39 protein-coding genes and 3 pseudogenes are annotated in these 45,396 nt (G+C 57.1%); 14 read left to right on the plus strand and 28 right to left on the minus strand.

What is annotated here, in order from left to right:
* Nucleotides 1-103: 103 nt before the first annotated feature.
* From EDC90_RS16035 to EDC90_RS16045, 3 genes are all read right to left on the minus strand, one after another.
* The gene (locus EDC90_RS16035; protein WP_132313441.1) at nucleotides 104-598 is read right to left on the minus strand and encodes a helix-turn-helix transcriptional regulator; all 495 of its coding nucleotides are present in this window, start codon (nucleotides 596-598) and stop codon (nucleotides 104-106) included.
* Between the two features lie 59 nt (nucleotides 599-657).
* Nucleotides 658-1,236, minus strand: a complete 579-nt coding sequence (locus tag EDC90_RS16040; RefSeq protein ID WP_245511088.1) for a cytochrome b/b6 domain-containing protein — start codon at nucleotides 1,234-1,236, stop codon at nucleotides 658-660.
* A gap of 67 nt (nucleotides 1,237-1,303) precedes the next feature.
* Nucleotides 1,304-1,564, minus strand: a complete 261-nt coding sequence (locus EDC90_RS16045; protein WP_132313446.1) for a PepSY domain-containing protein — start codon at nucleotides 1,562-1,564, stop codon at nucleotides 1,304-1,306.
* Nucleotides 1,565-2,070: 506 nt separating this feature from the next.
* Here EDC90_RS16045 and EDC90_RS21570 point away from each other — a divergent pair.
* From EDC90_RS21570 to EDC90_RS16060, 4 genes and pseudogenes are all read left to right on the plus strand, one after another.
* Nucleotides 2,071-2,175: pseudogene (locus EDC90_RS21570) on the plus strand (hypothetical protein); the annotation flags it as partial.
* 300 nt (nucleotides 2,176-2,475) lie between these two features.
* Complete coding sequence (locus EDC90_RS16050; RefSeq protein ID WP_245511090.1) at nucleotides 2,476-3,480, plus strand: hypothetical protein; 1,005 nt, start codon at nucleotides 2,476-2,478, stop codon at nucleotides 3,478-3,480.
* Between the two features lie 212 nt (nucleotides 3,481-3,692).
* Nucleotides 3,693-7,202 carry a S8 family serine peptidase gene (locus EDC90_RS16055; protein ID WP_245511091.1) on the plus strand — a complete coding sequence of 1,170 codons (3,510 nt, stop codon included), beginning with the start codon at nucleotides 3,693-3,695 and terminating at the stop codon, nucleotides 7,200-7,202.
* A 22-nt stretch (nucleotides 7,203-7,224) separates the two neighbouring features.
* The gene (locus EDC90_RS16060; protein ID WP_132313453.1) at nucleotides 7,225-7,695 is read left to right on the plus strand and encodes a hypothetical protein; all 471 of its coding nucleotides are present in this window, start codon (nucleotides 7,225-7,227) and stop codon (nucleotides 7,693-7,695) included.
* Between the two features lie 34 nt (nucleotides 7,696-7,729).
* On the opposite strand, the gene EDC90_RS16065 is transcribed toward EDC90_RS16060, so the two are convergent.
* From EDC90_RS16065 to dsbD, 7 genes are all read right to left on the minus strand, one after another.
* The gene (locus EDC90_RS16065; protein WP_132313455.1) at nucleotides 7,730-8,482 is read right to left on the minus strand and encodes an ABC transporter ATP-binding protein; all 753 of its coding nucleotides are present in this window, start codon (nucleotides 8,480-8,482) and stop codon (nucleotides 7,730-7,732) included.
* A gap of 23 nt (nucleotides 8,483-8,505) precedes the next feature.
* Entirely contained in the window at nucleotides 8,506-9,354 is an 849-nt protein-coding gene (gene cysW / locus EDC90_RS16070; protein ID WP_132313457.1) for a sulfate ABC transporter permease subunit CysW, read from the minus strand.
* 3 nt (nucleotides 9,355-9,357) lie between these two features.
* Nucleotides 9,358-10,167, minus strand: a complete 810-nt coding sequence (gene cysT / locus EDC90_RS16075; protein ID WP_245511092.1) for a sulfate ABC transporter permease subunit CysT — start codon at nucleotides 10,165-10,167, stop codon at nucleotides 9,358-9,360.
* Between the two features lie 158 nt (nucleotides 10,168-10,325).
* Nucleotides 10,326-11,330 carry a thiosulfate ABC transporter substrate-binding protein CysP gene (gene cysP, locus EDC90_RS16080; protein ID WP_132313459.1) on the minus strand — a complete coding sequence of 335 codons (1,005 nt, stop codon included), beginning with the start codon at nucleotides 11,328-11,330 and terminating at the stop codon, nucleotides 10,326-10,328.
* Nucleotides 11,331-11,645: 315 nt separating this feature from the next.
* A complete protein-coding gene (locus EDC90_RS16085) occupies nucleotides 11,646-12,338 on the minus strand; it encodes a L,D-transpeptidase (RefSeq protein WP_132313461.1) in 693 nt (230 codons plus the stop codon).
* A complete protein-coding gene (locus EDC90_RS16090; RefSeq protein ID WP_132313463.1) occupies nucleotides 12,335-12,970 on the minus strand; it encodes a DsbA family protein in 636 nt (211 codons plus the stop codon). The genes EDC90_RS16085 and EDC90_RS16090 overlap by 4 nt, the downstream gene beginning before the upstream one ends.
* Before the next feature lie 26 nt (nucleotides 12,971-12,996).
* Complete coding sequence (gene dsbD, locus EDC90_RS16095; protein ID WP_132313465.1) at nucleotides 12,997-14,826, minus strand: protein-disulfide reductase DsbD; 1,830 nt, start codon at nucleotides 14,824-14,826, stop codon at nucleotides 12,997-12,999.
* A gap of 119 nt (nucleotides 14,827-14,945) precedes the next feature.
* On the opposite strand from dsbD, the gene EDC90_RS16100 reads away from it, so the two are divergent.
* On the plus strand, nucleotides 14,946-15,608 hold the full coding sequence (locus EDC90_RS16100; protein ID WP_132313467.1) for a response regulator: 663 nt from the start codon (nucleotides 14,946-14,948) through the stop codon (nucleotides 15,606-15,608).
* Nucleotides 15,605-16,912: an ATP-binding protein gene (locus EDC90_RS16105; protein WP_132313469.1), complete on the plus strand. Its 1,308-nt coding sequence runs from the start codon at nucleotides 15,605-15,607 to the stop codon at nucleotides 16,910-16,912. The genes EDC90_RS16100 and EDC90_RS16105 overlap by 4 nt, the downstream gene beginning before the upstream one ends.
* 82 nt (nucleotides 16,913-16,994) lie before the next feature.
* Here EDC90_RS16105 and EDC90_RS16110 read toward each other — a convergent pair whose 3' ends face one another.
* The 5 genes and pseudogenes from EDC90_RS16110 to EDC90_RS16130 form a co-directional block, all read right to left on the minus strand.
* Nucleotides 16,995-18,068: a TQO small subunit DoxD gene (locus EDC90_RS16110; RefSeq protein WP_165972867.1), complete on the minus strand. Its 1,074-nt coding sequence runs from the start codon at nucleotides 18,066-18,068 to the stop codon at nucleotides 16,995-16,997.
* Between the two features lie 271 nt (nucleotides 18,069-18,339).
* Nucleotides 18,340-18,891: a hypothetical protein gene (locus tag EDC90_RS16115; protein WP_132313473.1), complete on the minus strand. Its 552-nt coding sequence runs from the start codon at nucleotides 18,889-18,891 to the stop codon at nucleotides 18,340-18,342.
* A gap of 46 nt (nucleotides 18,892-18,937) precedes the next feature.
* Nucleotides 18,938-19,189 carry a hypothetical protein gene (locus EDC90_RS16120; RefSeq protein WP_165972868.1) on the minus strand — a complete coding sequence of 84 codons (252 nt, stop codon included), beginning with the start codon at nucleotides 19,187-19,189 and terminating at the stop codon, nucleotides 18,938-18,940.
* Nucleotides 19,153-19,989, minus strand: coding sequence for an IS630 family transposase (locus EDC90_RS16125; protein ID WP_165972869.1), 837 nt, complete (start codon nucleotides 19,987-19,989; stop codon nucleotides 19,153-19,155). The genes EDC90_RS16120 and EDC90_RS16125 overlap by 37 nt, the downstream gene beginning before the upstream one ends.
* Nucleotides 19,949-20,143 (minus strand): annotated as a pseudogene (locus EDC90_RS16130) (leucine zipper domain-containing protein); the annotation flags it as partial. The pseudogene EDC90_RS16130 and the gene EDC90_RS16125, both read right to left, overlap by 41 nt.
* 147 nt (nucleotides 20,144-20,290) lie before the next feature.
* On the opposite strand from EDC90_RS16130, the gene EDC90_RS16135 reads away from it, so the two are divergent.
* From EDC90_RS16135 to EDC90_RS21085, 3 genes are all read left to right on the plus strand, one after another.
* A protein-coding gene (locus EDC90_RS16135; RefSeq protein WP_165972870.1) for an IS5 family transposase occupies nucleotides 20,291-21,045 on the plus strand; the annotation gives its coding sequence in 2 pieces (ribosomal slippage) (nucleotides 20,291-20,624 and nucleotides 20,624-21,045; 756 coding nt in all).
* 115 nt (nucleotides 21,046-21,160) lie between these two features.
* A complete protein-coding gene (locus EDC90_RS16140; RefSeq protein ID WP_132313511.1) occupies nucleotides 21,161-22,192 on the plus strand; it encodes an IS110 family transposase in 1,032 nt (343 codons plus the stop codon).
* Between the two features lie 448 nt (nucleotides 22,193-22,640).
* On the plus strand, nucleotides 22,641-22,916 hold the full coding sequence (locus EDC90_RS21085; RefSeq protein WP_132313479.1) for a hypothetical protein: 276 nt from the start codon (nucleotides 22,641-22,643) through the stop codon (nucleotides 22,914-22,916).
* Nucleotides 22,917-23,209: 293 nt separating this feature from the next.
* On the opposite strand, the gene EDC90_RS16150 is transcribed toward EDC90_RS21085, so the two are convergent.
* From EDC90_RS16150 to dctP, 3 genes are all read right to left on the minus strand, one after another.
* Complete coding sequence (locus EDC90_RS16150; RefSeq protein WP_132313481.1) at nucleotides 23,210-24,949, minus strand: DUF2264 domain-containing protein; 1,740 nt, start codon at nucleotides 24,947-24,949, stop codon at nucleotides 23,210-23,212.
* Between the two features lie 63 nt (nucleotides 24,950-25,012).
* Nucleotides 25,013-26,941, minus strand: coding sequence for a TRAP transporter large permease subunit (locus tag EDC90_RS16155; protein WP_207903935.1), 1,929 nt, complete (start codon nucleotides 26,939-26,941; stop codon nucleotides 25,013-25,015).
* A gap of 93 nt (nucleotides 26,942-27,034) precedes the next feature.
* Complete coding sequence (gene dctP, locus EDC90_RS16160; RefSeq protein ID WP_132313483.1) at nucleotides 27,035-28,024, minus strand: TRAP transporter substrate-binding protein DctP; 990 nt, start codon at nucleotides 28,022-28,024, stop codon at nucleotides 27,035-27,037.
* Between the two features lie 292 nt (nucleotides 28,025-28,316).
* Between dctP and EDC90_RS16165 the strand changes: the two genes are divergently transcribed.
* A complete protein-coding gene (locus EDC90_RS16165) occupies nucleotides 28,317-29,501 on the plus strand; it encodes a glycoside hydrolase family 88 protein (RefSeq protein WP_132313485.1) in 1,185 nt (394 codons plus the stop codon).
* An 85-nt stretch (nucleotides 29,502-29,586) separates the two neighbouring features.
* Nucleotides 29,587-30,639: a LacI family DNA-binding transcriptional regulator gene (locus tag EDC90_RS16170; protein ID WP_165972871.1), complete on the plus strand. Its 1,053-nt coding sequence runs from the start codon at nucleotides 29,587-29,589 to the stop codon at nucleotides 30,637-30,639.
* Nucleotides 30,640-30,855: 216 nt separating this feature from the next.
* Here EDC90_RS16170 and EDC90_RS16175 read toward each other — a convergent pair whose 3' ends face one another.
* The 5 genes from EDC90_RS16175 to tkt all read right to left on the minus strand — a co-directional run bounded on the left by EDC90_RS16175 (nucleotide 30,856) and on the right by tkt (nucleotide 38,122).
* A complete protein-coding gene (locus EDC90_RS16175; RefSeq protein ID WP_132313489.1) occupies nucleotides 30,856-32,076 on the minus strand; it encodes an ROK family protein in 1,221 nt (406 codons plus the stop codon).
* 256 nt (nucleotides 32,077-32,332) lie between these two features.
* Entirely contained in the window at nucleotides 32,333-33,277 is a 945-nt protein-coding gene (locus EDC90_RS16180; protein WP_132313491.1) for an ABC transporter substrate-binding protein, read from the minus strand.
* 64 nt (nucleotides 33,278-33,341) lie between these two features.
* A complete protein-coding gene (locus EDC90_RS16185; protein ID WP_432420014.1) occupies nucleotides 33,342-34,253 on the minus strand; it encodes an ABC transporter permease subunit in 912 nt (303 codons plus the stop codon).
* Between the two features lie 98 nt (nucleotides 34,254-34,351).
* Nucleotides 34,352-35,893, minus strand: coding sequence for a sugar ABC transporter ATP-binding protein (locus tag EDC90_RS16190; protein WP_132313515.1), 1,542 nt, complete (start codon nucleotides 35,891-35,893; stop codon nucleotides 34,352-34,354).
* Nucleotides 35,894-36,097: 204 nt separating this feature from the next.
* Nucleotides 36,098-38,122, minus strand: coding sequence for a transketolase (gene tkt / locus EDC90_RS16195; protein ID WP_132313495.1), 2,025 nt, complete (start codon nucleotides 38,120-38,122; stop codon nucleotides 36,098-36,100).
* Between the two features lie 426 nt (nucleotides 38,123-38,548).
* Between tkt and EDC90_RS21575 the strand changes: the two genes are divergently transcribed.
* Nucleotides 38,549-38,695, plus strand: coding sequence for a helix-turn-helix domain-containing protein (locus EDC90_RS21575; protein ID WP_132313497.1), 147 nt, complete (start codon nucleotides 38,549-38,551; stop codon nucleotides 38,693-38,695).
* 115 nt (nucleotides 38,696-38,810) lie between these two features.
* Nucleotides 38,811-39,150 (plus strand): annotated as a pseudogene (locus EDC90_RS21260) (IS481 family transposase); the annotation flags it as partial.
* Between the two features lie 28 nt (nucleotides 39,151-39,178).
* Here EDC90_RS21260 and EDC90_RS16205 read toward each other — a convergent pair.
* From EDC90_RS16205 to EDC90_RS16220, 4 genes are read right to left on the minus strand one after another with little or no spacing between them, the layout of a single operon-like run.
* The gene (locus EDC90_RS16205; protein ID WP_132313499.1) at nucleotides 39,179-39,982 is read right to left on the minus strand and encodes an HpcH/HpaI aldolase family protein; all 804 of its coding nucleotides are present in this window, start codon (nucleotides 39,980-39,982) and stop codon (nucleotides 39,179-39,181) included.
* Nucleotides 39,979-41,505, minus strand: a complete 1,527-nt coding sequence (locus EDC90_RS16210; RefSeq protein ID WP_207903936.1) for a tripartite tricarboxylate transporter permease — start codon at nucleotides 41,503-41,505, stop codon at nucleotides 39,979-39,981. Before EDC90_RS16210 ends, EDC90_RS16205 begins: the two co-directional genes overlap by 4 nt.
* Before the next feature lie 9 nt (nucleotides 41,506-41,514).
* Nucleotides 41,515-41,982 (minus strand): tripartite tricarboxylate transporter TctB family protein, encoded by a 468-nt coding sequence (locus EDC90_RS16215; RefSeq protein ID WP_132313501.1) that lies wholly within the window; start codon nucleotides 41,980-41,982, stop codon nucleotides 41,515-41,517.
* Nucleotides 41,975-42,955 (minus strand): tripartite tricarboxylate transporter substrate binding protein, encoded by a 981-nt coding sequence (locus EDC90_RS16220; protein ID WP_132313503.1) that lies wholly within the window; start codon nucleotides 42,953-42,955, stop codon nucleotides 41,975-41,977. The genes EDC90_RS16215 and EDC90_RS16220 overlap by 8 nt, the downstream gene beginning before the upstream one ends.
* A gap of 190 nt (nucleotides 42,956-43,145) precedes the next feature.
* On the opposite strand from EDC90_RS16220, the gene EDC90_RS16225 reads away from it, so the two are divergent.
* Entirely contained in the window at nucleotides 43,146-44,147 is a 1,002-nt protein-coding gene (locus tag EDC90_RS16225; protein ID WP_132313505.1) for a LacI family DNA-binding transcriptional regulator, read from the plus strand.
* Between the two features lie 235 nt (nucleotides 44,148-44,382).
* Here the strand turns inward: EDC90_RS16225 and EDC90_RS16230 are convergent, their stop codons facing one another.
* A complete protein-coding gene (locus EDC90_RS16230; RefSeq protein WP_132313507.1) occupies nucleotides 44,383-45,396 on the minus strand; it encodes a LacI family DNA-binding transcriptional regulator in 1,014 nt (337 codons plus the stop codon).

The raw sequence follows: 45,396 nt of genomic DNA on the forward strand, positions 1-45,396 counted from the left end.
GGGTCATCGGAAATCTCCTTTGACACAAGGAATCACAAATCACACAAAAACGGAATCCCATACGATTCATTCATCGCGCCTGACGCTCTAATGGCTTTTCGCCTTACGTGCCGGAACTACGCATCGTGCTTTGTGCATCCGAATGGATGCACGGCGTTCTAAGCCCCTCGCCCAGAAGCTCTTCAACAAACCATGCAGCGAACTGGGCTCTGCCTGAAACACCGGCTTTGGCATAAATCCGTGCGAGCTGCGCCCGCACCGTCCCCTGCGCAGAGCCCCGCACTTCAGCAATTTCAGCTATATCCAGCCCTTTCAGCGCAAGAAAGCCAACCTCACGTTCGGCTGAAGTGAACCTCCATATTGCAAACTGGCTCTCAACAACGCGGGTGAAGTCACCACGCGCACTTTCAATAGCCCGTTTCTGTTTCGACATCTGCTCCAGCGTCAGGCGAAGCTGCAAGCCTGCCAGAAGAATGCCAAGCACCAACACAAGCGCGATAAGCGCCTCAAGGATTGAATGCGCCCCAGGCGGCTTTTCAAAAAGATCGCGCGTTGCATCCGCAACAAAGAAAACCGCTGCAATGCATTGCAGCATCATAAAAAGAGCAAGGGCGACCGTTTGAGATCGCCCCGGCGTTTTTGGCTTTTCTTCTCGGATCAACGCGGTGGACCTTTGATCATCGGACGAACCAGATTGCGCCGGAGCGCCACGCTTTCGGCTACCACTCCGGCAACGTGTATGAACGCCAGTATAAGCATGAAGTTTGCGGCGGTTTCGTGAACGCCCTTTACAATTTCACCTGCACCTTCTGAATGGCCTTCATCGTCCTCACCATCCTTACCGACAAGCACAGACCAGTCGCCACTGGCAACGGCGGCCCGTTCTTCGGAGATTGTTACCGGCGACTTGGCATCCGTCATGATCAGACCTGTGGCAATCACGACGGCCAGAGCCAGCCAAAGTGCATAGACCATCATGGCACCGGCAGGGTTGTGCGAGCTGTACTCGCGAGGACGCCCACGCAGCAGTGACAGAAGATGCGATACTGCAGCTCGCGGATCGGGCAGGAAGGAGGAAAAGCGCGCTTCTTTTGGCCCGAGAAAGCCCCATCCAAAGCGGATGAACAACACAGCCATGGCAACCCAACCAACCCAGATGTGAACAGTCCCACCGGGTTTTGATAGCAAACCGTTGATGATGACAGCGGCGGCAATCAGCCAGTGGCTGATACGCACTACAGGATCCCACGGATCAGGAGGAGCACTCTCGGCTCCTTTGCTGGATTTCTGAGCGCTCTTCATGTCAGTCTTTACCCGAAATTCTGGCGACTTTTCCCGATGCCGGGTCGATATAAACCTCCCACATCTGACTGTTGGAATCGGAACATTTTGCTTCAATCATAGCGCCTTCGGCTTCAGATGCGCGAACCGTACAGCCGGTCTTTTCCAAAGCGGCTGTCGCATCCTTTGGGTTGGCGCCAACCACATCGCCGACGGATGGCATAGCGAAGGCAGAAACCGGCCCGGCAATGAGCGAAAGTGCGAAGAGAACAGAACGTTTCATGGTTTTTCCTTTCGTTTAGAAAAGCACTCGGACTAGCCGAGGCCATGACCGGATCTCACCCGCCCTTATCCGCGCGGTCCATCTGCTTATTGCTGATTTGACCCCCTATAAGCGGCTGCTTACTGGATTTACTATCGCCCTCGCACCGATGTTTCACATCATACGGCTCAGATGAGTAAGCCTGCATGCACGTTTGATCCCTACATTTTCCAGATAGAAGCAAAAACGCAGCATTCTTCTTTAGACTGACCAGACATCTATCGCAAAAGCCATTTTGTTCAGACTATTGACAATAACATGCTCGTCGGATGGACTGACAAATATCAATTTGGCAAGGACCGTTCCGGCGGCTCCTCTGGAAAGAGGCGAGATGAGAAGCAGCAATGCGATATCTTGATATTGAGTTTTCTCCTGATTTTCTCTCGGCAAAAAAAGACGGAGATGAGCGCAAGATATCTTTTACCCGCCAGGAGCGGATACTGCTGCGGCACTTTACCGCCAATAATATGCGTCTTTTGCAACGCAATGATCTGCTCGCCGTAATCGATGGTGAAAATACAGCAGCCGGTGATCGCCATATCGATTTTCTGGTGAATAAGTTGCGCCGCAATCTGGGTGATAGCGCGCGCAATCCACGCTTTATCCGCACTCAATATGGCGAAGGCTATATCTGGATTGCCGAGAAATCCGACCCGGACAAAGATGACACCGCGTGCTTCATGTGCATTGGTCCGGTATATGGGCTGGAGCGCGGTGGTGAAGAGGCAGAACACTGTGTATCCCAGCTGCGGGATGAATTGCAGGCCGGTCTCGGCGCAGAAAAGAGCGTCACGCTGTCGCACGGAAAAGAGCGACCAGACTGTGAGTTCACGCTTGAGGTTCATATACACAGATATCATAGCACACTTCATATGGCGCTGATTCTGCAAAGAGATGGCGAGATTATCGCGATCGAGCGACTCGACCGGCAGCATCATTCCAACAATACCGGTGCTGACACCATAATTCAGAATATATGGACCTATCTCGCGTTACCGCCGGCAGGCAATGGACGCCCCGGAGATACACCGATCTGGATTCGCCAGCATGATGCCGCTTTGCTTTTGAGCACCGGTCAATCCGGCGTCAGCTGGCGCGAAAATGCGAGAAAGCTGCAACGGGCAAAGCACTCAGCCCCGGAAGACAAGCGCCTCGACATCATGTGGGGCCTTAACCTCTATGTCCGGTTGCTGCAGAGCATGAGCGAGCGCGATGAATGGCTTTCCCAGAAAGAGTGGGACAGCATTGAACATGAGATCGAAGATATATGCCTCGCAAGACTCCCCGGCCTTTCCGAAATACCGGAGATGAAACTGGCAACCGCCAAGTTAATGATCTTCATCAACAGGGGGCATACGGATCGCGCAGAACTGCTCATCGATGAAGCATTGCAGAAAAGCGCATCCTTCGCGACCATTGTTTCACTGAGAGGCCAGATCAGTGCCAATCGCGGCCATATCAGAGAGGCCTGCGCCCTCTACGATGAAGCGATCACACTATCGGATCCGGGCAGCGAATTTTATATCTACCTCCACGTCCTGAAGGCCGCAGCATTTAGGGCCGGAGCACAACACGAAGAGCTTGCGACTCTATCCGCAATGTTTCGCCAGCATCTGCCGGTCGCACATCAGCAACTTAAGATGCTGCTGGAACCAGACTTTGAAATCGATCCTTCGGAGCCAATATGGAATGGTACGGAGCTGACTTCGACAACAGCACAGAGCATGCTTCAGCATCTCTTCCGAATTTTCGGCCGTCACTTTGAACATCGCAGGCATCGCAAAAATATTATGGACCGACCGATACAGATTCTGACAGGCCTTTTCAGCGAAAGTGTCGTCAGCGACGAGATAAGAGCCAGTATTTGCAGGGCCTGACTGGCCGGGGCACGGCTATAGCAGGCCCAGTCCATCTCCTCTGAAGACTAAAAAATGCAGAGAAAGGCCTCAGCAAATACTCAGCAAACAATTTTATGCAATGAGGGCATCTCAAAGGCGTTTTTTTCCAAAGTCCGGTTTTATGTTAGGTTTTCCTGATTGTCCGGAACGAATTGCGCCGTATCTTTGTGAAAACAAAAGACAGAAAGTCTATGATGCGTTTTCTGACTGTCTCTGCGTGTGCCCCAAAACGCACTACTCGGCGCCGTGCAGCGATACTGCTTCTCACCTCGGCCTTGATCGGAACTTCACAGGCCTCAGCGCTTGGCGCGACCACAACACCGCCCGACAGAGAAAACGCTGCAGGAGTGTTTTCGGCAAAAGCGATTACTGACGCACTCGACAAGGCAGAGACATATGGTCGTCAGTCCTTTCTGGCGAGCATCGTCGAAAATACGCGACTGACGCCGGAGCGTGCTGACATGATCAGCGAACGTGCGATTGCGCTACGGCCTGATCTTGCGCAGAGCATCACACGCGCCGTTCAGTCCGGAAGGCATCTGGCGAGCCGTTACCCCGGAAAATCCCTTGCAGCGGGCACTTCGTCAATAACAAAGTCCTCTTCCTCTGGCCCCTTCCCTTACCCCGGTGGAAATCCGGGCATCCCGAAAAGCCAGCTCAGCGAGTATCAGCGCAATTATTCGCTTGATGCCATGCATGCAGATGCCGCACTTGAAAAAGGTTTTACAGGCAAAGGTGTGGTTGTCGGGGTCATTGATACAGGCATTGCCATCAGCCCCAATGGGACAGTGCATCCTGAATTTGCGGGGCGGATCGACCCTCGCTCAAAAAGTTATCTTCACTGGTTTGATACCAGCGTTGAAGGTGATCACCTGACCCCGGAGCAGTTCAAGGCTGCTTTTCAACAAGGGCCGGATGATTCTTATGATATTGATGGCCACGGGACCCATGTTTCCGGCATTATCGGCGCAGGGCGGAACGGGTTCGGCATGGAAGGCGTGGCACCGCAGGCCACCATCCTTTCCGTCGGCGCGATACCGGGAGGCGATGGTGAAGTCTTTGTCGATGGCGAGGATTTTGATATCGATGAGTTGCAGTATTGCGGTCCGTCGATACTGAATGGTTCCTGCGAACCTGTTACGGGGTCGCGTGTTCCCGATACGGTCGGTTTTGAATACCTGTCTCAGTTTTCGGATGTGAAAGTCATCAATGGAAGCTTCGGCGCCACGGCCGAGCCAAACCAGACGACCTGGGATATGCCTGTAGATGAACAGCCGCAGTTTATGGCCGATGCCAAAGCAATGCGGAAAAGCCTCGATGCCGGGCAGGTGATCGTCATGTCTGCCGGTAACGAATACGATATTGCTCCGGTTCTGGCAGAAAATCCCTTTAGCAGCGGATTATTCCCTTTCATCCAGCCCGAAAATCAGGGCGCGACCAATTCTCAAGGCGAGCTGATCTATGACGATCATGGTACCGGGCTTGATCTGAGCTTCACATCAGCTGAGGCGCTGGCAGCTGCAGAGGCCCAGGATGGCAAAGCCCGCGGACGCATTGTCGTTGTCGTCGCGCTCGATGCCTATAATCAGATCGCCAGCTACTCGAACCGATGCGGTGTAGCCAGACAATGGTGTATTTCTGCGCCGGGTGGTGACCAGCCGTCAGGCGCAGACAGCGGCATTTACTCGACAGTGCCTGAGGATCTGGTTGCAAGTGGCTATGACTCCTACTCCGGCACGTCTATGGCTGCACCGAATGTTTCCGGTGCAATCGCGGTTCTAACCGAGGCATACCCGGCACTGACGCCGGCTGAGATCCTCAATGTGCTGTTCCTGACGGCTGAAGATCTCGGGGCCTCGGGCGTTGATGATGTCTATGGCTGGGGCCTTGTCCGGCTTGATCGTGCCCTGTCTGCAGGACCTGTCAATATGACGGGTAACGGTGTTTATACCGTTGGCGCGGATAATGCCGACACGACCTGGGTCGCATCTTTTGAAAGCGATGGCAGCCTGGAAAAGAAAGGCACCGGCACACTCACCGTTTCCGGTGCTGCGACTTTCAGGCAAGGCATTGTTATCGATGGTGGCCTGCTGGACGCTGATGGCTATCTCACCACTCCGTCAGTCATGATCGGACAGAACGCGACACTGGGCGGCAGCGGGTTTATCGAAGGCGATGTCGACGTATCGGGCAGGCTTGCGCCGGGGAATTCACCCGGCACGCTGATTGTATCAGGTGATGTGACACTGAATGCAAGTGCCACCACGGCAATAGAAATTGATGGAACCGGAACAGAAAATGGTGCAGGCAATTATGACCGCATCCTCCTGTCGGGGAACGGCAATCTGTTCACAGCAGGCGGAATACTGAACCCACAATTACGCGGCATCACCGGATCGGCGATCAACAGCTTTGTGCCGCAACCGGGTGCGCTCTTCACATTCGCGTCAGCGCCGAATGGCAGCGTGACGGGCAGTTTTGATGTCCTTGTCCAGCCTGCAAGCGGCCTGCCTGCTGGCACACGCTTCGATGTTCTCTATCACGATACCGCACTTTCGCTCGCCACCACCCCTGAACGCTACGGAACACTTGAGACACTGGGCATTCAGACAGGCATCAACGAAAAGGCGCTTGGCCGGGCCATTGATGCCACGCGCCCTGCAGCGGGGCAGCGGCCGGATGCGGCCTACAATGACGGGTATAACGCGCTTTATGCCGCAAGCCTTGGCGATCTTGAATCCGGCATGTCGTCGATGACTGGCCAGATCCATGTGGAAATGGGAACGACAGCCGTCCGCGCCGTCGGCCGTTTTGCCGATACAATCGGTGAGCGGCAAATGGAACTGGCTGCTGGCTGGATGTCGGCCAACGAGACGGCATATGGCACCGGCACGGCCTGGGTCGCCGGCAATACGGTCTCAACCGATATCGGTGCATCCGGCGGTCTGTCAGGCTATGATTCGACCGCCGATAGCGGCGTTTTCGGTCTCGACTGGCAATTCAGTGAAGGCGTCGCCGGTATCGCTGCATCCTATGAGTACGCCGATGTCGGGGCTGGCACAAACGGGTCCGGCAATATCGACACCTATCAGGGCGCGGTTTACGGCACCTTGGATGCGGGCTTGATGGCTTTTTCCGCGCGCGCAGGCTTTTCCTACGGTGATCTTTCGACGAGCCGGGAAACGTCGCTTGGCTCCTATCATGCGACTGCCAGTGCGCGTGGTCACGGTACAGGTGGATTTATCGAAGCCTCCGCATTTCGTAAGCTTGATACGAATGTGATGACACTGACGCCGTCTGCCACATTCGGCTACAAAGGTTTTCACCGCCACAGCATGCGGGAAACCGGCAGCGCACTTGGGCTTTCACTTCCTTCCGAAACCTTTGAGGAAACCCAGACAACACTTGCCATGGCATTTTCCAGAGACATCGTATTTGACAACGGCCTGCGGCTGGAACCGCTTCTAAGCCTTGGCTGGCGACATGATTACGGCGACGTCAGCCGTTCTTCAGAGTCCGGCATTTTTGGCGGGAATTTCGAGGTGAACGGGGCCGATATCGGAGCCGATGCCTTTGTCGGGCGCATCGCAATGGCGGCCAGGGCCAATAACCGTTTCTCTTTTGAGGCGGCTTACGAAGGTGAATTTCGTGAAAACCTTCAGAGCCACGTCTTCTCAGCCAGGGCCAGCCTTAGTTTCTGAAACCGATGATTAGGAGATCAACATGACGAGATCGCATATCAGTAGTTTAAATCCCCTCATGAAAACGTTGCTCTCCGGGCTGGTTCTGGCAGGTATTGCGGGTTGTTCTCCAAGCACCAGCCCCGCGCCCGCACCGGTCAGCAACAGCGCGCCCGCTCAGGAAAAGGAGCTGCCCGATTCCATCGTCGGCAAGTGGAAAATGTATCCGGCAATCGGCCCAACGACCAGAAGCTGTTCAGTTGAGTTCAAGGCCAGCGCTTTTGATCAGCATAAAGGCCGGGTCAGCGCCTTTGCCTGCAACCAGGTTGAAGGTCTTGGCAGCATCAATGGAGTCAGTCAGATCAATGGCTGGGAGCGAAAGGGCCGCACGATCATCCTTTCAGGCATTGCCCAGCCGAATATCGGAACAATCGATCTGCCGATCGACTCCTTTTCCGACCGTGTCTACGGCAGCACGAAGGACGATATCCGCTTCGTCATCGTTCGGCAGTAGTATGACCAGATGACTGCCTTTCAGGGGCGCCGGGTCAGATACCGGCACCCTGATTTTCATAATTTGCCATACCTTCCAAAAACTCTGCCACAAACGGCGATGCCGGTTCGCGCATCAGCTGGTCGGCCGTTCCGAACTGCTCGATACGTCCATCCGACATGATCGCTATCCGATCCGCGATTTCGAAGGCTTCTTCCTGATCATGCGTGACCAGAATGGCGGAGATACCAACCTTGCGCTGAAGATCGCGTAAAGCCGTGCGCAAGCCTTTGCGGATCTTCTTATCAAGCGCGCTGAAAGGCTCATCGAGCAGCAGGAGACGCGGTTCGATCGCCAGCGCCCGTGTTAATGCCACGCGCTGCCGTTGCCCACCGGAAAGCTGAGAGGGATAGCGTCCGGCAAGATGCCCGATCTCGGCCAGCGCCAGAAGATCATCCACCCGCTTTTTCATGTCGGCACGCGACGGACGAGCCCAACGCGGACGCATCTTCAGACCGAATGCAACATTGTCGGCAACGCTCATATGTTCAAAAAGCGCGTAGCTCTGGAACACGACACCGAAGCGGCGCAGACGCGCTTCCAGCCCGGTAATATCATCATTGTCCAGCAACAGCCGTCCGGCATCGGCAAATTGCAGACCTGCGATGACTCGCAGAAGCGTGGTTTTGCCCGAACCGGAAGGCCCAAGAAGTGCCACAAACTCACCTGGCTCGATATCAAGGCTTACGCCATCCAGCACCAGATTATTGCCGTAGGATTTCGAAATATTTTCGACGTTCAGCCCCATGGCCGGACTCCCGATTGAATGCGTTAATGTGGCTGCGGGTGGCGTGCCTCGATAACCGAGCGCAGTATCAGCGTGATCACAGCGATAACCGTCAGAATGGTCGCGGCGGCAAAAGCGCCAGTCACGTTATAGTCATTATAAAGCAGCTCCACCTGCAGCGGCAGCGTCATCGTCTGGCCGCGAATATTGCCGGAAACAACACTGACAGCACCGAATTCCCCGATCACACGGGCATTGGCGAGAATTGCGCCGTAAAGCAGCGCCCAGCGAATATTTGGCAAAGTGACGTGTCGGAAGGTCTGCCAGCCGGTTGCTCCCAGCGTCAGCGCGGCTTCTTCCTGTTCGCTGCCTGTCATTTCCATCAGCGGGATCAGCTCCCGCGCCACAAACGGGCAGGTCACAAACAACGATACCAGCACGATACCCGTAAGATTGAACATAAGCTGAATACCATACTGGTCAGCAAGTCCGCCAACGAGACCGGTCGAACCATAAACCAGAAGATAGCAAAGACCGGCGACAATCGGTGAGATCGAAAATGGCAGCTCAATAATGGTGATCAGCGCGCGGCGGCCCGGAAACCGGAACCGGGTCACAGCCCACGCCGCGCAGATCCCGAAGACGATATTGACCGGCAAGGCGATCAGGGCTGTCAGCACAGTGAGCTTGATCGCATGCAGTGTCTCAGGCTCGACAATGTTTGAAAAGTAGATACCGAGACCTTCGGAAAAGGCCCGTACGAAGATGGCAAGGCTTGGCAAACCCATCACCAGCGTTGCGAACAAAACACCGATCACGATCAGTGCCGTGCGTTTGGCGCGCTGACGACGTCTCAGGGCAGCGACCTGAGGATGCAATTTATTGTCTGCCATGCCTCAGCCTCCCTTTACCAGATGCCGGCCGGCTCGGCTGGTCGCGATATTTGCGAGGATGAGAACCGCCAGAGCCAGAGCCAGCAGCGTTCCGGCAATCGCGCTTGCTGCGGGAAAGTCATACTCATCCAGCCGGATCATCACCAGAAGCGAAGCAATTTCAGTCTTGTAGGGCATATTGCCTGCGATGAAGATCACCGCGCCAAACTCTCCCAGCGAACGGGCAAAGGCCAGTGACGCGCCCATGACGAAGCTTGGCCAGAGCTGCGGAAACACGACATGCCTGAACACCTGAATATCGGTCGCGCCGAGTGTTTGGGCCGCTTCTTCAAGCTCTCTTTTCAGGCTTTCCATCACCGGCTGAACGGTTCTCACACCAAAGGGAACTGATGTGAACGTCATGGCAATGGCAATGCCCCACCAGGTATAAGCGACCTTGAGGCCGAACTCAGACAGCAGCATGCCCATCCAGCCATTCTGATCATAAAGCGCCACAAGCGCGATACCGGCGACAGCCGTTGGCAAGGCAAATGGCAGGTCAATCAGTGCGTCCAGAAGACGTTTTCCGGGAAAGCGATAGCGCACCAGAACCCATGCCAGAAGCAGGCCGAAACATGCGTTGAAAACTGTCGCGACAAAGGCAGCCGAAATGGTCACCCGAAAGGCAGCCAGCGTTCGATCTGAGCTGATGATCCGCCAGTAATCGGCGAAACCGAGCTGACCAAGCTGAAAGAACAGCGCACTTAACGGCAGCAGAATGATCAGGCAGACGAAGAGCAGGCTGACACCTAGCGTCAGCCCGAAGCCGGGCATCACCCGCCTCGCCCCGCGCCGCGGCCTGATGAACTGGGATTGCACAAATGCCATAGTGCCCCTGAAGGGTAAGCCGGAGCGCATGCTGCCTCCGGAGTTGAACAGCAATCAAGCCCGCGCCGCACATACGGAACGGGCCTGAGAAAAATCAGTGTGGATCAGCGTTTCGACTGAATCTGATCGAGAACACCGCCATCGGCAAAGTGCGTTTCATTGGCCTGTTCCCAACCGCCGAAAACATCTTCGACCGTTACAAGCTTAACATCGGGAAACTTGTCTGCATATTCCGCTTTGACTTCCGGGTTGTGAACCCGGTTATTGAAGGATGCGATAATTTCCTGGCCCTGCTTGGAATAGAGAAACTCCAGATAGGCCTTGGAGACACCCTCGGTGCCACGGCGTTCTGCGACTTTATCAACGACAGCAACCGGAAATTCAGCCAGAAGCGACATGGAAGGCACGACACGGGCATACTCGTCTTCGCCATACTGCGAACGGATATTTTCAACTTCTGCTTCAAATGTAATCAGCACATCACCGATACCGCGTTCGACAAAGGTCGTCGTCGCGCCACGCCCCCCGGTGTCGAATACAGCGACATTGTTCAGAATTTTGCCCACAAACTCCTGTGCTTTCGCATCGTCGCCACCGAATTTATCCAATGCATAGGCATAGGCGGCCAGATAGGTGTAGCGGGCATTACCAGATGTCTTTGGGTTCGGGAAAACAATCTGAACATCGTCGCGGGTCAGATCATCCCAGTCTGCAATGCCTTTCGGATTACCGTCGCGTACGAGGAACGCAGGCAGAGAGTAATAGGGCGAAGCGTTGTTCGGCAACGCCTGCTGCCAGTCTTCTGCCACAAAGCCATTATCGGCCAGCACCTGCACATCAAGAACCTGATTGAAGGTTACAAGGTCGGCCTTCAGACCCTGCATGATAGCACGGGCCTGTTTTGACGACCCGGCATGTGACTGGTTGATCGTCACATCCTGCCCGGTTTCGCCCTGCCAGTATTCGGCAAATGCCGGATTGATCGTGGCATAAAGCTCACGGGCAATATCGTAAGAGACGTTGAGGATCTCAACCTGATCATCGGCCCGTGCAGCCGGCGCGGTCAGAATGAGGGCGGCGCCGATGGCGGCGAAGAGCGTATTTTTCATGAGTGACCCCACTTTATGAAAATCTGAATTGTGGGGAGATTAGAAAATATGACGCCCAAGGCCAAGAAAACCATTCCTGTGAGCAGCATATCTTTGAAAAATTAAATTCAAACTTCGCGAGGAACTGTACCGTTCATTTTAAAAGGTTAGCCGCAGGCTCAAATGATGTTCAGTGGCCTCTGATCCCTCTAACGTGCTGGAAGGCATGGCATATGCCGGAAGCGGTCCAGGTAATACAGCAAAACACCGCGCAAACAAGCTGGCTGCTCGCGCGGTGTCTGTTTCTGACCTGCCACTCATCTGGGAAGCGAGTGCTCAGACATTCGTCGCAGTATCTTGCGGTCCGGTCCAACTGGCCGGAAGCACGACAACCTTCGCGCCATCCGGTACTCGCTGATAGAGATCCATAATGTCCTGATTCATCATACGGATACAGCCTGAAGACATTGCCTGCCCAATCGACCACGGCTCGTTGGTGCCGTGGATGCGGTAGAGCGTGTCCTTGCCGCCTTCGAACAGATAGAGTGCGCGGGCCCCGAGCGGATTCATCGGCCCGGCTTCCATGCCGCCCGCCCATTTCTGATAAGTTTCGGGATCGCGCTTGATCATGTTCTGCGTTGGTGTCCACGTCGGCCATTCGCGCTTGTAGGCGACGTTGGCGGTTCCTGACCATTCCATGCCAGCACGCCCGACGCCCACGCCGTAGCGCATCGCCTTACCATCTTCCATCACCAGATAGAGATACCGGTTCTGGGGATCGACGACCAGTGTTCCCGGCGTTTCACCTGTCGGATCGTCGACGATCTGCCGCCGGTATTCCGGCTCAAACTGTCTCAGATTGACGGCGGGCACCGCAAAGGGTTCGTCCGTGACAGCATCATAGCGCGCATCCTGAAGCACAGGCTGAGGCGGCGGCTGCTTTGGCTCTTGCCGGACGCCCGTAGAAGCGCAGGCTGAAAGCGCGGCAACAACGGTTACCATCAACAGTTTGAGGATTACGTTTTTCATTCGACGCGTTCTCCTGCGGCGTGACGGCGGCGGGCTTCCGCCACAGCTTCCTTGAAGCCATCATAGTCAAGCGTTGTGGTCATCATTGGACCGATCAGATAGGTCGGCGTGGATACAAGTCCCAGAGCGTCACCTTGTTCCATCGTGCGGCCAAGAAGAGCGACAATTTCCTTATGGTGGTTTGTAAGATCGTCCTGAAGCTGCTGCATGTCGACGCTGGTTTCACGCACAGCAAACAGCATCTCATCTTCGCTGACTTTATGCCCCGGCACGGACATTAAAGCGTGATGCACGTCCTCATACTTATCCTGATACTTCGCGCCGATCGCCAGCTGAGCACCATAAACGGACGCTTCCGACAGAACCGGCCAATCTTTGTAAACGAGACGGATATTACCGTCTTCCTCGACAATACGCTCAAGATCCGGCGCGGTCTTCTTGCAGTAAGGGCAATTATAATCGAGAAATGCAACAATGGTAACATCGCCATCCGGATTGCCTGCCTCAGGCGCATCCGGATCATGGAGGATAGCCTGAACATCGATGGACTGAGCCTGCGCCGGGGCAATCCCTGCAAAAGCCGAAAACGTTGCGGCAAAAACGGCCGCAACCAGAAAGCGCCTGCGTTTCATATTGATCTCCTTCATGTTCTTCAAAGTCAGGCTCCGGCCTGAGATAACTTCTGCGCTATGGTTTTGGTGGTAATTGCGCCTGTTATTCGCGAGCCACCAAGCTCCTTTCCGGATGCATCGACCAGAAACAGAGTCGGCGGCCCAACCACCGAAAACTGACGCATCAGCGTCTCAGTATCGGAATTCTGGCGGGTGACATCGACTTCAATCACCGGCACCTGAGCAAGCCGGACTGCGATGCCGGATTCGGCCATGATTTTCTCATTGGATTTGCATATGGTGCACCAGTCAGCGGTAAATGACACGAGGACTGGTTTTCCGGGCGCCGAAGCGCTGGCCAATGCCGTTTCAAAAGCGGCAGGCGTAGAAACCCTTGTTTCCGCGACCTTTCGCACACTTTCACTGGCTGGATGGTTCGCCAGAAAGGCCAGCGGCCGAAGCGGATCACTTTCCCCGGCCGAGGCACCAACAAGCATCACCACACCGGCAACGAATGCCAGAAGCCCGGTCGCCTTGGATGTGCGCTCAACCCAACCGCTCTTGCGGGAAAGGCGGTCGAAAGCCCCCGCATAGACAGAAAGTCCAACGGCAGAAGCGCCCCAGAGCGCCAGCGAAGCCACCGGCGGCAGCAACCTTGCAACCAGAAAAACCGCAACACCGAGAAAAACCACACCGAAGGCCTGCCGAACGGCCACAAGCCAGGGGCCGGATTTGGGAAGAATGCGCGCCCCAAATGTGCCGAAAGCAATAAGTGGCAACCCCATGCCAAGCCCGAGCGCAAACAGCGCCAAAGCGCCTTTTACTGCTTCGCCGGTGTTTATCGCATAAAGCATTGCAGCAGCCAGCGGTGGCGTCACACATGGGCCAATGATCAAAGCAGAACCAAACCCAAGAACAGAAGCGCCTGCGATCGATCCGCCCCGACCACGCCCGGAGAGCCAGGTCGTGATTCGGGAAGGAAGCTGAAATTCGAAAACGCCGAACATGCCCAGAGCCAGAAAGGTAAAAACAACAGCAGAAAATCCAAGAGCCCAAGGGGTTTGAAGCGCCGCCTGAAGATTGGCACCAGACCAGCCTGCAAACAGTCCCACCACGCCATAAGCCGCCGCCATGGCAAGCACATAGGCGCATGAAAGCACGAATCCGCGACCGGCAGAAAGCTTCTCACCTGCTCCGGCGAGTGTTGCAGACAGGATCGGTATCATCGGCAAGACACATGGTGTGAATGAAAGCAGAAGGCCGAATCCAAGAAAGCCGATCAACATCAGCGCCGGATTGCCATTCAGATACGATGCCGCCTGTTCAGCTCTATCCGGCGTTGCCGGTGCGGGGCTGGCTGCAACGTCATTGGTCGAAGCGGCAACCGGTTTGGCCGGGGTCGATGTAATATCGGGTGCCGATTTCCATGGGCTCGCAGTCAGGCGATTGCCACCAGAGCGAGCGTTTATACCGGATACGGCGAGCGAGGAAAGATCGAGCGTTTTCTTGACAGGAGGATAGCAAATCCCCTGCTCCGCACATCCCTGATAGACCACGGTCAGCTGACCAAAGTCAGGCTGAGGCGGAAGCTCACCTTCGACCTGATCATGAAAAACATGCACCCGCCCGAAGTTCGGATCATCCTTTTCCTCACCTTCAGGCAGGCTGACATCAATCGGGGCGTCGCCATTTTGCACCTTCAGACTGTCGCGATAAAGATAGGTACCCTCCGCAATATGCCAGTCCAGAAAGACGGCACCATCATCACCACGCTTGGCAGTAAGCTGAAAGACCTCATCTGCCGGTCGCGGCGTCTGAGCACCTGCGACACCAGCAAGCAAAAAGACGGCCAGAATTAAAGACAAAAATCTGATCATTGCAGTTATCCGGCATTCCTGATTGAACGATTGATGAGCCATGGCTCACGGGACCTTAAGTCAGGCTTAAGCTGACCGGTAAAAGCTAATCACGTTCTTGCGAGCAAACAGGAAATGCAATGCGCATATTGGTGATTGAGGATGATCCGGTTCTGGCTGACGGGCTGACAGTCGGCCTGAGCCTGAATGGCGAAACCGTAGATGCTGTGGCGAATTGTAACGATGCAAGAGCGGCCATCCGGGCTGGGCAATTCGATGCAATCGTTCTGGACCTGATGTTGCCGGACGGCTCTGGTCTGGATCTTCTGGCAGAAATGCGACAGGCAGGAAACCAGACGCCCGTCGTCATGCTGACAGCGCTGGACGAAACGCCGGATCGTATCCGCGGGCTTGATGTCGGCGCTGACGATTATATCGGAAAACCGTTTGACCTGGATGAACTGGCCGCCCGTTTACGTGCTGTGACACGCCGGGGCCACGGCCGTGCAGGTTCATTGCTGACCCTGAATGAAATCACTCTTGATCCTTCTAAAATGACTGTCACCGTCTCTGAGCGTGAAATCTCCTTGTCGCGCCGCGAATTTGCAATTCTGATGGCGCTGATGGAACGTCCGGGCGTTATCCGTTCCCGGCAAGAACTGGAAGACCGTCTTTATGGCTGGCAGGAAGAAGTCGAAAGCAATGCCGTCGAGGTTCATGTTCACAATCTTCGCGCCAAAATCGGTCGAACTCAGATCGAAACCATGCGTGGCGTCGGTTATCGGATGAGGCCAGACCGATGAATTCCCTGCGACGCCGTCTTTTCATTCTGCTTGTCGTCGCGTCCGGCATCATCTGGGTTGCGGCAGTTATCTGGATTACCACCTGGAGCCGCCTTGAGGTTCAGCATGTGCTCGACACCCGGCTTCAGGAAGCCGCCCGCATGGTTCACTCGCTGGTCTCCGACAGCGATATCGAAGCGGCGCGGAAAGACGGAACATTCGCCCCAATTGATTACGAGAAACAGTTGTCGTGCCAGATCTGGTCGCTCGATGGCGACCTCGTGGCCCGTTCCAGCGGGGCGCCGGATGAGAGCATCGCGCTCAACGAAGAGGGTTTCGGCGACCGTGAGGTGAATGGCGAGGCGTGGCGGGTCTACACCATCATCGACCCGGAAAAGGGTGTGCGGGTGGTTGTCGGTGACCGAGTCGGCCTTCGCGACCGTCTGGTCCGCGACCTTGTTGCGGGGCTTTTGATACCGGCGGCGCTGGTGCTTCCGGTGTTCGGATTTCTCATCTGGTTCAGCCTCGGGCGCGGTCTTCGTCCGCTGAACCGCATTGCCGGCGACATCACCGCCCGCGACGCTGAGGATATGCGCGCGATTGACGCCGAAGACGCCCCCTCCGAGGTCCGGCCGCTGGTGGATGCGTTGAACGGCCTGTTCGGCAAGGTGGATGCCGCACGCAGACATGAACGCGAGTTGACGGCCTTTGCCGCCCATGAACTGAAAACACCGCTTGCGGGCTTGCGCATGCAGGCGCAGGTGGCACGTGCGGCCAAAGACGACGCGATGCGCGATCAGGCTCTCAGGCAAATTCTTGTTTCAGTCGACCGCACCGACCGTCTGGTCCGCCAATTGCTGACATTGGCGAGGCTCGAAGCCGGCTCGGAGAAGATCAGCCGGGCGCCGGTGGTGATCGGCGAGGTGCTGCGCGATGTGATCGCGGGCCTGCCCGAAGGCGGTACAACGATCATCGATCCGGCGCTGGAGCATATGAACGTCGATACAAACGCGGAGACACTGCATCTGATCCTCAGAAACTTGCAGGAAAATGCGCTCCAGCACGCCGGTGCGAACGGCGCGGTGCACTGGCGCGTGACAGCTGAAGGAAACGGACTGGCCGTTGAAGATAACGGCCCGGGTGTGCGGGAAGAAGACCTTGAGCTCCTGACCCGCCGGTTTTATCGCGGTCGCGACAACAAGGCATCCGGCACAGGGCTCGGCCTGACGATTGCCGCCATGGCGGCAAAACGGCTCGGCGCGTCTCTGACCTTCGAGAATCTGCCGGACGGACAGGGCTTCCGCGTCTCGGTCGAACCGCTCTGATTTTGCAAAACGTCCCCAATGCAAAAATGGCGCGACCTTTTCAGGCCGCACCATTTTCAGACTATTCATATCTATCCGAACTTCATCGGGCCGAAAGCGGCGCCGTGAAAGTCTTTCCTTCAACATCGGTCAGCGTGAGCACCATATCGCCGCTGATATCGGCTCCGGCCGGGACAGCGAAATTCAGTGAAGCCTGACTGCCAAGCTGGCAGCGAACGCTATAAGCCAGCGCCTTGCAGGTCGAATAAGGCGCAAAGCGGTTATCGGCGATCTTGAGGACGTCCTTGTCCAGAAGCGCATCGACGCCATAATCGAAAACCGGCTGATCGGCATTGTTCTGGTCGGCCAGCGTGGCACGAACGATGTAAGCGCCCTGCGTATCGGGTCCGCGATCCATATAGACATGGACCGAAGCCATATCGTTGGTCAGCACGCCATCGCTCATCGTGACGCGCGGATGCAGGTTGTCGAAGCGCTTTCCGAGCGGGCTGTAGATCGCATCAAAGAAGAAGCCATAGAAGAACACCGTGAAGACGAAAGACAGAACGCCCAAAAGCGCGGTAATCGTCACAAAGCGGCTGGGCGTTATGGGAAGCGGACCGCTTGTAAACCAGGCAAGCCAGGGCTTCCTTTCAATACGGCCGGATTTTACCAACAGGTTGTCGATCGAGTAAGGCCCGCTGCCTGTCACCAGCGTCACCGATGTCATGGCAAAACTGCATGCCGCCATCGTCCATTCATCGAGGCAGGTCGTGCCCATCCAGCCAAATATGACCATCAGCACCACGGACAGCCCCATGCCGATCAGCGCTACGAAACGCGTTGCAAGGCCCAGCATCAGCCCGACGCCGACGACAAGCTCGACAAGGCTGAAGCCGATAACGGAAACATGCATCAGCAGTCCGTGATCGAGCATCCAGTGGACGACGTTTTCAAAGCCGAACGGCACGCCGGGTGCTGCATGAACCAGTTTATTGGCCAGATAGCCGGGCGATTCCGGGTCGATTTTCTGCGTTGCATAGATAAAGCGGCGCGAAAAACCACCCCAGTAAACCCATCCGATGACGAGCCTGTTGGCGAGAATGGCGGCTCCGATCAGCTGCCAGACTGACGGGCCGATCGCATTCCCGTCGCTTGGTGTTTTGACTGTCTGCACGGCGGTGCTCCTTTCAGCATTGGAACGATTTGACCGCTTTTGCGATGTCTTGCGGCCGTGTTGCTCTCCGATGCCTCCTTTGACCATAGCCAAGAGCAGGAGCAATTGATCTGCATCACAAAAAATCAATTTAACTAATTGTTTTTGTTATTTTATATTTAAGCAATGAACGAAAATTGCGCGCGCGAAGGCCGCGCAAAATTTATCAAATGATAATTTCACGCAGCTTACAAACGAGCTCTGATTTTCATACGCAAAGGCCCTTCGGGAGTCACTTCGATGACGACAGGAACACCACCTTTCCGCCGGACGGCATCCGCTGATGCAGGTCCTCGGCGTCTTCCGGATTTTTCATTCTGATCATTGAGCCAAGCGCCGGCGGCAGGTCGCCACCCGCCCAGTTTTCAGCGCGCGCAGGCCCGTTTGTCGCGCCTTTGAAATCGAGCGGCTCAATGCGATAACGCATCGCACGGCCCTCGCCTGTCACCAGATAGAGCGAACCGGCAGCCACATCGACAACGACCGTGCCGACGTCTTCCGTGGTTTCAAACGCTACGGACCGGCGGCGATCATTTGTTTTGATGGAAGCAGGGGTAATCACCGGAACCTGAAAACCGATTTCAGTCGCCTGCGTGGAATTTCCGCTGGAATGTGCATTTCCTTCATCTGACATTGAGCAGGCCGAAAGAAATGTCGCTGCCAGACCGGGCAGGAGACCGCGACGCAGCCCCCGAAAGGCCGGTCGGCTGCGCCAGCTTTCCAGACGACGGCGCGACGAGCCTGCTGAAATGATATGTCCGGACCTGATCACAATCCCGATCATGAGAGCACCTGCTTCAATGCGTTTGGCCGGTGCTCGCCCCGGAACCTTAAGGCAGACTTAAGCCTCGCTGATCGAATTGATCATCGTCAGGACGGCTGCTGATATCTGGCATTTTTGCTCCGGTATCAGCAGCGGCGGCGCTAATGGTGCACAGCCGCCAACGATTGGCCGGATGATCCCTGTCGCCGGAAAGCCGGATAATCAGGCCGTCCTCGACGTCGAGCACGACGCCGCAATAGGACAAGCATCGGATATTTAATTTTACGCATACCCAGCCTCTTTGAGGAAGTTCCAGCATTCTTCCGGGCTGCAGAGATCGCATATGTTGCCGATTGCCCTCCGCAGGTCTTCGAGGGTTCTGGCGGCTGCGGTTCTCAAATGGGCCTTGAGTTTTGCAAAGACCATTTCTATCGGGTTGAGATCGGGGCTGTAGGGTGGCAGGAAGAGAAACCACACTCCTTTCTGTCGAAGGCACTCGGCCGCCTTTGCGCTCTTGTGAACAGCCAGATTGTCGAGAATAACAATGTCACCTCTGGACAGGATCGGCGCGAGCTGGGTCTCGATATAGGTATCGAAGGCGGCGCAGTTCATGGCCTTGTCGATGATCCAGGGCGCGCTCAAGCCGTCGCAGCGCAGTGCGGCGATGAAGGTGTGCGTCCCCCAATGGCCAAAGGGAGCATGCGCCCTGAGGTGGTCGCCCTTTCTGCTTCGTCCACGCAGGCGCGTCATTTTGGTGGTGACGGCGTTCGAGAGCCACGGGTCTCTCTCACCATCGATGAAAACAAGACGACCGGGTTGCTCGCGCATCTTCGGCTGACGCGACTGCCGCCATGTTCGCCGTGCTTCGGCGATGTCAGCGCGTTCGCATTCCGATGCCAGCAGAGTTTTTTTATAGGAGAAGCCGCATCGACACAGAAACCGGGAGAATTCGGCCGGGGCGGCTTTCATCTGATGGGTTTCAAACAGATGCTTCGCCAATTCCGGCATGGTGATATCGGGCTGCGCCTCGACCACGTCGATCAGGAACTGTTCGAAGGCAGCAAGTCGACCGCCGCGCGGTCGCCCGCGACGACCGGTCAGCCATTGCAGCGCGTCCACCCTTTCTGAAGCGCTCGACCCAACGAGACACGATCTTGTGGGAAACGGCATAGACTAAAATCGCCTGCGCTTTCGTGAGCGCGCCAGACAAAACGGCAACAGCCATCTCCTCTCGACGCATCGGGGTCAGACGGGCATTCTTGTGAATGTTCATTCGGAGCCTCCGGTGAGTGCTGAAGCGTGGTAACGCCAGTCTCGTCGGTCTGCTCCGAATGGACAACCTACTGAAAGCTCACATCTAGGCTCAGGACCTATTAATTTGGCTTGAGATGTGATTCACGGTTTCCGGAAGGAGACCGTGATGAGTGATTTGTTTCTGCTGAGTGAGGGCCAGATGGCTCGGATAGCGCCGCATTTTCCCTTGGCGCATGGTGTTCCACGTGTTGATGATCGCCGTGTCGTCAGCGGTATTGTTTACGTCATCAAACATGGCCTGCAGTGGAAGGATGCGCCCAAGGATTACGGGCCGCATAAAACACTTTATAACCGTTTCATTCGTTGGAGCCGACTTGGCGTGTTCGACCGCATCTTCGCGGCGCTGGCCGGTCAAGGTCCCAGGCCCGAACGCATCATGATCGACGCCACGCACCTGAAAGCGCATCGCACAGCGGCGAGCCTGCTAAAAAAGGGGATGTTCCCCGTCGTATCGGGCGAACCAAAGGCGGGTTGAACTCCAAACTGCACACCGTCTGTGATGGCGAGGGGCGCCCGATCATCATGCTGCTTTCCGAAGGCCAGATGAGCGATCATAAGGGCGCTCGGCTCGTGCTTGATGTCTTGCCGCCAGCCAAGACGCTGATTCCTGATCGCGGATATGACAGCAAGATCTTCCGGGAAGCATTGCAGGCAAAGGGGATAGAGCCCTGTATTCCCTCGAGCCGAAGCAGAAAAGTGCCATATCCATATGACAAGGCACTCTACAAGAAACGCCACAAGGTCGAGAACCTGTTCGCCAAACTCAAGGACTGGCGGCGCATCGCAACGCGTTACGACCGCTGCGCGCATACCTTCTTCTCAAGCATATGCATCGCAGCTGCCGTCAGCTTCTGGCTCTGATTTAACGAGATGCTGTAAAGGGGCCTGCGCCGTGCACGACCAGCCCAAGCATCTTGCAATTGCTCATGGCAAGCTGTCGCTGTTCCCGTATCAGTCTCAATCGGAGGAATACGGGATGAAGCTGTTTATCGGACTGGATGTATCACTGGCGAAGACCGCCGTCTGTGTGATCAATGAGTATGGCAAGATCGCAAAGGAGGCGCAGGTTCCCAGTGATCCCCAGGCGATCGTGGACTTTGCAAACACCCTGGAGGGAGCGGTCGCCATCATCGGACTGGAAGCCGGACGGCTGTCCCAATGGCTGCATCGCGGCCTGGTCGGTGCTAGGCTGCATGTTGTCCTGATGGAAACCCGGCAAGTGAAGGGTGCTCTGAAGGCAATGCCGATCAAAACGGATCGGCGCGACGCAGAAGGAATTGCCCGACTGCTTCACATGGGCTGGTTCAGGCCTGTACATTGCAAATCCGTGTCGGCACAGGAGGTTCGCGCGCTTTTGGCTGCCCGCAAGGCGATCCAGCAGGGCATGATCGCGCTGGAGCTATCTCTACGCGGACTGCTGAGAAACTTTGGCCTGAAGGTTGGCGCCATCTCACGCGGCCAGTTCGACGCCCGGATTAGGAAATTGGTGGATGGCAATGCCATGCTGCAAGCAGCGGCCGGGCCGATGTTACGTGCACGTGCAAGCCTGCGCCAGGAACTAGCCGGGCTCGAACGTCAGGTCCGTCTGCTTGCGAAGGATGACGCGGTGTGCCGGCTGTTGATGACGATGCCGGGGATTGGGGCGGTCGTCGCCTTGACTTTCCGATCCGCTGTCGATGATCCCGCGCGGTTCTCGTCATCCAAGAAAGTTGATCCATGGGTTGGCCTTACACCATCGCGCAACCAGTCCGGTGAGCGCGACGTGATCGGCGGCATTACGCGTGCTGGCGACGCCAATCTGCGAAGAGCCTTGTGCCAAGCGGCTACCGTCATGATCCATCGGGGCCGCTCGACATGGCTGAGAAGCTGGGCTGCACAGGTTGCCAAACGCCGAGGTGCAAAGCGCGCGATGGTGGCTTTGGCAAGGCGCATAGGCACAATCCTGCACCGGATGTGGAGGGATGGTACGGAATTCTCCACAGTCCCGTTGATCGCCAAATCGGCCTGAGCGTTTATAGCAGAACCATGTCGTTGAAGTCTGTCTGACCGCAGACCTTCGAGGCCCCAACAGGGACGCGGTTCCGATGATGCCGTGGTCAGGACTGTCGCCGGCCTCGGTCGAGCACGCCAACGAGATGGGCACATCGGAATTGCCGCACTGGACCAGCATCATGTTGGCAGCCATCGCGCTGACCACGGACCGAAGCATGAACCCGGGGCGACCTCAAACGAAGGGCAAAGCAAGCCAGGCATCGGCGAAAGGGAATCTGTCGGATTATTTACCGCATTGGCAGCCTGACGGCGCTGCTGCGGTCCTTACTTTTTGCTTAACTGAAACGGCCCCGTTACCGAAGTCCCGTTGATCGCCAAATCGGCCTGAGCGTTTATAGCAGAACCATGTCGTTGAAGTCTGTCTGACCGCAGACCTTCGAGGCCCCAACAGGGACGCGGTTCCGATGATGCCGTGGTCAGGACTGTCGCCGGCCTCGGTCGAGCACGCCAACGAGATGGGCACATCGGAATTGCCGCACTGGACCAGCATCATGTTGGCAGCCATCGCGCTGACCACGGACCGAAGCATGAACCCGGGGCGACCTCAAACGAAGGGCAAAGCAAGCCAGGCATCGGCGAAAGGGAATCTGTCGGATTATTTACCGCATTGGCAGCCTGACGGCGCTGCTGCGGTCCTTACTTTTTGCTTGGCTGAAACGGCCCCGTTACCGAAGTCCTGAGCCTAGTTGTTTGATCCCAGATTTTGATGGCGCAATTTTCTCATATGAATGGAGGGAAGCACTATGGGCCAGATTCTACACGGCAGCGCCACGACGACTGAGGCAGTCCGTCCTGGTATTCGTGGGTCAACCCTAACACCCGAAGCATAAGCACAAAGCTGACAAGCAGGTGTCGTCGTCGCCGACAAGATCTATGGCTGTTGGAGCCCCTATGATGGGGAGCGTTGAGGGCAACCATATTTTCCGTGCTTCGTGCGGAAGGATCGTCCTTGGGCAAGCGACAAGCGGTACGATCAGCCGTCGGTTCTGGCAAGGCGGAACTCGTGCTTCACGACGTGCACACCGGCTGCAAGCTCCAGTCGCAAACCGGGAACGCGTGTTCGCGGTGACAGCATATTGCTGTTGGTACGGCTGCTGTCGACCTTGGTGCGTGGCAGATCGTCAAGCGGTATAATCGCCGAGACGGCGTTCTCCCCCTTCACTACCAAACCAGGTTCGCTCTCGTCATCGAGCCGCTCTGCCTCATGATACCACTGGTTCACGGAGAAGCCAGTCTCGACAACGCAGGCTGGCCGGCCCAGCGTGAAACGATGCTCACGGGTAAAGCGCCCCTCCCCGACCAGCTCAATCGTCGTTTCGACCTCCTGAAACCCGCTTCTCCAGCGCACGGAAAGCGTTTCGCCCTCAAGGGAAACAGAGAGGTTTTCCTGCCGCATCTGCCAGTTGGCGCCCCCATCGAAACTGAAGGCGAGAATATTGTCGCCGAAGTGGTTCATATTGGCGTATTGGAGCGCGCCGACATCAAAGCCACTAAGCGTCGAATAGGCGAACTTGTTGTATTTGTCGATCTGAAGCCATTGGTGGATGGGCGCTGCAAAATGGGCGATGGCGTGCCCGCCGGTGCGCTGGACAAGCGTATCGCATCCCGGCATGGGATAGACCTTGCGCGGTGCATCGAGCGGTTCTTCCTCCGCCTGCCAGAAATCCGACTCCTCCGGCATTGCCAGCGGCATGAACGCCTTGAGCGCCCAGTATGGCGATATGGGAGAATTATATTCCTCGCAAACGGCAAGGTTCGGATAGGCATAGCCGCGCGACAGAACACCGTCCGGACGGAAGATCGGGCGTTTGCGCCAGAGCCGCAATTGCCGGGCCCAAAGCCCCTTGATCTGACCAACCGGAAGCGGCCGCTCGCCGCTGAGCGCCAGCATACCCCAGAAGCCTGCGGTGGCAAAACGATAGGTCAGCGACCGCCCCTCGATCATCGCCTCGCCATTTTCGGCGAACCAGTGGGCGAAAGGCTCGGCAAAGACAAAGGCGCGGCTCCGGAAAAGCTCTGAAAATTCGTCGGCCTCGTCACCCTTCAGCCACGCATAAAGCAGGCCATAGAAATGCATGGCAAAGCCGCCATAGTGATCAACGGCGCCGGAGCCGCCATCGCCATACCAGCCATCAGCGCGGTACCAGCCGACGAGCCGGCCCAGATTGCGGCGCTGGACCGCCTCGTCAACGAGATCGCCGCGACCAACCCTGCGCAGGCCTTCCTGGACCAGAACCGTGAAAAACTGCCAGTTATTGGCGGCCAGCTCGCGCTTTTGAATATCGGCGAGCCAGACAGCCAGATTGTTCTTCACCCGGAGTTCGAGCGGCTCCCAGCCTTGCGAGGGAAGTGCCGCCAGCAGAAAGCCGATCGCCGCCATTTCGACCGAACGCTGGTCGATATCGCCGACCGGCCCCCAATAGCGGGGATGCTCCGGATCGGTGCCTTCTGCAAGCGCATCGCGAAAGGTCTGCCAGTGGCCGAATGCGCCGCCACCCAGCGCATGGGGAACCAGCCCCCAGAACGGCCTCGCCACGCCTTCAAGCGAGGCCGCCCGCATGTCGAATTTTGCCGCCCCCTCCTCAAGATCGATGGCAGCACCACCGGCAGCAAGATGCGGCATGAGCGGTGCGACGAGCGCTTCGCACGCTCGTTGAAAATCGACGCGACGTTCCATGGGATTGTCGGAGAAGCCTTTGAGCAGAAGAGACATGGCGGATCACCGGGAATGCAGAACGAAAAAGGGACGGGCCGGAGCCCGTCGAAACGACCAGAATCAAACGCCGAAAAGGCGCGGCAATGTCAGCGACAGGGCCGGGACGAAGGTGATCAGCAGAAGCCCCAGAATCTGCACCAGAAAGATCGGCAGAAGCGGCCCCACGACCTTGGTGATCTTTTCGCCGGAAACACTGCATGAGACGAAAAGGACGGTTCCCACCGGCGGCGTAACCACGCCCATCGACAGGTTGTAGACCATCAGAACGCCGAAATGGACCGGATCGACACCCATCGCCGTGACGACAGGATAGAAGATCGGGGTGAAGATCAGCTGCGCCGGCGCCATGTCCATGAACACGCCGACAATCAGAAGAGCGACATTGATCAGCAACAGGATCACATATTTGTTGTCGCTGAGACTGGTCAGCATCTCGCCGATCGTGTCGGGGATCGAAGCAAAGGTCATGCTCCAGCTCATCAGGTTCGAGCAGGCGATCAGGAACAGGATGATGCCGGTCGCAGCAGCCGTTTCAATCAACACCTTGAGCAGGGTTTTCGGCGTCAGGCTGCGATAGAACAGCGCCAGGATGAAGCTGTACAGAACTGCGATGCCGGAACCTTCCGTTGCAGTAAAGACGCCCATGACGATGCCGCCGATAACCACGACGACAAGCATGAGGCTGGGTGCGGCCCGCAGGAAATTGCGGGTTATCTCGCTCATCAGGTAAGGGCTCTTGTCGGTCGCATATTTCCGCTTCCTGGCGTAGAAATAGGCGACCCCCATGACGGCAGCACCCATGATAATGCCCGGCACATAGCCAGCCAGAAACAGGGCAACAATGGATGCGCTGCCGCCGGTAATCAGCGAATAGACGATCAACGCGCCCGATGGCGGGATCAGCATGCCGCACGGGGCAGATGCCGCATTCACCGCCGTGGTGACCGGCATGTCGTATTTTTCCTCGCGCGCGATCGGCGTCACGATGCCGCCAATGGCGGTCGCGGCGGCAATGCCGGATCCGGAAAGCGAGCCGAACAGCATGTTGGCCAGCGCATTGGTCTGCCACAGGCTGCCGGGTATGCGGCGGCCCAGGAGCATTGCGAAGTCTATGAGACGGCGGGCAATGCCAGCCTGGTTCATGATGTTTCCGGCCAGCACGAAGAAGGGTAGCGCCAGAAATCCGAAACTGTCGAGGCCATTGAAAAGTCTCTCGCCCATGGTCGAGAAAAGCTGTGCAGTGTCAACCTGCAGACTGAGCGTGAGAATTCCTGAAAACGCCAGACCGACAGCAATCGATGTGCCCAGAACCAGAAGCGCAAACAGCGTGCCGAACAAGATGAGAATCGAAAACAATTCGAGGTGGTTATCGACCCAATTCATATAGGTTTCTGTGCCCCGGAAGATGCTGGCGAGCACGATGAACGCCGTGATCAGGCCGATGACGAAAATGACATCCATCACACGCGCTTGCCGGGTGCGGATCAGCATTGCCAGCACGACGAACTGCGACAGACAGATGAGCAGGCCGGCGATCAGCAGCACGCTTTGCAGCGTGCCAACGGCCACATGAAGCATCGGTGTGAGGGTCAGCGCATTGCCGATCATCGAGTGGTAGCCGCCCCATGCCAGAAGCGCGCCGAACAGAAATGTCAGCGCTGCATTGAAGGCGTTGAGCCTGCCGGCCGGGCGCGGGCTTAGCGCGTCGACCAGAAGCGGAAGGTTCAGATGCTTGTTCAGCATGAAGCAGTAGGCTGAGCCAAGAATACCGAGCCATATCAGCGAATAGCGCAACAGCTCTTCCGTCAGGCTGCTTGGCGCGTTAAAGAAATACCGGGAGATCACCTGATAGGAAATCAGCACGGACATCATGGCCAGAAGCAGGGCAAGAATGACGCCGAGCGTATGTGTCAGCCAGTTATAGGCGCGCGAAAACAGGCCCTGTTCGCGCAGAATCTCGTCAAATGCAGGTTCTGATTGCTTGGTCATGGATCTTGTCCCGGATAGGGCAGCTTATGAGATTGCGCCGGCGGCGCCTTTTGAATGTCAACGGGCGGCTCCCGTGGAGCCGCCCGCAATTGCCTAGTTGAGTTCGCGACCTTCAATGGCGAAGATGGCTTCCAGCAAGGCAGCCTTGGCCGGGTCCTTGGCCGCTTCGGTATACATCGGCTCGACCGACTTCATCAGCGGCTCCTTGTCGATCTGGATAACTTCGACACCCAGTTGGTCGACAGCCTTCTGCAAATCCTCGGCCTCGCTGCGGTCCGCAATTTCAATCGAGCGGGCAGAGATATCGGCGAAGACGGAATTGACGACTTCGAGATCCTCCGGTGACAGGCTGTCCTCGAACTTCTGGCTGGCAACGACGAAATCGGTGAGACGCGTCTGTTCGGTTTCGAGCGCATATTTGGCGACTTCGCCGAACTTCGCCGACCACAGGCCCGCAAGCCCGCCTTCCGCACCGTCGACAACACCCTGCTGCAGGCCGGAGTAGAGTTCGCCGAAGGAGAGCGGCGTCGGAACAGTGCCGAAACGATCCAGCATTTCGATGTAGGTCTCGGAGCTCATCGTGCGGAGCTTCTTGCCCTGAAGGTCGTCGATATTTGCGACCGGCGAGGTCGTGTAGATAGACCGAAAGCCCGATGAGAGAAAGCCGAGCGGCACGAAATTATGCTTGCCGGCTTCATCGAAAAGCGCAGCCCGCACGCCGGGATCGGCCATCACCGCGCCGTACTCCTCCGAGGTTCGGAAGATATAGGGTAGATTGACCACGCCATAAGCCGGAATGACATTTTCAAGCGCCGCGCTGTTGACGAGACCGAGATCAATAACCCCGCTCTGGATCTGCGAGAAGTAGTCAAGCTGTTCACCGAGAACGCCGTTGGCAAAGATCTTGATCTTGACCCGACCATCGGTTCCTTCCTCGACCCGCTCGGCAAATTCAGAGAGCATATATCCGGCGGTGCTGTCTGGCTGAACATTGTGGGCGAGCTTGTAGGTCTTGGCCTCCGCGCCAGTCGCGAAAGCGGCGAGAACGCAGGCCAGACCCAGAATTTTGCGAGAAACTTTCATTTTTCCTTCCCTAAGCTGATCGTCATGGCAAAGACCGGGGACCTCCTGACCAGACCACCCTTTCGAGTGGATTTCCGCCCCTTATCTTCGGAGCCTGCCGACCGGCCTCCAGAACCAGCCGAAAATTCATATCGTCCTCCGCGCCCACGCTGCAGTGACGATCGTAAACAGCGTGAACGGCTATAGTGGTACTGCCAACGAGGACGAAAGGTCAACAATAATTTTCTCTATTGACGAAATAACGAAACTTAACGAAATTACGATAAATGATTTCGCCAAGAGGAATTCACTCATGAACCTTATCGCCGACTCGTATTTCGCCAGGGAATCCGATGTGCGTTCACGCGCAGAGCATCAGGCAGCTCTGTTACGCTGCGTTGAGCGTCTTCGTGAGCAAATGCCGTCCGTCGGGCTGCGCAACCCCAAGATCGGCAATGCACGCAACCGCTGGATTTACTGCGACGGCGCGGATTGGGTGATGGGTTTCCAGACAGGGCAGCTCTGGCTTGCCTATCAGCTGACCGGCAGCAGCGCCTTCAAGAACGCGGCAAAGGCAAGACGGCCAGATTTTGAACAGGTTCTTCGCGATCGACGGCTACGCGATCATGATCTGGGCTTCCAGTTTTCACTCTCTTCCGTCGCCGAGTGGCTGCTGACAGGGGACAGATCGGCCCGCGCGATGGGCCTTGCAGCCGCCGATGCGCTGCTGGCGCGATTCAAACCCGAAGGGGGCTATATCCAGGCCTGGAGCGCAAAAGGCATGCATGATCGGGAAAAGGCAGCCTTCGCCAACGGCCGGATGATTGCAGATACGATGCAGAACCTGGCGCTGCTCTACTGGGCTCACCGCGAGACGGCCATTGAAGACTACCGGGATGTCGCGCAGATCCATGCTGCCACCGCCGCGTCCTATCTCGTACGGGAGGACGACACCAGTTTCCATACCTTCGTATTCGATCCGTCGACTGGCGAACCCATCCGTGGCGAGACCCATCAGGGATATGCGGATTCATCGTGCTGGGCGCGGGGTCAGGCTTGGCTGATGCACGGCTTCGCACAGTGTTATGCGGCAACCAAAGACACCGTTCATCTAGAGGTCGCACGCAGGCTCTCGGCCAAGGCCGAAGCGCTGGTCGGCTCCGCTTCTGTCCCGGTCTGGGATTTCAACCTGCCCGACAACGAAACGCCCTACGTCGATTCCTCGGCGGGTGCTGTCATGGCGGCAGGGCTCTACCTGCTGGCAGATCAGGATATTCCTGCAGAAGAGGCCGGGCGATGGCGCGCTTTTGCAGATCGCCTGATCGACGGGCTGCTCTTGACCTGCGACCTGACGAAAACTGAAGGTGCCCAAGGGCTTCTGGCCCACGGCGCCGCGCATGTTCCCGCGGGTCGCTGCGACACGATGCTGCCATATGGCGACTATTACTTCATGGAAGCGCTTATGCGCTCCGAAGGGCACACCCGGTTTTTCTGGTAAAAACGACTTCAAGGCGCGATGGGAATAGGAAAGTTTCGGAAATTTTCGTATAAGACCGGCAAGAGACCAAGCGACCGGAATGATCATGACGAAACCATTGCCTGCACCAACGCTCAAAGATGTCGCAGAAGCTGCCGGACTATCCGTTGCTGCCGTTTCCAAGGTCTTCAACAACCGGGAAGGCGTCAGCGCAGCCAATCGGGCTCTGGTAACACGCATCGCGGAGGAAATCGGCTATCGCGGCCGCAGCGGTCGCGCCACAATCGCCACGCGGATATCATCCGCGCTCGTGGTTACCCTCGACAAATACGTCACCAATGACGTGTTTTATGGCCAGATCGTCGACAGTCTGCTCAAAAGTGCGCGCGAGGAGAGCATCGATATTGATCTGGCGCTGGTAACATCCAACGATCCGACGAGCGCAGACTACGACACGCTGCGCAACATCCGCGTTGACGCTGCGATCCTCGTCGGTCTTGACGAGGCGCCGGTCATCGATGCCGTGCGCTCCACCGGTCGTCCGGCGGTACTGGTCAATGGCATGGATCGCAAGATGCAGCTTTCCAGCGTCTCGCCGGACTATAATTTCGGCGGTTGGGCGGCCACCCAGCATCTGCTGGAGCTCGGCCATCGAGAAATCGTCCATGTGACCCATCTCTACCGGGAATCGCTGAAACGCCGCATGCTTGGCTTCCGCGATGCCATGGAAGAGGCCGGGATCGCCTTCTCGATGGACCATCATGTAATTGATGTCGGTGACCCCGATCTGCTCACGCTGTCCTGCCGCGACAAGATCACGGAAATCCTCCGCGAACGCACCCCACGGCCAACAGCCATCTTCTGCGCCAGCGATCTGGTTGCCCTTGGCGTGATGCAGGCTGCAGCAAGTCTTGGGCTTTCCGTCCCGGACGACCTGTCCATCATCGGCTTCGATGACCTTTCGCTCGCCGCGCACGCCTCCCCGCCGCTGACCACCATGCATATGGACCGCGCGGAAATGGGCCGCCTGGCCGTAACGCTGCTTCTGGAACAGTCGCTAGCCTCCTTCAATTCAGCGCGGCGTATCACGTTGGGCGTTCAGCTGGTCGAACGAAAAACCACGGGTCCGGTGGGAGGAATTGCAGTTCTGCCGCGCTAAGGCAGCCCTGCTTTCACCGATTCCGTCTGGCGATGGCGATACGCTGTCGCGAGCAGATTGCCGGGCTCATTGCTGGTGTGACCGAGGCTGACCAGATGCTGCTGACCAGTGTGTCGGCGGGGATTCTTGCATTGAGACGGAACGACCAACGGCCCGCTGGCGGAACCAACGGGCGTCATAGACAAAACAGCGTTGATTGGGGGAACTGGATGTGCGTTATTGCGGAATAGGCGACCGGCTCTCAGCAAAGCGCAAGAGGAAGTTGCGAGCGGAATCTTGGCTGAATGCGTCATCAAGCACTATCAATGCGGCCCCGCCGAGGGCGGTATCAAGGGTTGTCGCCCCAGAGACGATCCGCAGGTCGTGCGTGGCCAGCGGCAGACAGCGCTGATAGACCAGTTCCCTTACGCCAGCGAGCAGAAAATCGCCCGTTTGAGCCAAAGTGCCTCCGACGACGACAAGGCTGGGGTTAAGCAGACTGACAACATCAGCAGTTGCCTCGCCGATCACCTGCCCCGCCTTACGCACGGACATGATCGCCTCGGGTTTGTTCTGATCAACAAGATGAACGACATCGCGCGAGTTCTCCGCCTGGTAACCAGTGGCTCTCAAGTCTCTGGCGAGTGCCCACCCGGCAGCACGTGCTTCCACACAGCCAAGTTTGCCGCATCGGCACAGCGGGGCATGATCGGACGAGAACTGAATGTGGCCAATATCTCCCGCACCGCCCTGAGCCCCCCGGAAAAGCCGCCCACCGGTTATGATGCCACTGCCGATACCTGTTCCGGCCTTGATGAAAAACATATCATCAACGTCCGGAAAATTGCGCTCATGCTCATAGATTGCCATCAGGTTAACGTCTTTTTCGACATGAACCGGTACTCTATATCGAGTGGAGAACCAGCCCGTTATGTCAAAGCCTGCCCAGTCCGGCAAAACCGACGGTCGCACGACACTGTGAGTGCGAACATCGATCGGTGCGGGCAATGAGAGCCCGATTCCCGCCAGAAAACGATCTGCAAGACCATCTTTCCCGACAAGCGCCGAGAACGCATCGGCCAGCATTTCCAAAGTCGCAACTGGGTCGTTTTGCGTGGTGAAGGCCATCGTTTCCTGACTGATGATATTCGCCTGTAGGTCCATCGTGGCGATGCGCACAAAGGTTTCACCGAAATTCGCGACCAGGACATACCCGGCGTTGCTGTTTACTTCCAGCACCCGCGAAGGTCGCCCGCCACTCGGCGTTGTCTTTTCGGTTTCTACGACAATTCCAGACTGCAGAAGCGGCGCAAGCCGCGACGAAAGCGTTGCACGGGCGATTCCCGAGGCCTTAAGCAACGCAGATCTGGAGGTTGCAGCACCTGTCGCGATCAACGAAAAAATCGTCGCGCTGTTGCTCAGTTCACTTGCTTGCAGACCAATCGCTGATTTCCTCATAGAGGTGCTATTCTGCCTTCTTCAGGTTGTGATTCTTCTATGATCTGATTAGCAGATTTTGATGATATTGAACATTTTTGATAAAGTTTTGATCAAATTCCACAACAAGCTTGGCGTTCTTCTTTGTACCATGTGCTTAAAGGTAGAAATTTCGCTGCAAGATCGAAAATAATTGCAACAGAATTCGAGTTTCGCTGTCAATGACCATCGCGCCTTTCTCTAGCGCGATGGCTGATTTCGTGGCGTGAAGCACGCCTTACCGCTCGTCTTCCCAGCCGACATAATCGGCGACGTTGTCAGCGGTCACCAGCATCGGATCCATAAGGACATTTGTCTCGGACAGAGTTTTGCCCTGATAAACGTCATTGGCAAGCTCAAAAGCCTTTGCTGCCATGGCATATGGATCCTGAGCAGCGGTCGCCGCAATCAGCGTGTTTCCACTTTCCAGCAATTTCTGCACATCCGGCGCGCCGTCCACCGAAACGATGAAGAACTCTGACCGGTTCAACTGCTTTGCCGCGAGATCGGCCCCGATGGCAGCCGGATCATTCAATGCGAAAACCCCGTCGATATGGGGGAAGCGGGTCAACAGGCTCTGCATCACTTTCATGCCGGTATCGCGAGAACCTTCCGACGCCTGATCGGCAATGATATTGATGTCCTCATACTTATCGAGAACACTCTTACAGCCGTTGACACGGTCAACCACAGCGGAAACCTGAATAGCATTGACGATGACCACATCGCCTTTGCCGTTCAGCCGGTCCGCCATGTACTGGCAAGCGATCTCGCCAGCGCGAACATTATTCGTTGTCACATTGATATCGGCATTGGGCGCAACCGCATCAAACGCGCCGACCACCAAACCAGCATCCTTGGCCTTTTGAACCGATGGTACACTTGCCTGCGGATCAACTGGCACGATCATCATGATCTGCATGCCTGCGCCGATAAAGCTGTCAATCTGCGACAACTGTTTATTGAGGTCGTAGTCGGCAGAAACGGCCGTAATATCGACGTCCGGATTGAGCGCTTTTGCAGCACTGGTTATGCCCTCCGCCGTAGCAACATAGAATGGATTTCCGAGTGTGCCGACGGAAATACCCACCTTGTCGACAGTTTTGGCATCCCCAGCCATAGCGGTACCCGCCGCCAGACCTGAAATGATCGCTCCCACTACCAAACCTGATTTCAGTTTCATTTCTTTCTCCTCATATACGAGCACGGAAGTGCTCTCTTTCCAGCCCGACAAACGGGCTGAATCCTTAATTCGCCCGATAGCGGTCGAGCGCGACGGCGCCGATAATCACCAGCCCTTTAATGATGTATTGCCAGATGTCCGAAACCCCGACGAGGATGAGCCCGTTCGACAAAACCGCGATTATCAGAGCGCCGACGAGCGTGCCCCAGATCGAGCCGATCCCACCGACAAAGCTGGTGCCGCCGAGAATGACGGCCGCGATCGCGTCAAGCTCATAGGCCTGTCCGAGTTGAAGTCCGTTCGCCGCATAAAGCCGTGCACCGGACATGACCCCGCCGAGGCCAGCCAAAAGTCCGGAAGCGCCGTATACGAACAGCAACACTTTCCATGTCTTGATCCCCGTAAGCCTCGCAGCCTCCTCATTGCCGCCGACGGCGTAAATCCATGTTCCCAGGACAGTCTTGGAAAGAATGATCCAGGAAACGACGATGACGGCGAGGGCGATCAGGACAAGCCAGGGAATGCCGAACAGGCTCTGGTTGCCAATAGCGGCGAACGGAAGATCGGCGTTGAAGACGGTCTTGTCGTTGCCCAGGAGCCGCGCCATTCCGCGAAATGCGGTCAGAGTGCCGAGTGTGACAATGAATGGCGGCAGTTTGAGTGTCGATATCAGGCCGCCGTTGAAAAGACCGCATGCAAGACCGCACCCCAGTCCGGCGATAATGCCCAGCATGCCAAAGTCCGGAACCATCGAAACGATCAATGACAGCATCGCCGCCATGGCCAGCGCCGAACCGACAGAAAGGTCGATACCGCCAGTCAGGATGACGAATGTCATTCCGGCGGCGAGAACCGTATTGATCGAGGCCTGCTGCATCACGATCGACAGGTTGCTGGTCGAAATGAAGCGTCCGCTAAGAAGCTGGAAGCCGATACATAGCAGCACGAGCACCGGAAGCATGCCGAGCGTCCGCATTGTCGACTGGATTCTCGCTTGCAAAGCCACTCTGGATTGGGGTGCCTGGGCGTTATTGGTGATATTGCTCATAAGTTGGTTCCTCCCAGAACAAACACTCAGGCCATGGCCGTTTCGGTCTTGCCTGTTGAGAAAGACATGATTTCTTCCTGGATAATCTCTCCATCGGGCCCGGGCAGCACTTCGCCGGCGATCCTGCCATTGCACATCACCAGGACACGGTCTGAAACGCCTACGATTTCGGCCAGCTCACTGGAAATCATCAGGATTGCGACGCCACTCTTTGCGAGTTCGTCGATCAGCCGGTAGATTTCAGTTTTGGCGCCAACATCGACGCCACGGGTGGGCTCATCCAGAATAACCACCTTGGGATTGGCCTCGATCAGCCGGGCAAGCAGTACCTTCTGCTGATTGCCGCCCGACAAATCTCCGACCCGAACCCCTGGACCGCTGGCACGGATATTGAACGCGCTAAACGCCCGGCGCGAACGTTCCGCAGCTTTCTTGAAGTTCCTGAAGCCTCCGGGATAGGCATCTTGGTTCATCACCGACAGATTCAGATTCTGCGCGATCGACATATCGAGAAAGAGGCCGAGACGCTTCCTGTCCTCCGTCAGATAAGCGATGCCTGCAGCAATTGCGCCTTGCGGGCTCGCGATGCTGACTTGCTCGCCATTGATCTGTATCTCGCCCTCGCTGTGGGGATCAGCACCGAAGATGAGCCGGGCGAGTTCGGTGCGGCCAGCCCCCACAAGGCCGGAAAGGCCGACAACCTCGCCGGCACGCACTTCGAGCGAGCACCCGAAAACATGCGCTCCATCACCGATATTGCTGACTGTCAGAACAGGATCGCCGGCCAGCGGTTCCGGATGGCGGGTCTTCTTGTAAAACGTCGAAAGATCGCGACCCACCATCATTGAAATAAGCCGCTCCGGAGAAAGCTCGCTTCTTTCAATCGTTCCGATTTTCCGGGCATCCCTCAAGACGGATACCCGGTCGGCAAGCCGGTAGACTTCCTCCATGCGGTGGCTGATATAGATGATCGCTATGCCCTGACTTTTAAGCTCCGCGATGACATCGAACAGCCGTTCGCTTTCCCGTTCGGTGAGCGAAGTCGTGGGCTCATCCATGACGATGATGCCAGGGGTAAACGACAAGGCTCTGGCGATTTCCACCATCTGCCGTTCGCCGATGGAAAGTTCCGACACCAGTGTGCGGGGCGAAAAACGCAGACCCAGCCTCTTCAATATCGCCGCCGTTTTCCGCTCGGTATCATGCTGGGAGATAAAGCCGAATTTCGCATTCTCCGTTCCCAGATAGATATTCTGGTTCACGGTCAGATTCGGGGCCAGAGACAGTTCCTGATAGATAACAGCGATACCGGCCTCTTTCGAAACGCGGGGATTGCCTTTGGTGAGCGGTTTGCCATGGATCAGCACCTCCCCGCCGGGATCCGGCACCAGTGCACCGGACAGAATTTTCATCAAGGTCGACTTGCCGGCGCCGTTTTCTCCCATAAGCGCATGGATCTCGCCGCGTTCCACGGTCAGCGAGACATCGCTTAGCGCCTTGATCAAGCCAAAGGTCTTGGAGATATTTCGCATCTCCAGGACAAATTCCGCATTAGGACTTGCGGACATCTCCATCTGTCTTTCCTTTCCTCCCGGCAGACCCTATTGCTCCCGACCGGGCCTGCTATTTCACCTCCTCTTCTTGAACCATTACCGGACCCTGCCAGAGAGAGTTCCCACCGGTTCGGTGTGGATGGCTGCTTCAGCGTGAACCGGCCATCGACAGCGGGTACAGGGCCCGGAACGGATCGTTGAAAGGAGGCGGCATTCAGATCATGACTGAGCGTTGGCGATTGCCGCCATCACAGCCGCACAGACACTGTCGGGCGTCATCTTGAAGTATTCGAACAGATCCTCGGACGGTGCGGATTCGCCGAATGTATCGATGCCAACGCAAACCCCATTGCGACCGACATATTTGCGCCAGTAATCCGTCACGCCCGCTTCCACGGAAATGCAAGGAAGTTCAGGGGGCAGGACAGTGTTGCAATATTCAGCATCCTGCTGATCGAAAACAAAGGTCGATGGGAGCGACACAACACGGACATGAACGTCTTTCTGCTCCAGCTTTCTCTGCGCATCCATGGCAATGGCAACTTCACCGCCCGTTGCAATGATCACGGCATCCGGTTTACCGGCAGCATCCTTCAGCACATAGCCGCCCCGCCGGATCAGCGCGAGCTGATCATCAGTGTGTGTCTGAGGTGGCAGGCTCTGACGGCTGAGCGCCAGAACGGTCGGATGATTGCGATTGCGGATCGCGAATTCCCAGGCTATCGCCGTTTCCGCAGCGTCGCAGGGGCGCCACAGATCGAGGTTTGGCATCAACCGTAAAGAAGAAAGCTGCTCGATCGGCTGGTGAGTCGGCCCGTCTTCGCCAAGCGCGATGGAATCGTGCGTCAAGGCATAGACCACGCCGATCTTCATCAATGCGCCCATGCGGATCGCATTGCGCGCATACTCGGAGAACATAATATAGGTTCCTCCGAACGGGCGAACGCCACCATGCAGAAACATCCCGTTCATGATCGCGCCCATACCGAACTCGCGAACACCGAAATAAACAAAATCACCGCCGCTTTTCGCGGTTACCGGCGTCGCATCGTCCCACTTCGTCAGGCAGGAACTGGCAAGGTCGGCCGAGCCTCCCACAAGCTCCGGCAGCGCATCGGCCAACATCTCGACCGCCTGAAGGCTCGCCCGGCGGGTCGGCATGCTTTCGCTACTGTTTGCAGCAGCAGTGACAAAGCTCGCCATCCGCTGGTCAAAATCAGCCGGAAGCTCGCCCTCCATACGGCGGCGGAACTCAGCGGCATCTTCGGGGAAAGCGTCTTCATAGACAGCGAAACGTTCGTTCCAGTCGTCCTCGAGAGTCTTGCCTGAATCGACCGCACTCCAGGTGCTGTATACCGCTTCGGGAATCTCGAACGGGCCGTGGGGCCAACCGATCGCGGCTCTTGTGCGCTCAATCTCGTCATCGCCGAGCGGATTGCCGTGACTGTCCTCACTGCCAGCCTTTGACGGCGAGCCCTTGCCGATTGTCGTTTTGCAGCAGATCAGCGTCGGTTGTGTCGTGTTTTCCTTCGCCTTTGCGATTGCCGCATCGACCGCGTCAACATCATGCCCATCGACATCCGGAACGACCTGCCAGCCATAAGCCTCGAAACGCTTCGGCGTATCGTCGGCGAACCACCCTTCGACATGACCGTCAATCGAAATGCCGTTGTCATCGTAAAGAACGATTAGCTTGCCGAGACCGAGCGTACCGGCAAGCGAGCACGCCTCGTGCGAGATGCCCTCCATCAGGCAACCGTCCCCGACGAACGTGTAGGTGTAGTGATCAACCAGTTCATACCCGGGCTTGTTGAAGTCTGCCGCCAGCATCTTCTCCGCCAGCGCCATGCCGACGGCGTTGGCAATACCCTGCCCCAACGGTCCTGTGGTGGTCTCCACACCTGGCGTATAACCATATTCAGGATGACCCGGCGTCTTCGAGTGAAGCTGTCGAAAATCACGAATGTCGTCCATAGAAAGATCATAACCGCTTAGATGCAGCAGGCTGTAGATCAGCATCGAACCATGGCCGTTTGACAAGACAAAGCGGTCACGGTCGAACCAATGCGGATTTTTCGGGTTGTGGCGCAGATGCCGCGACCAAAGCGCAACGCCGATCTCAGCCATGCCAAGCGGCATGCCCGGATGGCCGGAATTGGCTTTCTGTACGGCATCCATGGCCAGCGCACGAATGGCGTTGGCAAGATCGGCCGTGCTGGCCGTCTGTGTACTGCGGGTTAGCATGTAAAACCTCGTATGCTCCTGAAGAGCAAAACGGTCTCGAACGGCGCTTCCTCACCCAGACCGCTGCTCCTCCCTGTTGACGGAGCTATATAGCGACAAAAAAAACGATTTGTAAATCATTTTATGAGCATTTTTATACCAAACTCTTATTTTTAAGATCATAAAATTATATTTTTCTCCGATTACCGGTCAAAAAAACCCTAATATCGACCACAGGAGTGGAAGGAGTAGACCTGCCACGGGTGGCGTAAAATCCGATCACCAATTCTCCTCCTGCAACGCGCGTAGGAGGGACAAAGGAGTTAAACCGTGGAACTGTATCTGAAGGTTCGTCGACTCCCTCGGAAGAGAGGCAGTCGACGTCAGCAGCCTGTAGAAATGTAGGGACCTTCGAGACATCCTTGTTATTCTGTTTTTACGACAAGGATGAAGCCCAGACGGGCTGCTTTTCACAAGCTGCGCATTCTCAAATATGCTGAAGAAACTGGCAGTGTCGTTAAGGCATGCCGTTACTTCGAAGTTGGCAGGGCCAGTTTCTATCGCTGGAAAGTGGCCTATGAGAAATCAGGATAGTCCCGAAGCCGGTATCGTGGATCGGCCTTCCAAACCGATAAATCCAGCCAGCCAAGCCGAATGCGACTACCGACAAGATCATTTGCCTGCGTCAGGAATATCATCCGGGGCCGATCTGGAACGCGATCACGGGATCAGAATCTCCGATGCATGCGTCTATCGCATCCTCAAGAGAAATAGCCTCGGCCGGTTGCCACGTGGCGCGCGGCTTAAAAAAATCATACCCGGCCCTGCCAAAAACAGGTTCCTGGCCATCAGACATAAATCGATGTCAAGTTTCTGAAATTTATAGAGAAAGGCGCCACTTAAAGCGCCATCAGTATACTGCCATTGACGATGCGACCCACATTCAGACGCTCAATATCTATGATCGTCAGACCCAAACCAAAGCGATGGACTTTATCGACACAGTGATCGCCAGATTCCCTTTCCGTATTCGTGAGGCCAGAAGCGATCTTCTTCGTCGTCTCTTCGTTTCTCACCTCAGTAGTCGCGCGCCGCAGCCCCGGCCTCAGCAATAAGCTCGAGGTCGGCCGTCATCTCTTCGCGCGCAACCCGCGCGGCAGCATAGAGCAGCCCCACATCGGCCGGCCCCACGATGAAGCTGTATCCCGCGTCCCGAAGTTGGCTGTAGTTACGCCCGCCACCCAGGATCGTACCGAGCTTCACGCCGTGTTCACGGCCGGCTCGCTCGATTTCTTCCTTGGCCTTGAGAAGATCGGGATGGTCAAGCTGCTCCAGAAGACCGATGGACCCAGACAGGTCATTCGGCCCGACAAAGACCATATCGATCCCGTCGACCGCGCCGATCTCGGCTACGTGGGGCACCGCGTTGATATGCTCGCACTGCACCATCAGCAGCAGGTCGTCATGCGCCTGCTGCGCGTAATCGGTCCAGCGACCGTAATGTGAGGCGCGCACGATGGGCGCGGCATAACCCCGTCCGCCCCTGGGCGGATAAAGGCACGAATGCACGATATTTTTGGCCTGCGCCACCGAGTTAACCATTGGCACGAGGATCGAGCGCGCGCCACGGTCGAGGGCGCGCTTCAGCGTCGTGTCGTCGCCGTCGGGTACGCGCAGGACCGCTTCGCCGCCCGCTGCCTGCACCGCACGGATGAGGCTCAATCCATCCTCGAGCGGTGCCGCACCGTGCTCGCAGTCGATGACCACCACGTCCCAGCCGGCGTTGACCACGATCTCGCAAACCTCCGGCGATCCGGTATCGATCCACGCTGCGGTCACGATGTCGCCCCTGGCGATCCGTTCCTTCAGGGCATTACTCATGAGATGTCGTCCTTTGCGTCATTGATTTCATTGGGTTTGAGGATGGTGTAGATCGCGCGATAGAGGCAAATCGACCATATCAAGATCGTCGCGCCCCCCAACACCATGGAAATGTTGCGATCGAATAGCGGCATCAGCGCGCCTTGCGATTTGATCATTGAGGTCATGAAGTTCTGCTCGACCACCGGGCCCAAAACGACCCCGAGGATTGCCGGCGCGATGGGCAGGCCGCCCAGGATCATCGCATAACCCAGAAAACCCAAAACCAGGATGATCCAGATCGAGAAGACCGAGTTCAGGACTGCAAATCCCCCGATAAGCGAAAGCGCCAGCACCAACGGCATCAGCATGTGCTTGGGCATACGAAGAAGCTGGCTCGCCAGCAGGATCGCGATGCCTCCGGTGAGGATCATAAATATGTTCGCCATCAGGAATGCGCCGAAAAGAGTATAGACGATCTCGCCACTGCGCTCGAAGATGTCTGGGCCAGGGTTGAGGCCCTTCATCATCAGCACGCCAATGGCGATGGCCGTCACGCTGTCGCCCGGTATCCCGAAGACCAGCGCCGGCGTCCATGCGCCGCTGACGGCCGCGTTATTGGCGGCCCCCCCGTCGACCAGTCCCTCGGCATGGCCGTGCCCGTATTTCTCTGGCGTGCGTGAGAACTTCCGGGACACCGCATAGGCGATCCACGCAGCAACATCCGCGCCCGCGCCCGGCAGCACGCCGATTAACACGCCCATGGGACCCGATCGCGCGATGTTCTTCCATCGTGCCTGAATTTCGCGCAGTGCGTTTCCAATAGCCTCACCCAGCGGTTCCATCTTCGGTGTTTGGATCCTGGTCGCCGGGTCGCGCTGCATCACCGCTGCCTTGAACAACTCGGTCAACGCGAAGAACCCGATCATGGCCGAGATGAACTCTACCCCGTCGAATAGATCGTAGAGACCGAATGTATAGCGCGGCTCGCCCACCGCGATATCGATGCCTACGCAAGCGACGGCAAGTCCGATGAACAAGCTCGCAAAGGTCTTGGCGGGCGGTGCATCGGCCACGAAAACGGCACAGCTGAGGCCGAGGGCAGCGAGCCAGAACATCTCGTCGCTCGAAAAGTTTTTGGAAAAATCCGCCAGGAGCGGTGCAGCCAACGCCAATGCGCCGACTCCGATGATCCCACCGCAGACGCCGGCAAAAAGCGATACGAACAGCGCCGTACGCGGCTGGCCCCGCTCCGCGATGGTCGCACTGTCGGCAACATAGGCGGCGGAAGCCGGCGTACCAGGTATTCGCAAAAGCGCGCCGCTTATATCGCCGGCAAAGATGCCCGTTGTGGTCGTGGCCACGATTGCCGCCACCGCTGTCACCGGATCCATGTAGAATGTAAAAGGCACCAGAAGCGCCACAGCCATCGTTGCAGACAGCCCCGGCAACGCGCCGACCAGAGCGCCGTAGAGCGTGCAGACAGCGATGGTTGCCAAAAGTGTGGGGTCGGTCAGCCCCCTCAAGATGTTCATCAGTTCCATGACGTCACCTCACCATGCGAAGGGCAACATCACGCCCCAGGGGAGCGAAACGCGCATCACCGAATAGAAGACGAAATGCAGGAGCAGCGTCGCCGCGACTGACAGCACACCCGCCGAGATCCAACCGCCGCCGTAAAACCGCGTCACCGTGAACAGAAGGCAGACCGTCGCCAGATGAAAGCCGAGCGGGTTGAGCGCCAGCGCATAGGCCGCGATCATTGCGACCAGCAGGGCGACCCGCCCCGCCCCGCGCGCATCGAACGTGACCCGCTTACTCAGCCGCCCGCGCAAATCGGCCAGCACGATCAGCAAGCCGGAAATCGCCATGCCCCCGGCTACGATCTTCGGAAAGAACCCCGCGCCGTAGCTCATGGTGGGCGGCGCGGAGAACCCGCGCGCGCCCAGATACATGGCGAAGCCAGCAAGAACCAGAGCCCCGCCTGTCACGAAATCGCTGGTCACGCGAATTTTAGTCATTTTTCTTCATGCCGATGGCCTCAATCGTGGCTCCCAGGCTCTCGTCGTAGGCCTCCATCACCGATCTCAATTGTGCGGCATCGCCCCAGACGACTGGCGCGCCGAGACTCGCGCGGAATTCGGCCCAGCGATCCGACGCCACGATTTCCTCCAGAGCGGCCTCATAACTGCAAGTGATGTTCTCCGGCAGATCCTTCGGTCCCGAGATGCTTGTGAAAGCCGCCAGCGTCCATCCGCTGTCGAGTTCCTCAGCCGTCAGCGGCACGTCCGGAAACGCCTGGCTCGGCGTGTCGCTCATATAGGCCAGCGCCCGCACTTCACCCGAATCGATCAGCGACTTCCCCTCTTCCAGCGAAGGCGTCACCATGTCGACACCGTGCGCCAACAGTTCCTGCAAAGCGCTCGCCGAACCCTGCGAGGGCACCCAACGGATCGCCTGAGGATCCATGCCCTCGGCCTCAAGCATTCCCGCAAGCGCCAGATGCCAGATCCCACCCAGAGCTGTGCCCGATGCGGTCAACTCACCCGGATTTTCGCGCGCGTAATCCAGTAGTTCCGTCAGGCTTTCGAACGGGCTATCTGCGTTCACGATGACGCCCGCCGCTGGCATGTTCATCAGTGCGATGGGCGTGATGTCCTCATAGGTCAGATCCGTCAACCCGAACCAGTGCATCGTATCGATCTCGACCGTCGCCGCGCCGATCGTATAACCGTCGGGCCGCGCGCGCGAGATCGCGGTATGACCTGTCACGCCGTTGCCGCCGGTGCGGTTTACCACGTTGAAGGGAACGCCGAACCGATCCTGCAAGGCGGTCGCGAGCTGGCGCGCATTGGCGTCGGTCGTTCCGCCCGCGCCCCACGGAACGATGACGTTTACAGGGCGCTCGGGCACCCAGTTGCAGTCCTGCGCAACGGCTGCATGGCCGAACCCGGTAGCCGCGAGGATCGCGGCGGAGAAAATCGCTTTGTTCATGGTGTCCTCCCAGACATTGTGCGGCCCCCTCGAGGCCAGCGTGAAATGCGTGGCCTCCTCAAGACCAGCATGGAAGGAAAGATTGCACGGAAAAAAATGCTAGTCAATCGTTCTACTAGAACGTTTTACTAAAACGTTCTACTTGACGCCTAAAGCTCACTTCAGACAGAATCATGCGAAAGGAGATCCCATGCGCGCCCGCGTCACTCTAAAGGATATCGCCCGGGAGACCGGGCTCTCGGTCAGTTCCGTATCGCTGGCCTTGCGCGGTGACACCCGCTTTCCGGCCGATACGATCGCCCGTATCCGTACCGCCGCCACGTCGCTTGGATATGTCTACAATCAGGCAGCCGCCGATCTGCGCATGTCACGCACCAACCAGGTCGCCGTCTGTCTCGGCGATCTTACCAATCCTATCTTCAACGACATGCTCCTTGAGGCCGAGACCGAAATTGAGAGCCGCGGCAAGCGCCTGCTCCTTGGCATCACCCGTGAGAATCGCGCGCGTCAAGCCGACTTCCTTCATCAAGCGCTTCAGGTCGGCTGCGAGGCGCTGCTACTCTGCCCGGCCTACGGCACCACCTGCACAGATCTGGACGCGATCCTGCGCGTCGGCGACACTCTCGCCATCTCGACCGCGCTGTTCTTTCGCTCGGTAGAGGGCTTCGATGCCCCACAGATCGTCATGGATGAGGTCCGCAGCGGTCGCCTTTCCGCGCGTGCAGCCATTGATGCCGGCCATCGCAACCTTCACTGGATCGGCGGTGGCCGGCAAACGAGCGCCGCGTTCCAACGTCAATCGGGCGCAGTGGCCGAGATCGTCGAGGCCGGTCTCGCGCCTCCAGGCCTCCATCCCGGCCCCACCTCACGCGCCTACGGCTTCGCCAAGGCCACCGAACTCCTTGCCACACACAGGGGAGAGATCGCATTTCTATGCTTCTCCGACCTTATCGCAATGGGGGTGCTAGCGGCCTGCCACGCCGCCGGGCGGCGCGTTGGCCATGACGTTTCCGTCGTCGGCTGCGACGACATGGACGAGGTCAGATACGCCATCCCTCCCCTCACGACAATCCGGATCGACCTCAAGCACATCGTCGCCACCGCCATGCAGGCTGCCACCACCCCCGACTTCCCGCGCCCCGAAGCCTTCGAGCCCGTTCTAATTCAGCGCGAAAGCCTGTGCAGTCTCTGAGCAACAATTATGTCTTCCATAGCGGCCCGACCAGCACGGTCGATGCCTTTGAGCGGTGGCTTGGCCGAGCAGTTTCGAGCATGTCATTCAGCGTAGCACCGGGATCCCACCCGCTTTAAATCTACTCTAACATTTTGATTACGTTGCCGCACGCTGTCTGCTGTTTTCGGGTCGCCATCTAAAATGGGGCAATTTCGGCTGTGAATCAAAGCATAGCTTGATCCGCAGCGTAGGTTCAACCGCTGGAGCGGGCGACGAGGTCGGCACCGACCAATATCTTTGCACAGGGGAGGTCGGCAGCGCCGGTAATGATGTCGTCCAGCAGCGCCACGGCATGAAAGCCGATCTTGCGCTTTGACACGTCAATCGTCGTCAGCGGCGGATCGCTGGTGGCACTCATCGGCAGATTGTCGAAACCGATCAGCGAAACATCCTGAGGAATACCGATACCGTTCTCCCGCAAAGCCCTGGCAAAGCCGAGCGCCATGATGTCGTTGGTGCAGAAATAGCATTCCGCCAGTTTGCCGCCGGACGCCAGATAATCAGACGCACCGCGATGGGCACCAGTAAAAGTCGATTCAACGGAAATGATCAGCGAGGGATCAACCGCAAGACCGAGCCGCTCCATGTTGCGGAAATAGGCATCATGCCGCAGTTTGAAGTTGGTCGTTCCAACATGGCTGGCGACAAAACCGACTCTCGAGAAGCCGCGCGATTTGAAGCGTTCCAGCACCTTGTAGACGGCGTCGATATTGTTCATGTTAACGAAATTCGCCTCGACGACGTCGTAAAAAGTATCGATGAACACGATCGGCGCCCCGACGCTCTGCAGCAAACGGATGTCTTCCTCGCTCAATTCCGTTCCAAGAGCGATAACGCCGCTGACGCCGGCGGCTCCAGCGACAGCCTCTGCAATCGACGCAATGGTCTCGCCATCATGGCTGACGACCTCAAGCGCATAGCCTCTCCGCAGCGCCTCCTGCGACATGCCATCGATATAATCAGAAATGAAATGACTGTGGTCCCGGTTTACCGTCTGGCCGTGTTTGGCGATTTTTAGAAACCGCAATGTCTCCTTGACCTCGCTGGTACGGCTTCGGAAGGTACGAGGTACATATTTCAGCCGCGATACAGCTTCGAGAACCCGCACCCTCGTCGCTTCCGAAATCTCTCCCTTGCCGTTCAGCACAAGGGAAACTGTCGCAGCTGACACACCTGAGGCAGCTGCAATGTCGCGAATCGTGGGAAT

The sequence above is a fragment of the Martelella mediterranea genome (assembly GCF_004342225.1).
Lineage (GTDB): Bacteria > Pseudomonadota > Alphaproteobacteria > Rhizobiales > Rhizobiaceae > Martelella > Martelella mediterranea_B.

What these genes read in the sequence shown, in the direction of transcription:
- EDC90_RS16165 (WP_132313485.1), top strand. Translation starts at nt 28,317, where the DNA reads ATGAACCTTATCGCCGACTCGTATTTCGCCAGGGAATCCGATGTGCGT.
- EDC90_RS16205 (WP_132313499.1), bottom strand. Translation starts at nt 39,982, where the DNA reads ATGAGTAATGCCCTGAAGGAACGGATCGCCAGGGGCGACATCGTGACC.
- EDC90_RS16185 (WP_432420014.1), bottom strand. Translation starts at nt 34,253, where the DNA reads ATGCGGACGCTCGGCATGCTTCCGGTGCTCGTGCTGCTATGTATCGGC.
- EDC90_RS16155 (WP_207903935.1), bottom strand. Translation starts at nt 26,941, where the DNA reads ATGACCAAGCAATCAGAACCTGCATTTGACGAGATTCTGCGCGAACAG.
- cysW (WP_132313457.1), bottom strand. Translation starts at nt 9,354, where the DNA reads ATGGCAGACAATAAATTGCATCCTCAGGTCGCTGCCCTGAGACGTCGT.
- EDC90_RS16060 (WP_132313453.1), top strand. Translation starts at nt 7,225, where the DNA reads ATGACGAGATCGCATATCAGTAGTTTAAATCCCCTCATGAAAACGTTG.
- EDC90_RS16180 (WP_132313491.1), bottom strand. Translation starts at nt 33,277, where the DNA reads ATGAAACTGAAATCAGGTTTGGTAGTGGGAGCGATCATTTCAGGTCTG.
- EDC90_RS16225 (WP_132313505.1), top strand. Translation starts at nt 43,146, where the DNA reads ATGCGCGCCCGCGTCACTCTAAAGGATATCGCCCGGGAGACCGGGCTC.
- EDC90_RS16050 (WP_245511090.1), top strand. Translation starts at nt 2,476, where the DNA reads ATGGCGCTGATTCTGCAAAGAGATGGCGAGATTATCGCGATCGAGCGA.
- EDC90_RS16220 (WP_132313503.1), bottom strand. Translation starts at nt 42,955, where the DNA reads ATGAACAAAGCGATTTTCTCCGCCGCGATCCTCGCGGCTACCGGGTTC.
- cysP (WP_132313459.1), bottom strand. Translation starts at nt 11,330, where the DNA reads ATGAAAAATACGCTCTTCGCCGCCATCGGCGCCGCCCTCATTCTGACC.
- dsbD (WP_132313465.1), bottom strand. Translation starts at nt 14,826, where the DNA reads ATGATCAGATTTTTGTCTTTAATTCTGGCCGTCTTTTTGCTTGCTGGT.
- tkt (WP_132313495.1), bottom strand. Translation starts at nt 38,122, where the DNA reads ATGCTAACCCGCAGTACACAGACGGCCAGCACGGCCGATCTTGCCAAC.
- EDC90_RS16055 (WP_245511091.1), top strand. Translation starts at nt 3,693, where the DNA reads ATGATGCGTTTTCTGACTGTCTCTGCGTGTGCCCCAAAACGCACTACT.
- cysT (WP_245511092.1), bottom strand. Translation starts at nt 10,167, where the DNA reads ATGCCCGGCTTCGGGCTGACGCTAGGTGTCAGCCTGCTCTTCGTCTGC.
- EDC90_RS16085 (WP_132313461.1), bottom strand. Translation starts at nt 12,338, where the DNA reads ATGAAAAACGTAATCCTCAAACTGTTGATGGTAACCGTTGTTGCCGCG.
- EDC90_RS16035 (WP_132313441.1), bottom strand. Translation starts at nt 598, where the DNA reads ATGATGCTGCAATGCATTGCAGCGGTTTTCTTTGTTGCGGATGCAACG.
- EDC90_RS16190 (WP_132313515.1), bottom strand. Translation starts at nt 35,893, where the DNA reads ATGTCCGCAAGTCCTAATGCGGAATTTGTCCTGGAGATGCGAAATATC.
- EDC90_RS16150 (WP_132313481.1), bottom strand. Translation starts at nt 24,949, where the DNA reads ATGTCTCTTCTGCTCAAAGGCTTCTCCGACAATCCCATGGAACGTCGC.
- EDC90_RS16100 (WP_132313467.1), top strand. Translation starts at nt 14,946, where the DNA reads ATGCGCATATTGGTGATTGAGGATGATCCGGTTCTGGCTGACGGGCTG.
- dctP (WP_132313483.1), bottom strand. Translation starts at nt 28,024, where the DNA reads ATGAAAGTTTCTCGCAAAATTCTGGGTCTGGCCTGCGTTCTCGCCGCT.
- EDC90_RS16115 (WP_132313473.1), bottom strand. Translation starts at nt 18,891, where the DNA reads ATGATCGGGATTGTGATCAGGTCCGGACATATCATTTCAGCAGGCTCG.
- EDC90_RS16090 (WP_132313463.1), bottom strand. Translation starts at nt 12,970, where the DNA reads ATGAAACGCAGGCGCTTTCTGGTTGCGGCCGTTTTTGCCGCAACGTTT.
- EDC90_RS16175 (WP_132313489.1), bottom strand. Translation starts at nt 32,076, where the DNA reads ATGAGGAAATCAGCGATTGGTCTGCAAGCAAGTGAACTGAGCAACAGC.
- EDC90_RS16105 (WP_132313469.1), top strand. Translation starts at nt 15,605, where the DNA reads ATGAATTCCCTGCGACGCCGTCTTTTCATTCTGCTTGTCGTCGCGTCC.
- EDC90_RS16140 (WP_132313511.1), top strand. Translation starts at nt 21,161, where the DNA reads ATGAAGCTGTTTATCGGACTGGATGTATCACTGGCGAAGACCGCCGTC.
- EDC90_RS16045 (WP_132313446.1), bottom strand. Translation starts at nt 1,564, where the DNA reads ATGAAACGTTCTGTTCTCTTCGCACTTTCGCTCATTGCCGGGCCGGTT.
- EDC90_RS16210 (WP_207903936.1), bottom strand. Translation starts at nt 41,505, where the DNA reads ATGGAACTGATGAACATCTTGAGGGGGCTGACCGACCCCACACTTTTG.
- EDC90_RS16170 (WP_165972871.1), top strand. Translation starts at nt 29,587, where the DNA reads ATGACGAAACCATTGCCTGCACCAACGCTCAAAGATGTCGCAGAAGCT.
- EDC90_RS16215 (WP_132313501.1), bottom strand. Translation starts at nt 41,982, where the DNA reads ATGACTAAAATTCGCGTGACCAGCGATTTCGTGACAGGCGGGGCTCTG.
- EDC90_RS16065 (WP_132313455.1), bottom strand. Translation starts at nt 8,482, where the DNA reads ATGGGGCTGAACGTCGAAAATATTTCGAAATCCTACGGCAATAATCTG.
- EDC90_RS21085 (WP_132313479.1), top strand. Translation starts at nt 22,641, where the DNA reads ATGATGCCGTGGTCAGGACTGTCGCCGGCCTCGGTCGAGCACGCCAAC.
- EDC90_RS16120 (WP_165972868.1), bottom strand. Translation starts at nt 19,189, where the DNA reads ATGCTGGAACTTCCTCAAAGAGGCTGGGTATGCGTAAAATTAAATATC.
- EDC90_RS21575 (WP_132313497.1), top strand. Translation starts at nt 38,549, where the DNA reads ATGAAGCCCAGACGGGCTGCTTTTCACAAGCTGCGCATTCTCAAATAT.